The sequence below is a fragment of the Streptomyces sp. NPDC005423 genome (genome assembly GCF_040606415.1).
In the GTDB taxonomy this organism is placed as follows: Bacteria; Actinomycetota; Actinomycetes; order Streptomycetales; family Streptomycetaceae; genus Streptomyces.
Genome location: NZ_JBEXET010000003.1, coordinates 114,450 through 170,733, shown reverse-complemented (window position 1 = coordinate 170,733; position 56,284 = coordinate 114,450). Strand labels below are relative to the sequence as shown.

Annotated in this window: 53 protein-coding genes, 1 pseudogene and 1 riboswitch (2 of these 55 only partly in view); of the genes and pseudogenes, 23 read left to right on the top strand and 31 right to left on the bottom strand. The window is 72.2% G+C overall.

The genetic code is table 11. The features are described 5' to 3' along the window. The 6 genes from ABZT12_RS07045 to ABZT12_RS07020 all read right to left on the bottom strand — a co-directional run. Positions 1–443, bottom strand: the start of a protein-coding gene (locus tag ABZT12_RS07045) for an ABC transporter permease (RefSeq protein ID WP_356378544.1). It extends 820 nt beyond the left edge of the window; 443 of the gene's 1,263 nt are visible here — the first part of the coding sequence; it begins with the start codon at positions 441–443; the stop codon falls past the left edge of the window. Then, complete coding sequence (locus ABZT12_RS07040; RefSeq protein ID WP_356378540.1) at positions 440–1,567, bottom strand: ABC transporter permease; 1,128 nt, start codon at positions 1,565–1,567, stop codon at positions 440–442. The genes ABZT12_RS07045 and ABZT12_RS07040 overlap by 4 nt, the downstream gene beginning before the upstream one ends. Continuing rightward, the gene (locus tag ABZT12_RS07035) at positions 1,564–3,183 is read right to left on the bottom strand and encodes an ABC transporter ATP-binding protein (RefSeq protein WP_356379033.1); all 1,620 of its coding nucleotides are present in this window, start codon (positions 3,181–3,183) and stop codon (positions 1,564–1,566) included. Before ABZT12_RS07035 ends, ABZT12_RS07040 begins: the two co-directional genes overlap by 4 nt. A gap of 228 nt (positions 3,184–3,411) precedes the next feature. Continuing rightward, positions 3,412–4,467 (bottom strand): BMP family ABC transporter substrate-binding protein, encoded by a 1,056-nt coding sequence (locus tag ABZT12_RS07030; protein WP_356378537.1) that lies wholly within the window; start codon positions 4,465–4,467, stop codon positions 3,412–3,414. Positions 4,468–4,932: 465 nt separating this feature from the next. Continuing rightward, the gene (locus ABZT12_RS07025) at positions 4,933–5,970 is read right to left on the bottom strand and encodes a BMP family ABC transporter substrate-binding protein (RefSeq protein WP_356378534.1); all 1,038 of its coding nucleotides are present in this window, start codon (positions 5,968–5,970) and stop codon (positions 4,933–4,935) included. A 275-nt stretch (positions 5,971–6,245) separates the two neighbouring features. Then, positions 6,246–7,481 (bottom strand): M20 family metallopeptidase, encoded by a 1,236-nt coding sequence (locus ABZT12_RS07020; protein ID WP_356378532.1) that lies wholly within the window; start codon positions 7,479–7,481, stop codon positions 6,246–6,248. A 265-nt stretch (positions 7,482–7,746) separates the two neighbouring features. Here ABZT12_RS07020 and ABZT12_RS07015 point away from each other — a divergent pair, with 265 nt between their 5' ends. Next, positions 7,747–8,424: a class I SAM-dependent methyltransferase gene (locus ABZT12_RS07015; RefSeq protein WP_356378529.1), complete on the top strand. Its 678-nt coding sequence runs from the start codon at positions 7,747–7,749 to the stop codon at positions 8,422–8,424. Positions 8,425–8,496: 72 nt separating this feature from the next. On the opposite strand, the gene ABZT12_RS07010 is transcribed toward ABZT12_RS07015, so the two are convergent. Genes ABZT12_RS07010 through ABZT12_RS06995 form a run of 4 tightly spaced genes read right to left on the bottom strand, consistent with a single transcriptional unit; the run spans position 8,497 to position 13,194 of the window. Further along, positions 8,497–9,585: a hypothetical protein gene (locus ABZT12_RS07010; RefSeq protein ID WP_356378526.1), complete on the bottom strand. Its 1,089-nt coding sequence runs from the start codon at positions 9,583–9,585 to the stop codon at positions 8,497–8,499. A 32-nt stretch (positions 9,586–9,617) separates the two neighbouring features. Further along, positions 9,618–10,556 carry an N-acetylneuraminate synthase family protein gene (locus tag ABZT12_RS07005; RefSeq protein ID WP_356378524.1) on the bottom strand — a complete coding sequence of 313 codons (939 nt, stop codon included), beginning with the start codon at positions 10,554–10,556 and terminating at the stop codon, positions 9,618–9,620. A gap of 14 nt (positions 10,557–10,570) precedes the next feature. Continuing rightward, entirely contained in the window at positions 10,571–11,848 is a 1,278-nt protein-coding gene (locus ABZT12_RS07000) for an N-acylneuraminate cytidylyltransferase (protein ID WP_356378521.1), read from the bottom strand. Between the two features lie 32 nt (positions 11,849–11,880). Beyond that, on the bottom strand, positions 11,881–13,194 hold the full coding sequence (locus ABZT12_RS06995) for a DUF6716 putative glycosyltransferase (RefSeq protein ID WP_356378518.1): 1,314 nt from the start codon (positions 13,192–13,194) through the stop codon (positions 11,881–11,883). Between the two features lie 198 nt (positions 13,195–13,392). On the opposite strand from ABZT12_RS06995, the gene ABZT12_RS06990 reads away from it, so the two are divergent. The 3 genes from ABZT12_RS06990 to ABZT12_RS06980 all read left to right on the top strand — a co-directional run bounded on the left by ABZT12_RS06990 (position 13,393) and on the right by ABZT12_RS06980 (position 16,981). Next, positions 13,393–14,373, top strand: a complete 981-nt coding sequence (locus ABZT12_RS06990) for a glycosyltransferase family 2 protein (protein ID WP_356378515.1) — start codon at positions 13,393–13,395, stop codon at positions 14,371–14,373. Next, entirely contained in the window at positions 14,370–15,707 is a 1,338-nt protein-coding gene (locus tag ABZT12_RS06985; RefSeq protein ID WP_356378512.1) for an alpha-2,8-polysialyltransferase family protein, read from the top strand. The genes ABZT12_RS06990 and ABZT12_RS06985 overlap by 4 nt, the downstream gene beginning before the upstream one ends. A 137-nt stretch (positions 15,708–15,844) precedes the next feature. After that, entirely contained in the window at positions 15,845–16,981 is a 1,137-nt protein-coding gene (locus ABZT12_RS06980; protein WP_356378509.1) for an acyltransferase, read from the top strand. A gap of 167 nt (positions 16,982–17,148) precedes the next feature. On the opposite strand, the gene leuE is transcribed toward ABZT12_RS06980, so the two are convergent. The 8 genes from leuE to ABZT12_RS06940 all read right to left on the bottom strand — a co-directional run bounded on the left by leuE (position 17,149) and on the right by ABZT12_RS06940 (position 25,247). Beyond that, the gene (gene leuE, locus ABZT12_RS06975) at positions 17,149–17,805 is read right to left on the bottom strand and encodes a leucine efflux protein LeuE (protein WP_356378506.1); all 657 of its coding nucleotides are present in this window, start codon (positions 17,803–17,805) and stop codon (positions 17,149–17,151) included. 301 nt (positions 17,806–18,106) lie between these two features. After that, a complete protein-coding gene (locus ABZT12_RS06970; protein ID WP_356378503.1) occupies positions 18,107–19,243 on the bottom strand; it encodes a hypothetical protein in 1,137 nt (378 codons plus the stop codon). Continuing rightward, entirely contained in the window at positions 19,243–19,905 is a 663-nt protein-coding gene (locus ABZT12_RS06965) for an RNA polymerase sigma factor (protein ID WP_356378500.1), read from the bottom strand. Before ABZT12_RS06965 ends, ABZT12_RS06970 begins: the two co-directional genes overlap by 1 nt. Before the next feature lie 322 nt (positions 19,906–20,227). Beyond that, a complete protein-coding gene (locus ABZT12_RS06960) occupies positions 20,228–20,476 on the bottom strand; it encodes a hypothetical protein (RefSeq protein WP_356378497.1) in 249 nt (82 codons plus the stop codon). Beyond that, positions 20,473–21,135 carry an RNA polymerase sigma factor gene (locus ABZT12_RS06955; protein ID WP_356378494.1) on the bottom strand — a complete coding sequence of 221 codons (663 nt, stop codon included), beginning with the start codon at positions 21,133–21,135 and terminating at the stop codon, positions 20,473–20,475. Before ABZT12_RS06955 ends, ABZT12_RS06960 begins: the two co-directional genes overlap by 4 nt. 174 nt (positions 21,136–21,309) lie before the next feature. Beyond that, positions 21,310–22,782 (bottom strand): DHA2 family efflux MFS transporter permease subunit, encoded by a 1,473-nt coding sequence (locus ABZT12_RS06950; RefSeq protein ID WP_356378491.1) that lies wholly within the window; start codon positions 22,780–22,782, stop codon positions 21,310–21,312. Positions 22,783–22,921: 139 nt separating this feature from the next. After that, complete coding sequence (locus ABZT12_RS06945) at positions 22,922–23,488, bottom strand: hypothetical protein (RefSeq protein ID WP_356378488.1); 567 nt, start codon at positions 23,486–23,488, stop codon at positions 22,922–22,924. A gap of 175 nt (positions 23,489–23,663) precedes the next feature. Further along, entirely contained in the window at positions 23,664–25,247 is a 1,584-nt protein-coding gene (locus ABZT12_RS06940) for a glycoside hydrolase family 20 protein (protein ID WP_356379030.1), read from the bottom strand. A 270-nt stretch (positions 25,248–25,517) separates the two neighbouring features. On the opposite strand from ABZT12_RS06940, the gene ABZT12_RS06935 reads away from it, so the two are divergent. The 11 genes from ABZT12_RS06935 to ABZT12_RS06885 all read left to right on the top strand — a co-directional run bounded on the left by ABZT12_RS06935 (position 25,518) and on the right by ABZT12_RS06885 (position 33,454). After that, positions 25,518–26,048: a 2-oxo-4-hydroxy-4-carboxy-5-ureidoimidazoline decarboxylase gene (locus ABZT12_RS06935; protein ID WP_356378485.1), complete on the top strand. Its 531-nt coding sequence runs from the start codon at positions 25,518–25,520 to the stop codon at positions 26,046–26,048. A gap of 186 nt (positions 26,049–26,234) precedes the next feature. After that, complete coding sequence (gene sdhC, locus ABZT12_RS06930) at positions 26,235–26,615, top strand: succinate dehydrogenase, cytochrome b556 subunit (protein WP_356378482.1); 381 nt, start codon at positions 26,235–26,237, stop codon at positions 26,613–26,615. A 9-nt stretch (positions 26,616–26,624) separates the two neighbouring features. Continuing rightward, on the top strand, positions 26,625–27,119 hold the full coding sequence (locus tag ABZT12_RS06925) for a succinate dehydrogenase hydrophobic membrane anchor subunit (protein WP_356378479.1): 495 nt from the start codon (positions 26,625–26,627) through the stop codon (positions 27,117–27,119). A gap of 19 nt (positions 27,120–27,138) precedes the next feature. Further along, on the top strand, positions 27,139–28,893 hold the full coding sequence (sdhA, locus tag ABZT12_RS06920) for a succinate dehydrogenase flavoprotein subunit (protein ID WP_356378477.1): 1,755 nt from the start codon (positions 27,139–27,141) through the stop codon (positions 28,891–28,893). Next, a complete protein-coding gene (locus tag ABZT12_RS06915; RefSeq protein WP_356378474.1) occupies positions 28,893–29,672 on the top strand; it encodes a succinate dehydrogenase iron-sulfur subunit in 780 nt (259 codons plus the stop codon). The genes sdhA and ABZT12_RS06915 overlap by 1 nt, the downstream gene beginning before the upstream one ends. Positions 29,673–29,826: 154 nt before the next feature. Beyond that, a complete protein-coding gene (locus ABZT12_RS06910; RefSeq protein ID WP_356378471.1) occupies positions 29,827–30,435 on the top strand; it encodes a Uma2 family endonuclease in 609 nt (202 codons plus the stop codon). A gap of 64 nt (positions 30,436–30,499) precedes the next feature. Continuing rightward, positions 30,500–31,006 (top strand): hypothetical protein, encoded by a 507-nt coding sequence (locus tag ABZT12_RS06905; protein WP_356378468.1) that lies wholly within the window; start codon positions 30,500–30,502, stop codon positions 31,004–31,006. A gap of 162 nt (positions 31,007–31,168) precedes the next feature. Beyond that, entirely contained in the window at positions 31,169–31,579 is a 411-nt protein-coding gene (locus ABZT12_RS06900; protein ID WP_356378465.1) for a VOC family protein, read from the top strand. A 109-nt stretch (positions 31,580–31,688) separates the two neighbouring features. Next, positions 31,689–32,096: a hypothetical protein gene (locus ABZT12_RS06895; protein WP_356378462.1), complete on the top strand. Its 408-nt coding sequence runs from the start codon at positions 31,689–31,691 to the stop codon at positions 32,094–32,096. Continuing rightward, positions 32,093–32,605 carry a DCC1-like thiol-disulfide oxidoreductase family protein gene (locus ABZT12_RS06890; RefSeq protein ID WP_356378459.1) on the top strand — a complete coding sequence of 171 codons (513 nt, stop codon included), beginning with the start codon at positions 32,093–32,095 and terminating at the stop codon, positions 32,603–32,605. The genes ABZT12_RS06895 and ABZT12_RS06890 overlap by 4 nt, the downstream gene beginning before the upstream one ends. An 81-nt stretch (positions 32,606–32,686) precedes the next feature. Next, complete coding sequence (locus ABZT12_RS06885) at positions 32,687–33,454, top strand: TetR family transcriptional regulator (RefSeq protein ID WP_356378456.1); 768 nt, start codon at positions 32,687–32,689, stop codon at positions 33,452–33,454. A gap of 18 nt (positions 33,455–33,472) precedes the next feature. Here the strand turns inward: ABZT12_RS06885 and ABZT12_RS06880 are convergent, their stop codons facing one another. Then, positions 33,473–35,887, bottom strand: coding sequence for an MMPL family transporter (locus tag ABZT12_RS06880; RefSeq protein WP_356379027.1), 2,415 nt, complete (start codon positions 35,885–35,887; stop codon positions 33,473–33,475). Between the two features lie 176 nt (positions 35,888–36,063). Between ABZT12_RS06880 and ABZT12_RS06875 the strand changes: the two genes are divergently transcribed. Both ABZT12_RS06875 and ABZT12_RS06870 read left to right on the top strand, forming a co-directional pair. Continuing rightward, positions 36,064–36,750 (top strand): response regulator transcription factor, encoded by a 687-nt coding sequence (locus tag ABZT12_RS06875; RefSeq protein ID WP_356378454.1) that lies wholly within the window; start codon positions 36,064–36,066, stop codon positions 36,748–36,750. Then, a complete protein-coding gene (locus ABZT12_RS06870) occupies positions 36,747–38,207 on the top strand; it encodes a HAMP domain-containing sensor histidine kinase (RefSeq protein WP_356378451.1) in 1,461 nt (486 codons plus the stop codon). Before ABZT12_RS06875 ends, ABZT12_RS06870 begins: the two co-directional genes overlap by 4 nt. Positions 38,208–38,270: 63 nt before the next feature. Here ABZT12_RS06870 and ABZT12_RS06865 read toward each other — a convergent pair whose 3' ends face one another. The 3 genes and pseudogenes from ABZT12_RS06865 to ABZT12_RS06855 form a co-directional block, all read right to left on the bottom strand. Then, positions 38,271–39,827, bottom strand: coding sequence for an ABC transporter substrate-binding protein (locus ABZT12_RS06865; RefSeq protein ID WP_356378448.1), 1,557 nt, complete (start codon positions 39,825–39,827; stop codon positions 38,271–38,273). A 171-nt stretch (positions 39,828–39,998) separates the two neighbouring features. Beyond that, positions 39,999–41,324, bottom strand: coding sequence for a metallophosphoesterase (locus tag ABZT12_RS06860; RefSeq protein ID WP_356378445.1), 1,326 nt, complete (start codon positions 41,322–41,324; stop codon positions 39,999–40,001). A gap of 3 nt (positions 41,325–41,327) precedes the next feature. Continuing rightward, positions 41,328–41,569: pseudogene (locus ABZT12_RS06855) on the bottom strand (hypothetical protein). Between the two features lie 91 nt (positions 41,570–41,660). On the opposite strand from ABZT12_RS06855, the gene ABZT12_RS06850 reads away from it, so the two are divergent. Then, positions 41,661–42,920 (top strand): D-alanyl-D-alanine carboxypeptidase, encoded by a 1,260-nt coding sequence (locus ABZT12_RS06850; RefSeq protein WP_356378442.1) that lies wholly within the window; start codon positions 41,661–41,663, stop codon positions 42,918–42,920. Here the strand turns inward: ABZT12_RS06850 and ABZT12_RS06845 are convergent. The 3 genes from ABZT12_RS06845 to ABZT12_RS06835 all read right to left on the bottom strand — a co-directional run bounded on the left by ABZT12_RS06845 (position 42,868) and on the right by ABZT12_RS06835 (position 45,373). Beyond that, on the bottom strand, positions 42,868–43,821 hold the full coding sequence (locus ABZT12_RS06845) for a YihY/virulence factor BrkB family protein (protein WP_356378440.1): 954 nt from the start codon (positions 43,819–43,821) through the stop codon (positions 42,868–42,870). The genes ABZT12_RS06850 and ABZT12_RS06845 overlap by 53 nt on opposite strands. 96 nt (positions 43,822–43,917) lie before the next feature. After that, on the bottom strand, positions 43,918–44,862 hold the full coding sequence (locus ABZT12_RS06840; RefSeq protein WP_356378438.1) for a decaprenyl-phosphate phosphoribosyltransferase: 945 nt from the start codon (positions 44,860–44,862) through the stop codon (positions 43,918–43,920). Continuing rightward, positions 44,855–45,373, bottom strand: a complete 519-nt coding sequence (locus ABZT12_RS06835; protein WP_356378435.1) for a phosphatase PAP2 family protein — start codon at positions 45,371–45,373, stop codon at positions 44,855–44,857. The genes ABZT12_RS06840 and ABZT12_RS06835 overlap by 8 nt, the downstream gene beginning before the upstream one ends. Before the next feature lie 140 nt (positions 45,374–45,513). Here ABZT12_RS06835 and ABZT12_RS06830 point away from each other — a divergent pair, with 140 nt between their 5' ends. Together ABZT12_RS06830 and ABZT12_RS06825 are read left to right on the top strand one after the other, a co-directional pair. Then, complete coding sequence (locus ABZT12_RS06830) at positions 45,514–46,872, top strand: FAD-binding oxidoreductase (RefSeq protein ID WP_356378432.1); 1,359 nt, start codon at positions 45,514–45,516, stop codon at positions 46,870–46,872. A gap of 44 nt (positions 46,873–46,916) precedes the next feature. Next, positions 46,917–47,672, top strand: a complete 756-nt coding sequence (locus ABZT12_RS06825) for a decaprenylphospho-beta-D-erythro-pentofuranosid-2-ulose 2-reductase (protein ID WP_356378429.1) — start codon at positions 46,917–46,919, stop codon at positions 47,670–47,672. 17 nt (positions 47,673–47,689) lie between these two features. Here ABZT12_RS06825 and ABZT12_RS06820 read toward each other — a convergent pair whose 3' ends face one another. The 3 genes from ABZT12_RS06820 to ABZT12_RS06810 form a co-directional block, all read right to left on the bottom strand. Further along, positions 47,690–48,268: a 2'-5' RNA ligase family protein gene (locus ABZT12_RS06820; RefSeq protein ID WP_356378426.1), complete on the bottom strand. Its 579-nt coding sequence runs from the start codon at positions 48,266–48,268 to the stop codon at positions 47,690–47,692. Between the two features lie 221 nt (positions 48,269–48,489). Next, positions 48,490–49,503, bottom strand: coding sequence for a tryptophan--tRNA ligase (gene trpS, locus ABZT12_RS06815; protein ID WP_356378423.1), 1,014 nt, complete (start codon positions 49,501–49,503; stop codon positions 48,490–48,492). A 110-nt stretch (positions 49,504–49,613) separates the two neighbouring features. Beyond that, a complete protein-coding gene (locus ABZT12_RS06810) occupies positions 49,614–51,068 on the bottom strand; it encodes a glycine hydroxymethyltransferase (protein ID WP_356378420.1) in 1,455 nt (484 codons plus the stop codon). A 31-nt stretch (positions 51,069–51,099) separates the two neighbouring features. Beyond that, positions 51,100–51,189, bottom strand: a riboswitch (ZMP/ZTP riboswitch). 131 nt (positions 51,190–51,320) lie between these two features. Between ABZT12_RS06810 and ABZT12_RS06805 the strand changes: the two genes are divergently transcribed. Beyond that, complete coding sequence (locus ABZT12_RS06805; protein WP_356379024.1) at positions 51,321–52,238, top strand: hypothetical protein; 918 nt, start codon at positions 51,321–51,323, stop codon at positions 52,236–52,238. Between the two features lie 169 nt (positions 52,239–52,407). Here the strand turns inward: ABZT12_RS06805 and ABZT12_RS06800 are convergent, their stop codons facing one another. After that, on the bottom strand, positions 52,408–53,802 hold the full coding sequence (locus ABZT12_RS06800; RefSeq protein ID WP_356378417.1) for a PLP-dependent aminotransferase family protein: 1,395 nt from the start codon (positions 53,800–53,802) through the stop codon (positions 52,408–52,410). Between the two features lie 47 nt (positions 53,803–53,849). On the opposite strand from ABZT12_RS06800, the gene ABZT12_RS06795 reads away from it, so the two are divergent. Both ABZT12_RS06795 and ABZT12_RS06790 read left to right on the top strand, forming a co-directional pair. Next, positions 53,850–54,368, top strand: coding sequence for a carboxymuconolactone decarboxylase family protein (locus ABZT12_RS06795; RefSeq protein ID WP_356378414.1), 519 nt, complete (start codon positions 53,850–53,852; stop codon positions 54,366–54,368). Positions 54,369–54,385: 17 nt separating this feature from the next. After that, positions 54,386–55,144 (top strand): isocitrate lyase/phosphoenolpyruvate mutase family protein, encoded by a 759-nt coding sequence (locus ABZT12_RS06790; protein WP_356379021.1) that lies wholly within the window; start codon positions 54,386–54,388, stop codon positions 55,142–55,144. Positions 55,145–55,177: 33 nt separating this feature from the next. Here the strand turns inward: ABZT12_RS06790 and ABZT12_RS06785 are convergent, their stop codons facing one another. After that, positions 55,178–56,170, bottom strand: a complete 993-nt coding sequence (locus tag ABZT12_RS06785) for a hypothetical protein (RefSeq protein WP_356378411.1) — start codon at positions 56,168–56,170, stop codon at positions 55,178–55,180. Further along, positions 56,167–56,284, bottom strand: the end of a protein-coding gene (locus ABZT12_RS06780; RefSeq protein WP_356378408.1) for a hypothetical protein. 236 nt of this gene lie beyond the right edge of the window; only the last 118 of its 354 coding nucleotides appear in the window; the start codon falls outside the window, past its right edge — the gene reads right to left on this strand; it ends in the stop codon at positions 56,167–56,169. Before ABZT12_RS06780 ends, ABZT12_RS06785 begins: the two co-directional genes overlap by 4 nt.

The following is a 56,284-nucleotide window of genomic DNA, read 5'->3' as shown; positions in this document are numbered from 1 at the left end:
ACCCCCAGCGCCAGGATGTTGATGGCGACACCGGAGACGATGTGGTTGACGTTGAACGTCACGGTGGCGATGGCATGCAGGACGGCGCCGAGGCAGCCGCCGACGATGCCGAACACGACACCGGTCCACGGCCCCCACTGGTAGCCGGCCCAGGCGCCGAACCAGGTGCCGAGGATCATCATGCCTTCGAGGCCGATGTTGACGACGCCCGCCCGCTCGGCCCAGAGACCGCCGAGGCCGGCGAGACCGATCGGTACGGCGGCGCGCAGGGCCGTCGACATCTGCCCGGTGGACGTGATGCCGTCCGCCCCGGTGATCAGCCGGACGACCGAGGTGAGGATCAGGGCGCCCGCGATGATCAGCAGGAGCACGGGGAGCGAGACGCGGCGGCCGCCCCTGCCGGGCTGCTTCGCCTGCGGCTTGGCGATGGTCGCGGTGCTCATCGGGCCGCCACCTCCTTCTTCTCGGAGTTGTTGTGGGCCGCCGCGGCGAGTTCCTCGCCGACGCGCTTCTGCTGGCGGCGCAGGCCCCAGGTGCGGACCACCTCGTAGGAGATGACGACCGCGAAGACGATCAGGCCCTGCATGATCGTCGCGATCTCCTTCTCGTACGCCACCGGGGTCGCGTAGTCGAGGGCGGGCGATGCCTTGTCGAGGAAGGCCCAGAGCAGGGCGGCGAGGGCGATGCCGCCGGGGTTGTTGCGGCCGAGGAGGGCGATGCCGATGGCGGTGAAGCCGAGGCCCTCGGGGAAGGTGAGGCTGTAGGTGTGGCTGTCGCCGAGCAGCAGCGGCAGACCGGCGAGGCCGGCGACCCCGCCGGAGATCAGCATCGCGGTGAGCGTCATGCGCTTGGCGTCGACGCCGGAGGCCGCGGCGGCGGTCTCGGACTCGCCGGTGGCCCGCAGGTCGAAGCCGAAGCGGGTGCGGTTGAGGACCAGCCAGTACAGGATGCCCATGAGTACGGCGAGGAAGACGAGGCCGTAGATCTCGCCGGTGTCCGCGCCGAGGTCGATGCCCGGGATCCAGCCGGACTTCTTCATGATGCCGGTCGTCATGTTGTTGCCGACCTGCACGCCCCAGGTGTCGGTCTGGGTGAGGTAGAGGATCAGGCTGGTGGCGATCGCGTTGAGCATGATCGTCGCGACGACCTCGCTGACGCCCCGGGTGACCTTGAGGACACCGGCGATGCCGGCCCAGAAGGCGCCGGTGAGGACCGCGACCAGGAGCAGCAGCGGAATCTGGAGGACGGCGGGCAGCGCCACGTGCGCGCCGACCACGGCGGTCATCACGGCGCCGAGGCGGTACTGGCCGTCGACACCGATGTTGAACAGGTTCATCCGGAAGCCGAGGGCGACCGCCAGGGCGGCGATGTAGTACATCGACGCCTGGTTGAGGATCAGCACCTGGATGTCGGAGTACCCGATCTGCTGAAGCATCAGCTGATACGGCTCGATCGGGTTCTTGCCCGAGGCGAGCAGCACGACCGAGGTCAGCAGGATTGCCGCGACGAGTGCCATGACCGGGCCGGCCACGGCGAGGAGCAGCCGCTCCTTGTCGAACTTCTTCATCGGGCCTCGTCCTCCGGGGCGGTGTCGTCCGCGCGCTCCGCGGCGCGCTCTGCGACGTCTTCTTCCTCGACGTGCTCAAGGTGACCGGACGCGGCGCCGGTCATCGCCGAACCGAGCTCCTCCGGCGTGATGGTGGCCGGGTCCGCGTCGGCGACCAGCCTGCCGTTGTAGATCACCCGCAGGGTGTCGGAGAGGCCGATCAGCTCGTCCAGGTCGGCGGAGATCAGCAGCACGGCCAGGCCCTCGCGGCGGGCCTCGCGGATCTGGTCCCAGATCTGCGCCTGGGCGCCGACGTCCACACCGCGGGTGGGGTGGGCGGCGATCAGGAACTTCGGCCGGTGGCTCATCTCCCGGCCGACGATCAGCTTCTGCTGGTTGCCGCCGGAGAGGGAGGCGGCGGTGACGTCGATACCGGGGGTGCGGACGTCGTACTCCCGGACGATCCGGCGGGTGTCCTCCTGGGCGCCCTTCGGGTCGAGCCAGACGCCCTTGGCGTTGGGGCGCTCGGTGACGTGGCCGAGGATGCGGTTCTCCCACAGCGGGGCTTCCAGCAGGAGGCCGTGGCGGTGGCGGTCCTCTGGGATGTAGCCGATGCCGGCCTCGCGGCGCCTGCGGGTGGCCCAGGGGGTGATCTCCTCCTCGGCCAGCGCGATGGTGCCGGAGTCGGCACCCTTGAGGCCGATGAGCGCCTCGATCAGCTCGGTCTGGCCGTTGCCCTCGACGCCGGCGAGGCCCAGCACCTCGCCCGCGTGGATGGTGAAGGTGATGTCGTCGAGGACGGCCCGGCCGCCCTCGGCCTCCAGCCGCAGCTTGTCGACGGTGATCACCGGGCGGTCGGTGACGGTGGACTCCGCGGTCTCGGGGGTGGGCAGTTCGCTGCCGACCATCATCTCGGCGAGCTGCCGGGAGGTCGTCTCGGCGGGGACGGCGGTGCCGACCGTCGTACCGCGCCGGATGACGGTGATCTCGTCGGCGACCGACAGCACCTCGCCCAGCTTGTGCGAGATGAAGATGACCGCGAGGCCCTCGGACTTCAGCTCGCGCAGGTTGCTGAAGAGGGCGTCGACCTCCTGCGGCACGAGGACGGCGGTGGGTTCGTCCAGGATCAGGGTGCGGGCGCCGCGGTAGAGGACCTTGAGGATCTCCACGCGCTGGCGCTCGGCGACGCCGAGGTTCTCGACGAGGACGTCGGGGCGGACGTTCAGGCCGTAGCGGTCGGAGAGCTCCTTGATCTTCTTGCGGGCGCCGCCGCCGATGCCGTAGAGCTTCTCGCTGCCCAGGGCGACGTTCTCCAGGACGGTGAGGTTGTCGGCGAGCATGAAGTGCTGGTGGACCATTCCGATACCGCGGGCGATGGCGTCGGCGGGCGACGAGAAGGTGACCTGCTCGCCGTCGACGGCGATGGTGCCCTCGTCCGGCTTCTGCATGCCGTAGAGGATCTTCATCAGGGTCGACTTGCCGGCGCCGTTCTCGCCGACCAGGGCGTGCACGGTGCCTTTCCGGACACTGAGGTCGATGTCGTGGTTGGCGACGACACCGGGGAAGCGCTTGGTGATCCCGGCCAGCTCGACCGCGGTCGACTGTGCGGTGAGCGGAGGGCTGCTGGACGCGTCGATGGCGAACTCTCCTCGTGGAAAGGGGCCACTCTACGCGCGTAGCGCCCCTGCTTTACATAGTGCTCGAACCCGATCGGACTCGATCCGTTCCGAGCATTGTGCCGCGCGAACGGGGTGCGGCGAGCCATCCTCCCCACACCCCGTTCCGCCGCCGTGACGCCGCCGTTGCGGCGCCCTTTCGGCCAGGCTCCCCACCGGCCCGGAAGTCCTCCGGGCCCTACCGCGAGGTCAGGAGGTCTTGACCGTGATCGAGCCGTCCTTGATGCCGGCCTCGGCCTTCTTCAGCGCGGCCTGGAGGGCGGTGTTGTTCTTGAACGTCGGGTTGGAGTCGGCCAGGCCCACGCCACCGTTGCTCAGCGAGCCGCGGATCTCGCCGCTCAGCGGCTTCTTGTCCTTGAGGACGGACTGGGCGAGGTCGTACACCGCGCCCTCGACGTTCTTCAGCGCCGAGGTGAGGATGGACGCCTTGTACTTCGCCAGCGCCGACTGGCTGTACTGGTCGGAGTCCACGCCGATCGCCCACACCTTGTGCGCGGCGGCGGCCTTGATGACGCCCTGGCCGGAGAGGCCGGCGGCGGCGTAGACCACGTCGGCACCGCCCTCGATCTGGCCCTCGGCGGCGCTCTCGCCCTTGTCGGGGCTGGAGAAGCCGCCTTCGGCCGCGGTCTCGGTCAGGTACTGCGACTTGACCTTGACGCTCTTCTTGGTGTCCTTGACGCCCTGCTCGAAGCCGGCCTCGAACTTGTGGATCAGCGGGACGTCCACGCCGCCGACGAAGCCGACGGTGTTGGACTTCGTGGTCAGGGCGGCGGTGACGCCGGCCAGGTAGGAGGACTGCTCCTCGTGGAAGACCATGTCGGCGACGTTGTCGGCCGTGATGGTGTTGTCGTCGATGATGCCGAAGGTGATCTTCGGGAACTTCGCGGCGGCTTCCTTCACGGCGGGGGCGTAGGCGTAACCGACACCGACCACCGGGTTGTAGCCGGCCTTGGCGAGCGTCTCCAGGCGCTGGACCTTGTCCGCGTCCGACTCGCCGTCCTGCGGCTCGACGTCACGGCCGCTGACGCTGAACGCCTTCTCGGCCTTGGTGAAACCGGCGTACGCGGCGTCGTTGAAGGACTGGTCACCCTTGCCGCCGACGTCGTAAGCGAGACCAATACCCTTGGAAGAGCCGCCGCTGCCGCTGCTCGTGGACTCGCTCGACGAGCTGCCACAGGCGGAGACGGTTACGGCAAGAGCTGCGGTTGCAACGCCTGCAACCGCGATACGGGACACCCGGCGCATGGAACGACACTCCTTCGTGCAAGCGCCCAAGCCAGGCGCTGGTTCCGCCGCAGCGTAACGCGCGTAGACCAGACGGAAAACCCCTTCTGTCCGGTCCGTTACCGAGATGTGGCCGCAGCCCGGGCGCAGCGCACGGAGAGCGACACACCCCTTGCGGCGGGCAAGGCATTGAGGTCGGATTCCACCGGATTCCGCCGATTTCCCGTCGTCCGCCTCGCGGGTGGGCCGCGCGGTCCGCACCGGTCTCCGCAGCGAGCCGCCGCACCGCGAGCCGCCCCACCGCAAGGCGCCGGGGCGCCCACCCGGCGGAACCAGGTGGGCGCCCCGGCGACAGAGCGGCGGGCGGGCCGAGCGGACGTGCGAGCGGGTGCCCGAGAGGGCCACGGGCCGTACGGCCGCCGGGGACGGGTCCTCGTCGGCCCGGCGGGCGGCGGGACCAGGGCCCGGGGCCCGGGGGCCGCTGGGCTACTTCGTGTTGACGGTGATCTTGCCGGCCACGATGTCCTGCTTCGCCTTGTCCACCGCGGCGACGGCGGCGGTCATGGCCTGGTACTTCGGGTTGGAGTCGGCGAAGCCGACGCCGTCGTTGTCGAGGCCGTAGCGGACCGTGCCGGTCTTGGGGTCGCCGTTGTAGACCGACTTGACCAGGTCGTACACGGCACCGCCGACGTTCTTCAGCGCCGAGCCGAGGATGACGTCCTTGTATTTGGCGAGCGCCGACTGCTTGTACTGGTCGGAGTCCACCCCGATGGCCCACACCTTCTTGGCGGAGGCCTCGGAGATCACGCCCTGGCCGGAGAGGCCGGCGGCGGCGTAGAGGACGTCCGCGCCGGCGTCGATCTGGCCGCTTGCTGCGTCCCTGCCCTTGTCGGGGCTCGCGAATCCGCCCTCCGCGGGAGTCTGCGTCAGGTACTGCGACTCGATCTTGATGCCCGGCTTGACGGACTTGGCGCCCTGGTCGAAGCCGGCCTCGAACTTGTGGATCAGCGGTACGTCGACGCCGCCGATGAAGCCGATGTGGTTCTTCTTGGTCGCCTTGGCGGCGGCCACGCCGGCCAGGTACGAGGACTGCTCCTCGTGGAAGACGAGGTCGGCCACGTTGTCGGCCTTGATCGTCTCGTCGTCGATGATGCCGAAGGTGATCTTCGGGAACTTCGCGGCGGCCTCCTTGACGGCGGGCGCGTAGGCGAAGCCGACACCGATCACGGGGTTGTAGCCGGCCTGGGCGAGCTGTTCGAGGCGCTGCACCTTGTCGGCGTCGGACTCGTTGTCCTGGGGCTCGATGTCCCGGCCGCTGAGCTTGAACTCCTTCTCGGCCTTCTGCAGACCGGCGTAGGCGGCGTCGTTGAAGGACTGGTCGCCCTTGCCGCCGACGTCGTAGGCGAGGCCGATGCCCTTGCCGCTGTACGAGCCGGAGGAGGACGACGAGCTGTCACTCGTGCCCGCGTCCTTGCTGGAGCCGCCGCAGGCGGTGGCCGCGAGGGCGATGACCGTGACGGCCACCGCGGCTTGGGAGAATCCGATTCTCCGAGAGGTCTGACGCACAGCAAGCACCCTTCGTCCCCACGGCACCGTCGCCGGCCCGCTTCCCCATTGCGCCGATTCTGGTGGCGATTCCGGCGCACAGTAACGCGCGTAGAAGAGGAGGGGAACGGGGTTTCTCCGGGCCGTTATCGATTCGTGCCGACAGGCGGTTACATTCACCCGCCGCCGGTTACGGACGGGTGACACAAGCGGACAGAGGGGTGCCGATCAGGACACCCCCGTCTCCGTCGTTCTCAGTGTGCGCCATCGATCAGCGCGGCGGCGGTGAACAGCTCCACTCCGACGGTGATGGCGTACTCGTCCGCGTCGAAGTCACCCTGGTGCAGATCGCGCACGGTGCGCTCGCCCGGGGTGCGGACCCCGAGGCGGGCCATGGCGCCCGGCACGTGCTCCAGGTACCAGGAGAAGTCCTCGCCGCCGAGGCTCTGCTCGGTGTCCTCGACGGAGTGCGTGCCGCGCCGGGCGACCATGGCGTCCCGCAGCAGCTCGGTGATGACCGGGTCGTTGACGACGGGCGGCACCCCGCGCACGTAGTTGATCTCGGTCTTGGCCCGGTACAGGGCCGCGATCTCGTCGATCGCCGCGTGTACCACGTCGGGCGCCCGGCGCCACGCGTCGAGGTCCAGGCAGCGCACGGTCCCGGACAGCTCGGCGTGTTGCGGGATGACGTTCGGGGCGTGCCCGGACTCGATCCGGCCCCAGGTCACCGAGACCGCGCTACGGGCGTCCATGCGCCGGGCGACGAGGCTGGGCACCTCGGTCGCCACCCGGGCGGCGGCGATCACCAGGTCGGTGGTCAGGTGCGGGCGGGCGGTGTGGCCGCCGGGCCCGTCCAGGGCGATCTCCAGCCGGTCGCAGGCGGAGGTGATGGGCCCCTTGCGCAGGCCGATGTGCCCGGCGTCGACCCGGGGGTCGCAGTGCACGGCGATGATCCGCCCCACCCCGTCGAGCACCCCGCACTCGATGCCGTCGGCGGCGCCGCCGGGCAGCACCTCCTCGGCGGGCTGGAAGATCAGCCGCACCGGCCGGGGCAGCAGACCGCGCTCGTGCAGCGCGGCGAGCACGAGGCCGGCGCCCAGGACCACGGTGGTGTGGACGTCGTGTCCGCAGGCGTGGGCCCGGCCGGGCACGGTGGAGCGGTACGCGCACTCGCTCTTGGTGTCCGGGATGGGCAGGGCGTCGATGTCGGCGCGCAGGGCGAGCATCGAGGCCGCGCCCCCGTCCCACTCCCCGCCCTCGGTGCCGATGTCACAGACGAGCCCGGTGCCCACGGCGAGGACACGCGGCTTGAGGCCGGCCTGCTCCAGCCGTGCCTTGATCGCGGCGGTGGTGCGGAACTCCTGGTTGCCGAGTTCCGGGTGCATGTGCAGGTCCCGCCGGAAGGCGACGAGTTCGGCGCGCAGGGCCTCGGGCAGCGCGCCGGGGAGCACAGCTTCACCGGAAGGATCGACCACGGACTCTGGGGACATCAATTGCTTCACCCTCTGAAGGGTAGGGCGCCCGGGTGGTCAACTGACCCTCGATCAACAAAAGTTCAACCCGTTAGGCGAAGAAAAACTGACCGCCGGTCGCATAGGTCACTGCTCGGATGGGTAAACCTTTCGCTTCTCCACGGATACCACGCCTCACCGAAGTCACGCTTGAGCGGTCCATCCACCGGAACACACCGTGCGCGAACGGTGACCGGACGGTGACGTCCCGCGGTGCCGGCGGACGCCGATAGGGTGCGCCGACGTGACCGATCCGAAGCAGGACTTCATAGCGGGCGCCCGTTCCTCGTACGACGTGATCGCCGCGGACTACGCCGCCCTCCACCCCGACAGCCTCGAACACACGCACCTGGACCTGGCCCTGCTGGCCGCCTTCGCCGAGCTGGTCCGGGCGACCGGCCCGGCGCCCGTGGCCGACGTGGGGAGCGGCCCCGGGTACGTGACCGCGCGCCTGCGCGACCTGGGGCTGCCGGTCTTCGGGATCGACGTCTCGCCGCGCATGGTGGCGCTGGCGCGCGAGGCGCATCCGGGGCTGCGGTTCGAGAAGGGCACGATGACCGCCCTCGACGTGCCGGACGGGTCGCTGGGCGGGGTCGTCGCCCTCTACTCGACGATCCACGTCCCCGACGACCGACTGCCGGGCGTCCTCGCCGAGTTCCACCGGGTCCTGGTGCCGGGCGGTCACGTCATGCTGGGCTTCACGGCGGGCCGCTTCCCCGAGCGGCCCGACCATATGCACCTGGCCGAGCGCTTCGGCCACGAGATCGCGCTCGACTACTACTTCCGCCACCCCGACCAGGTGGTGGCGCTGCTCCCCGGGGCCGGGCTCGACCTGTACGCGCGCGTGCTGCGCGAGCCGGAGGGCGAGGAGAAGCGGCCCCGGGCCTTCGTGCTGGCCCGGAAGCCGCTCGCCGAGGACTGAGTCCCCGCGAGACCGGGCCGGCGGGACCGGTCCGGGCGGACCGCACCGGACGCGGGCGGCCCGTCGGCGCCGCTACGCCACGATCACCGCCGACAGCCGGTGCACGTCCCGGGCCGTCCCCGTGACGCCCGAGAGGAACCCCTGGGCGCGTGGGGACGCGCTCTCGGTCAGCCAGGCGGGGTCGATGTCGCAGACCGCGACGCGGACGTCGGTGCCGGCCAGGGCGAGGGGCAGGGTGTGGACGACGGTGGAGGGGAAGCTGAGGATCGTACGGCCGATGGGGCCCCGGCGGGCGATCAGCTCCAGGGGGAGGTCGGGGCGGACGATCTCCAGGTCGGTCTCGACGGCGAGGCGGTGCAGCTTCTCGGTGCTCTCGCGCCGGTGGGCGAAGTAGCGTGTCGCGCCGTGCGTCCTGGCGAGGCCGCGTACCGCCTCCAGGTAGCTGTCGCCGTCGACCACCCCGGTCTCGACCAGGGAGGTGCCGACCATGTCGGCCCCCTTGGTGATGCGGGGCGGGCCGAAGCGGGCGCGGGTCCAGGCGAAGTCGTTGGCGGTGACCGTGACGCCGTCCGGTGCCCGGTCGATCGGCATGGAGGAGAAGATCTCCACCGAGCGGCGGGCGCTGGGGGTGAGCCGGCGCCGGGCCGAGGAGGAGACCGGCGCGAAGACCAGGTCCCGGGGTCCCGGCCGGCCGCCCTTGCGGTGCCAGCGCACCAGGCGTTCGCCGCCGGCGAGCTGGGCGACGAACTCCATCGTCGCGGTGCCGTCGTCGACCACCACCAGCTCACGCGCCTTGGTGATGGTCAGCAGCAGCTGTACGTACCGGGAGAACGGGTCGCCCATCACCACCCGTCGCGCCCGGCGCAGCAGCGGCGTGAGGCCGCCGATCGTCTGGAAGGGGGCCGCGGGTCCGCCGCGCGCCTCCTCCCAGCGCACCTGGTGCCCCTCGTCGCGGGCCAGGTCGGCCATGCGGCGCAGCTGGCCCCGGGTCATGGGGTCGGTCGGGGACAGGACGACGAGCGTGAGCCCCCCGCCGGGTGCTTCCTGGGCGCGCGGCGCGTGCGCGTGCGCCCACTCCAGTACGTTCAGCAGCTGTACCGGGCTCTCCACGAAGGCGAGCGCGGGGGAGGTGGGGCCGGGGGTGCCGGCGTGGGGGCTCATCGTCGTACGACCGTCCCGTAAGAGGTTCAAGCTCAGACCGCGACGGGCTCGCCGGCGGCGGCGGCGATCTCCGCCTCGGCGACCACGCCGGTGACGCGGCGCAGCTTCTTCATGGGGCCGAGCTCCGACTCGTAGACCTTCTTGACGCCGTCGCCGAGGGAGGCCTCGATGGTGCGGATGTCGCGGACGAGGCGCTGGAGGCCCTGCGGCTCCACCGACGCGGCCTGGTCCGAGCCCCACATGGCGCGGTCGAGGGTGATGTGCCGCTCGACGAAGGCGGCGCCGAGGGCGACCGCGGCGAGGGTGGTCTGGAGGCCCGTCTCGTGGCCGGAGTAGCCGATCGGGACGTTGGGGTACTCCGCCTGGAGGGTGTTGATGACGCGGAGGTTGAGCTCCTCGGCCTGCGCCGGGTACGTCGAGGTGGCGTGGCACATGAGGATGTTCTCCGAGCCGAGGACCTCGACCGCGTGGCGGATCTGCTTCGGGGTCGACATGCCGGTGGAGAGGATGACCGTACGGCCGGTGGCGCGCAGGGAGCGCAGCAGTTCGTCGTCGGTCAGGGAGGCGGAGGCCACCTTGTGGGCCGGCACGTCGAACTTCTCCAGGAACGCGACGGCCTCGGTGTCCCACGGGGAGGCGAACCAGTCGATGTTCTTGCTCTTGGCGTACTCGTCGATCTGGCGGTACTCGTCCTCGCCGAACTCCACGCGGTGGCGGTAGTCGATGTAGGTCATCCGGCCCCAGGGGGTGTCGCGCTCGATGTCCCACTGGTCGCGCGGGGTGCAGATCTCCGGGGTGCGCTTCTGGAACTTGACGGCGTCGCAGCCGGCTTCGGCGGCGGCGTCGATCAGCTTGAAGGCGTTCTCCAGCTCGCCGTTGTGGTTGATGCCGATCTCACCGACGACGTAGACGGGGTGGCCGGGTCCTGCGGTCTTCGAACCGAACGTGCGCAGACGGGAGTTGGTGCTCATGGCAGCGGGTTTCCTTACTTGGTGAGGGAATCGAGAGAGGGGCCGAGGATCCAGCTGGCGATCTCCCGGACGGCGCCGTCGCCACCGGGCACGGTGGTGACCGCGCGTGCGGCGCCGCGTACGACGTCGTGGGCGCTCGCGACCGCCACGGGCCAGCCCACGAGGGCGAAGCACGGGAGGTCGTTGACGTCGTTGCCGACGTAGAGCACGCGCTCCGGCGCGATGCCCTGCTCCTCGCACCACTGCTTGAGTGCGAGGTCCTTGCGGTCGATGCCGTGCAGGACCGGGAGGTGGAGCTTCCGGGCCCGGGCGGCGACGACCGGGTTCTGCTCCGTGGACAGGATCAGCATCTTCAGGCCGCTCTTGCGCAGCGCTGCGATGCCGAGCCCGTCTCCGCGGTGCACGGAGACGAACTCCCGTCCGTCGGAGTCGATCAGCACCCTGTCGTCGGTCTGGGTGCCGTCGAAGTCGAGGACGACCGCGTCGATGTCGTCGGCGGTCGGAAGCGAACCGGGGCGGTCCGCGTCGAAGAGGGGGGCCAGCGCCCGGGCCCGGGCCAGCTCGTGCGGGTCGTCGATCTCCAGCACGCGGGCGGGGTCGGTGCGGACGAGTTCGGTGCGGCCGAAGAAGCGGTGGCGCGCGGTGCGGAAGCCGGCCGCGTCCATGCCGTAGACGGCGCCGGTCTCCAGGTAGTCCTGCGGGCGGTCCTGGCGGCGCGGGCGGAAGGACTTGTCGTGGTTGACGCCGTAACCGCCGCTCGGTGCGGCGGAGTTGGCGGGTTCGGCGCCCCCGTCCGGGTCCCCGTCCGCTGCCGTGTCGGCGTCGCGCCACACGAAGCCGTGGAACGGCGCCACGGTGTGCGCGGTGTCGGCGCCGCCCCGCACGATCGCGTCCACGATGCCGTCGACGTCCTCGCGGACGATGAAGGGGCTCGTGCACTGCACCAGCAGGACGACGTCGACGGGGGCGCCGTGCAGCGCCTGGTGGGCGTCCATGGCGTGCAGCACGGCCGCCTCGGAGGTCGCGGTGTCGCCGGCGATGGCGGCGGGCCGCAGCACGATCTCGGCGCCGGCCTGGCGGGCGGCGGCGGCGATGGCCTGGTCGTCGGTGGAGACGACCACGTCGGTCACCAGCCGGCTGGCCCGGCACTCGCGGACGGCGCGGGCGACCAGCGGGACGCCGCCGACCGGGGCCAGGTTCTTCGCGGGCACGCCCTTGGAGCCGCCGCGCGCGGGGATCACGGCGAGCACCCGGCGCACCGAAGCGCCTGGGTCCGCTTCCGGGTTGGACATGGGCTCTACTCCTTGAGCGGGAATCCGGGTGGTCACAGCTCCCCCATCCGGCGGATCACGGGCGCCACGCGCTGCACGCCGTGGCGGTAGGCGCCGCGCGCGGCGCGGCGCACGATCTGCCGGACCGGGCCCGGCTCCCGGTCGGCGGCGGGGGCGCCCGGCAGCAGGGCGCCGTCCGGGCCGAGGTGGTGGCGGGCGAGGATGCCGGGCAGATAGCCGGGGGCGGTCTCGGGGGTGTAGTAGGGGGTCAGCGCGGGCATCGCGGGGGCGGCCAGCAGTGTGGCGATGCGCTCGCGGGCGGCGTCGAAGGCGTGCTCGTAGGTGTCTCCCCCGGCGGCGACGCCCTGCCGGGCCACCCACTCCTCGTCGGGCACCGGCCGGTGTCCGGCGTCGAGCTGCTCCCAGGAGGCGAGGCAGCCGGAGCCCACGAAGTGGTGGTTGCCGAGCACTTCGCGCACCCCGAGGTCGCTGAGCACGACGGTGGGGATACGGCGGTGCAGCGACTCCAGGGCGGCGGTGGAGCTGACGGTGACCAGCAGGTCGGTGCGGTCGAGCACCTCGCCCATGTGCCCGTAGACCAGGCGGAAGTTGGCGGGCAGCTCCCTGCCCTGGACCAGCTTCTGGTAGGGCAACTCCTCGATGTGCGTGGTGTGTTCACCGGGCTTCGAGCGGAGCTTGAGCAGCACCTCGCGGTCCGGGTGCAGCCGGGCGTGCCCGATCAGCCGGTCCAGCAGGTACGTACGGTCCCGGCGGTTGTCGGGGACCGAGGGCTGGGCGGCGAAGACCACCGTGTACGGGTCGTGGTCGCCGGTGTGGGCGGCGCCGCCGAGGAAGGGCAGCGCGACCTCGGTGACGGCCGAGGAGTCGGCGCCGACCCCGTCGTAGACGGCGCGGAAACGGTCCGCGTCCTGGCGGGAGTTGGCGAGGACGAGGTCCGCGCCGTGCCGCAGCAGCAGGCCGTCGGCGAGCTTCTCGTAGACGACGCCGACATAGCCGGTGACGACGACGGGCCGCTCGTCGCGCCCCTCCCACACCCGCGCCAGGCCGTGCAGCATCGCCTGCACGCCGCCGCCGACGAGGGAGAGCACGAGCAGGTCGTACGGCTCCTCGGCCATGGCGCGCAGGAACTCGGCCGCGGTCACCTCGCGCAGGGCGTCGGCCTGGACGCCGACCTCCTGGAGCTGACGGGCGGTGGGGGTGGCACGGCCGCGCAGAAGGTAGCCGTCGAGGCGGATGTCCGAATGCTCCGGTGAAATGCGGTTCGCGGTGAGCGAGCCCCATTTCCACCGGGTGTCGGAATCCGCGAGAACGGCGACTCGCAGGGTCTTCGTTGCACTTACTGGCACACCGAAGACGCTAGGAAGCGATTCCGAGGTGCGGCCCAACCCGAATACAACAGATGGTTAACAGCAGATCTCCGAACGGGGAATCCGTGCCGGATCGGCCCTCAAATAAGCCCGGTTCACAGCTTCGCCACGTGGCGTTCACCCGTCATCAAGGTAACGGTAAAGACGGATGCCGGGCCGCCGCCTAACGTCACTCCCGTGGTCAAGCTCTCCGTCATCGTGCCGTTTTACAACGTGCAGCAATACGCGCCCGACACCCTGAAGAGTCTGCGGGCGAACGCGCGCGCCGACTTCGAATTCATTCTCGTCGACGACTGCTCGCGCGACGAGACACCGGACATTCTCGCGCGTGCGGAACGCGAGCTGCCCGGCGCGGTGTATGTCCGACACGAGAAGAACGGAGGACTGGCGACCGCGCGCAACACCGGCATCGACCGGGCCCGGGGGGAGTACCTGACGTTCCTCGACGGGGACGACTGGCTCGCCCCCGGCTACTTCCCCCAACTGCTGGACGCCATCGAGGAGTTGGGCTGCGACTTCGTGCGCACGGACCATGTCCAGTGCACCGCGCGGGCCCGGACGATCCACCGGGTGCCGCACGGCCGGCGCGGAGTGGTGATGAGCCCGCGCGACGCGATCCTGCCCGCCGACCGCTCCACCTCCGTCGACTACGCCTACGCATGGGCGGGGATCTACCACCGCCGGCTGGTCGACCGCGGGCTGCTCCACTTCACCGACGGACTGCGCACGGCCGAGGACCGGCCGTGGATCTGGAAACTGCACCGGGAGGCGGAGTCGTTCGCCGCGGTGAGCCTGCTCGGCGTCTTCTACCGGCGTGGGGTGGCCTCCTCGCTCACCCAGATCGGCGATGTCCGCCAGCTCGACTTCATTCGCGCGTTCGACCAGGTCATCGAGGAGACGGCGCGGGACCGGGACGCGGCGAGACTGCTCCCCAAGGCCGTCCGCACCTATGGCGCCATCATTTCCCACCATCTGGGATCCATCGAAAGGTTCGAGCCGGCGGTGGCGAGAAAACTGAAGTCGATGAGCGCCGTCGCGCTGCGGCGCATGCCGCAGGAGGTGCTGGACGAGGCGCTCGACTCCATGGACGTCCAGCGCGCGACGAGGCTGCGCCGGCTGCGCCGCCGTCCCGCCGCCGGGACGGGGGTCGCCGCGTGACCACCCAGATCTTCCTCGCGTCCACGCTGTACGGCACGGCCACGCTCGCCGCGGCCCTCGACTCCGACGCCTTCGCCCCCGCCGACCGGCGCATCCTGCTCGTCTGCAACAACTCCGCGACGCCCGAGACGACTTCGGCCCTCGACGAGATGCCCGGCTTCGCCCGGCTGCGCGAGCGCTTCGACGACGTGGTGTCGTGGAACGAGACCATCTCCCCCTTCCACCCGGGCGGTTGGGCCCCGCGCCCGGACGACGTCCCCCTGTGGGAACGCCATCTGCGGCTGCTGTGGAACCTGGGCGAGGACCCGGTGTCCCTCGCCGTCGAGTCGATCCAGGTCAACCCGGCGCTCGCCGTCGCCCAGATCTTCACCGGCGCCCCCGTCACCGTCTACGCCGACGGCCTGATGAGCTACGGCCCGACCCGCAACAAGATCGACCCGCTGGTCGGCACCCGGGTGGACCGGGTCCTCCATCTGGACCTGGTCCCGGACCTCACCCCGCTGCTGCTCACCGAGTTCGGCGTCGCGCCGGAGATCGTCCCCACGGACGCCTTCGTGAAGGTGCTCGCCGAACTCGTCGACACCGGCGACGAGTTGCCCGCCCTCCCGGCGGAAGGGGCGCTGCTGCTCGGCCAGTACCTGTCCGCGCTCGACATCCTCACCGCCGAGGAGGAGGAGGACCTGCACGTCCGGATGCTCAGGGGGGTGGTCCGACTCGGGCACAACCGCGTGGTGTTCAAGCCGCACCCCTCGGCGCCGGCCCGCTGGTCGCGCGCGCTGGAGAAGGAGGCCGAGAAACTCGGCGCCGACCTCACGGTCCTCGACACCCCGGTCCTCGCCGAGGTCCTCTACCAGCGGATGCGGCCGGCCCTGGTCGTCGGCTGCTTCTCCACCGCCCTGCTGACCGCCTCCACGCTCTACGGCCTGCCGGTCGCCCGGGTCGGCACCGGCACGCTCCTGGACCGGCTGACGCCCTACGAGAACAGCAACCGGGTGCCGGTGACGATCGTCGACGCGCTGCTGCCCGAGCTGTCGGACCGCGCGGCGGTGACGGCACAGAGCGAGGGCATGACCGTGGCGGACCTCAACTCCCTGGTCCGGGCGGTGGGTTACGCGATGCAGCCGAAGATCTACCCGGAGCTGCGCACGGCCGCGGAGGAGTATCTGACCCGGCGGCTGGACACGCACACCTGGCGCTACTTCAAGCGCAAGCGGCTCACCTCGCTGGCGCTGCCCGGCGCGGTACCGGCCCAGCTGGCGTTCATCCCGCGCAACGCGACCGTGCGCAGGGTGGCGCGGCGGGCCCGCTCGCTGAAGCGGGCCGTCGGACGCTGAAGCCTGCCGGAACCCTGGCCGACGCGGAGGTGAACGGGCACGGACCGATAAGCGAATCGTCGGTCCGCGGACCAGGAGGGCCCCTTGATTCGGACTAACGTGCTGTGCGTCAGCCCAGTCCCAGCGAGGGGAATCCTGTGATCGACACCGCCCTGCCACCGGCGGACACCTCCCCGGCGGCGCGGCCCGCGGAGCCCGCGCGGCCGACCGGGCGCCGGGAGACCCGGCTGCGCGCGCTGGACGGGCTGCGGCTGGTGGCGGCGCTGATGGTGGCCGCCTACCACTACGGCGGTCGCGGCGGCGAGGTCACCCAGGCCTGGGGCAGCTCGGCGAAGGCCCAGTTCCCCACGCTGAGCCCGCTGTTCGCGTACGGCTGCCTGGGTGTCCAGGTCTTCTTCGTGATCAGCGGCTTCGTGATCTGCATGAGCGGCTGGGGCCGCTCACCGCGCTCCTTCTTCGCCTCCAGGGCCTCCCGGCTGCTGCCCGCGTACTGGGCGGCGATCATCATCGTGACAGCGGTCTTCGCGCTGCCCTGGGTCGCCTACAAGACGGTCGCGCCGAGCGACGCCCTGGTGAACCTGACCATGCTCCAGCAGCCGCTGGGCGCGGACCGGGTGCTGGGCGTGTGCTGGACACTGTGGGCCGAGATCCGCTTCTACGCGCTCTTCGCGCTGTGTGTCGTGCTCCCCGGCGCGAACCGGCGCCGCGTCATCATGTTCTGCGCCGCCTGGACGCTGGCGGCGGCCATCACCCAGGGCGCGAAGCAGCCGCTGCTCGACATCGTCCTGATGCCCGAGTACGCGCCGTACTTCATCGGCGGGGTCGGCCTCTACCTCGTGCACCGCGACCGCAAGGACGCCTACGCCTGGGGCATCGTCGCCGTCAGCTGGCTGATCGGCCAGCACGCGGCGGTGGCGTCGCTGTGGCACGCCCCCGACCCGTCCACGTTCTCCTACCGCACCACTTGGGGGATCGTCGCCGTCGTCACCTGCGGCTACGCCGCCGTCGCCGCGATAGCCCTCGGCTGGCTCAACCGGGCCGACTGGCGCTGGCTCACGGTCGCGGGCGCTCTGACGTACCCCTTCTACCTCGTCCACGAACACCTGGGCTGGGTCGTCATCAAGCTGCTCCACCGCACCCTGCACCTCCCGTCCTACGCCACCTTCCTGCTGACGGTCGCGGGCATGCTGGTGCTGGCCTGGCTGCTGAACCGGTACGTCGAGAACTGGCTGACCCCCAGGCTCCGCAAGGCCCTCTCGACCCCCCGGACCTGACGGCCGCGGGTGATCCGATCCGGTGCCCGTCGCGTACGTGCCGCCCAACGGGCCTACGGCAAAGGGCTGTTCGTCGCCCGTCCGACGGTCACCTCGGCCGGGCCGAGAGGACCGGGGCAGGCCTCGGCGCCCACCTGAGCCGCCTCGGCCTGGACAGCGGCAATGGGCTAGGCCGCGCTCGCCAGCGTCAGCTTCACCGCGAAACCCAGGAACAGCGCGCCCGCCGCCGACGTGACCCCGGCGGCGAGACGCCTGCGGCGGCGGAAGGCGGCGGCGAGCCTGGTGCCGCCGAATATCAGGGCGGTCAGGTAAAGGAAGCTCGCCGCCTGGGCGAAGGCGCCGAGCACGACGAAGGAGACGGCCGGGTAGGCGTAGGCCGGGTCGACGAACTGCACGAAGAAGGCGACGAAGAAGAGGATCGCCTTGGGGTTGAAGAGGCTGACGACGAGGGCCCGGCGGAAGGGCCGCTCATCGGCGGCCGGGGCCGCCGGACCGGCCTCGGCCGCCGCCCGCTCCCGGCGCCCGCGCCACAGGGCCCGCGCGGAGCGCAGCATCCCGAAGGCCAGCCAGGTCAGATAGCCGGCGCCCGCGTACTTCACGATCCCGAACAGCACCGCGTTGGCCTGGAGCAGCGAGGCGACCCCCGCCGCCGACAGCGTCATCAGCACGGCGTCCCCGCACCACACGCCCGCGGCGGCGGTGTACCCGGCCCGCACTCCGCGGCGGGCGGCGACCGAGAGGACATAGAGCGAGTTGGGGCCGGGCAGCAGGACGATCAGGACGAGGCCTGCCAGATAGGTGGGCAGATCGATGACACCGAGCATGGAAGGGAGTGTCGCACGCGGGCAGGACACTCCTCCTCCGGGTTTACCGGGGGCGCGGTGCCGAATACGCCGTGGGAGGCGAGGGAGTGGGGCGCGGTCCTGCGGGGGCGGAACGTGCGGGGCGCGGGCGGGACCGGGGGAACGTGTCCCGCCCGCGCCGAGTGCACGAGCCGCGAGTACGGGGGGAACCCCGGCTCTGTGCGACGGCCGATGACCAGTCGGCTCACTCAGTACTGCGCCACGGCGGCCGAAAACGTCACACCCGGCGCCGGAAAAGCCGCGACGGCCGGAAAAGCGCAGGTCAGAGGCGTTGGTTCGGGCTGTACGTCCGGCCCGGCGCGGGGGTCGACGCGGCGGTGTCGGCCGTCCGGCCGGACGCCCCGGCCGTGTTCCTCGGGGTAAGGGGGACGAGCGGGGCGAAGGCCGACGGCTGGGGAGTGGCGGCGGTGCCGTTCGCCTGGTGACCGCCGTGGCCCGGGGCGGTGCGACCGTCATGGTCACCACCCCACCCGCCCTGGTCGCCCGGCGTCTCCTGGTCGATGCCCTCTTCGCCGCCCTGACCGTTCTGGCCGCCCTGACCGCTCTGGCCCGTTCCCTTGCCGCCGGAGTCAGAGCCGGAGCCGGAGCCGCCGTCGACGCGCTTGAGGATGCCGCGACAGTACGTCCCCACCCGCGAACTGCCGCCCGCCGCGCCCTCCAAGGTGTGCCGGCGGCCGGAGTCGAGCGACTTGCCGGCGCGCACGTCCCGGCAGGACGAGGCCACGCCCTTCCACCAACTGGCGCCACCCGGTTTGCCGTTGCCCGCGGTGGAGCCGGGGTCGGTGCCCGTCCCGGCGGTCCCGTCGGTCCCGTCGGCGGAACCGCCGGCCGGGGAACCCGCCGTGGCGCCGCCACCCGGGGCCGACGAGCCGGGGCCCGCGGTCACGGTGGGGTGCGGCGCGGCCGAGCCCGGCGGGCGGTCGGGCGTCGCGGCCGCGGAGATCGAGACGCCGGGTGCCGGGTCGTCGTGGAACGGCGACGGCAGGGCACCGGTACCGGCCGCGAACGCGACCCCGCCGATCATGCCCACGGCCAGCGCCGCGGTGAGCCCGAGCCGGGCCGGACCACCCCAGCCGGACCGGCGGTCGGCGGGCACCGGGCGGCCGATACGGACCAGCCCGGCGTCCGAGGACGGGACGCGGGCGCGCTGTCCGAGGGCCGCCCGCTCCCCGTTCCGGCCGGTGCGCGCGGTGCGGAACGCGGCCAACGCGGCTGCCTCGCCCGGGAGTTCGGCACCGGACGGACCGGGAAGCGGGATGTCGGCGGACAGCGCGCCGAGCGCGTCGGCGAGCCGTTCGGCCTGGTCCCGGGCGGTGGCGTCGACGGTGTCGAGGGACTCGCAGCGCAGCAGCCGCTCAGCGGTCTCGCGGTCCAGCCATCTGTTCTGCTCGTCGGCCATCACATGTCCTTCTGCGTCCGCGTCCGCGTATCCGTCACAGTGGCGGACGTCACCGCGTGGTCGCGGAGTTGTCGCCGGGTCGGCAGGGCGTCGAGCGCGCCGGCCGGTCCCGAGCCGTCGTCGAGCAGCTCCGCCAGCCGCTTCAGCCCCCGGTGGGCGGCCGTGCGGACGGCGCCCGGCCGCTTGCCGAGGGTCTCGGCGGCGGTCTTGGCGTCGAGGCCGACGACCACGCGCAGGACGACGGCCTCGGCCTGGTCCTGCGGGAGGCGGGCGATGAGGGAGAGGGTGCGGTCGGTGCCGAGCGCCTCGATGGCCTCGACGGCCGTGTCGGACTCGGCGCGCCGGCCGGTCAGTTCGCTCTCGTCGCCCGCGGTCGCGGGGCGGCGGCCCCGCATCCGTATGTGGTCCAGGGCCCGGTTGCGGGCTATCCGGGCCGCCCAGCCGCGGAACCGGTCGGCGTCCCCACTGAACCGCTCCAGGTCCCGGGCGATCTGCAGCCAGGCCTCGGACGCCACGTCCTCGGCGTCCGGCTCTCCGACCAGCGTCCGTACGTATCCGAGCAGCCGCGGCTGCACCGCGCGGTACACAGTCCGGAACGCGGTCTCGTCCCCGTCCTGTGCCGCAAGCACCGCGGCGGTCAGCTCCGCGTCGTCCCCCAGCACGTGGTCCCTCTGATTGGTGATCGCGGTCCTGGACCGCGGATGGCTACGGCGGTACTCCGTCCTCCGCGCTCCGACGCGAAAGGCACGTTACGACCTGAAACCGCTCCTCGTCCATGTCCGCACTCACGGTGGCCGCGGGGGCTGGAGCGGGGTGTGACAGAAAACGCACTCTTGACGCTGTAGGAGATACGGGCCGCCGCGCGGCCCGTGCCGCGCGACGGCCGGGGCCTCTCCTGTGGGGGGTGGCGGCTCCGGCCGTTGCCTTGGCCCCGGTGGCTGACTCCGGTGGCGGGTTCCGCCCGGCCGGTCCGGTGCGCCGCGCTCACGCTCCTCCTTCGCCGCGCAGGCCGCTCTGCACGCCCTCGCCGCCCGTCGGACGCCAGTCGTCGCGGCGCCTGGTCCGGGTCGGGCACGCGCCGGTGTCCCGCGCCTCCTGGAACGCGGCCACCGCCCGCCGCTCCCCCTCGCGGTCCGCCGTGGCCTCGCGCAGGGCGGCGCCGAGCAGCGCCGCGAGCCCCTCGCCCCGCGGTCCGCCCGGGTCGTCGCCGTCACGGTCACCGTCGCCGTTCATGTCGACTCCCCCAGCGTGCGGGACCCGTCATCCGTCACACCGTCCACGCCGTTCCCGCCATCGGCGCCGTCCACCCCGTCCGTGCCGTCCACGCCCAGTTCGCGGGCCAGCCGTCGCAGACCGCGGTGGGCGGCGGTGCGGACCGCGCCGGGGCGTTTGCCGAGGACCCGGGCGGCGGACGGTCCGTCGAGGCCGACGACGATCCGCAGCAGCACCGCCTCGGCCTGGTCGTGCGGCAGCCCGCGCACCAGGCCGAGGGCGTACGCGGTGGAGAGCGACTCCAGCGCCTCGTCCTGGGTGCTGTGCGGTCCGGGCAGTTCCAGTACGTCCTGTTCGAGCGCCGCCGGGCGCGGCCGGACCCGGAGCCGGCGCAGATGGTCCACGGCCCGGTGCCGGGCGATCGTCGCCGTCCAGCCGCGGAAGCCCGCCCCGTCACCGCGGAACCGGCCGAGGTCCCGGGCGATCTCCAGCCACGCGTCCGAGGCCACGTCCTCGGCGTCGTCCCCGACCAGCCCGCGCAGATAGCCGAGCAGGCCCGGCTGCACGATCCGGTACGCGACCGCGAAGGCGCCGTCGTCGCCCTCCTGGGCCCGCGCGACGGCGGCGCCCAACTCCCCGTCGTACGGCTGCACGCGGCGGGGTTCCCCTCCCTGGCCCAACACCTGTCCTCGTCCGTACCGGCTGCGCGGCGGAGCCTCCCCCGCGGCACGGCCCCACCCGCGCCCCCTACGGTCATCAGCGCCGGGCCGCGTGGAAGTGTCACAGCCGGTCAGCGCCCCGCGGGCCACGGAGACGGCGGCACCCGGAGGAACGGCGGATTCAGCCGGAGCGGGTCACGCCGGGGTGTCCACCGGCCGCGGGGCCGGAGTCCCCGCGGTGCCGATCGCGGGCACCCGGTGCGCGTCGATCACGACGCCCGCGACCAGCGCGGCGAGCAGCAGCGCGCCCATCGCCCACCAGGTGGCGACGTTGAAGCCGTGCACCGCGGACTCCGCCGCCAGGCGCCGCCGGTCCACCCCGGGTCCGGCGTGCGCGGTGGCGTAGCGGGCGGTGACGGAGGCGGCGATCGTGTTGAGCAGCGCCGTACCGATCGAACCGCCCACCTGCTGGGCCGTGTTGAAGGTCGCTGAGGCGGCGCCCGCGTCCCGGGGTGCGACGCCTCCGGTGGCCAGCGACACCGACGTCATCATCGCGGTGCCCATGCCGAGGCCGAGCATCAGCGTGCCGGGCAGGACGTGCGAGGTGTAGGCGGGTTCCACGCCGACCTGGGCGATGAGCAGCAGCGCGCCCGCCGCGAGCAGCAGGCCGGGGACGATGAGGGCGCGCGGCGGGACCCGGTTGAGCAGCCGGGCGGCGATCTGGGTGGAGCCGATGACCATGCCGACGGTGATGGGCAGGTAGGCGACGCCCGTCCTGACCGGCGAGTAGCCGAGGACGCGCTGCATGTAGTAGGTGAGGAAGAGGAAGACGCCGAACATCCCGATGGTGACGAGCAGGGTGGTGAGGAACGCGCCCACCCGCTGCCGGTCCTTGACCACCGTCATCGGCAGCAGCGGCACCCGGGCCCGGGTCTGCCGGAGGCCGAACGCGGCGAGCAGGACCACCCCGGCGGCGAGCAGGGCCAGCACCAGGCCGTCGCCCCAACCGCGTGACTCCGCCTCGGAGAAGCCGTAGACCAGTGAGAGCATGCCGGCGGAGCCGAGGAGCGCGCCGGGCACGTCGAGGTGGGCGTCGGGGTGCCGGCCGCCGCCGTCGAGGAGCGTCCACGCGCCGGCGAAGGCGAGCAGCGCGATGGGCACGTTGACGTAGAGGCACCAGCGCCAGTCCAGGTACTGGGTGAGGAAGCCGCCGGCGAGCAGGCCGATCGCCGCGCCCGCGCCGACGATCGCGCCGAAGACCCCGAACGCCTTGCCGCGGTCCTTCGGGTCGGTGAACGTCGTGGTGAGCAGGGAGAGCGCGGAGGGCGCGAGCAGGGCGGCGAAGACGCCCTGGAGGGCGCGGGCGCCGAAGAGCATGCCCTCGTTGGCGGCGGCTCCGCCGAACGCGGACGCGGCGGCGAAACCGATCAGCCCGGTCATGAAGGTGTTCCGGCGTCCGGCGAGGTCGGCGACCCGGCCGCCGAGCAGGAGCAGTCCGCCGAAGGCGAGGGTGTAGGCGGTGATGACCCACTGCCGGTTCCCGTCCGACATGTGCAGGTCGGCCTGGGCGGACGGCAGGGCGATGTTCACGATGGTCATGTCGAGCACGACCATCAACTGGGCGAGCGCGATGACGACCAGCGCCCACCAACGACGGTTGTCGGCCATGGGTCCTCCCGGATCCGGTCAGCGGTCGGTCCTCATCGTCCCGCCGCACCCCACCGTTCGGGAACGCCGACGTCTCCTGTTCTTCGGGCAATTCAGCCCCACCGGTGATCAACTGGCCGCTGTCGAGGGCCTGTTGGGATCAGCCCCGGCCGCGGGCCCGTCGCGACACCACCGCGCGCAACACCCGGCGCCCCTCCGTCGTCACCGCGAGCGCCGGGCGGAGACCGGCCGTGCCGTGGGCGGCGAGGAGTTCCAGGACGGTGGTCTGGTCGCGCAGTTCGGCGGCGACGAGCGGTGACACCCCGTCCGTACGGCCCGCGCGCAGACCGTCGGCCCACTCCGCGTCCGCGACGGCGGCCGCGCTTTCGAGGAGCCGGTGGACGCACAGCGAGGCGGCGGAGCAGGCGTCGGCCCACTCCCGCAGGCCGGCGCCGGACGGTTCACCGGGCGCGGTGGCGAGCATCCGGCGGGCCAGCCGCACCGCCTCGTCCTCGGCGGGCGCCGGGTGCCCGGCCAGTCGCTCGCGCACCTGCCGCAGCCGGACGCCCCACTCGTCGGCGCCCGCGTCCTCCGTGAGGCTCGACCAGAGGGGGCGCAGCAGTTCGTCGTCTCCGCCCAGCAGCGGCACGCACCGATCGGAACAAGCCAACCCGCTCACGGCCAGCCCGAGCTCGCCGGCCTCCGCGATCCACTGCGCCAAGCTCATCCAAAGCCTCCCTCGCCAGGGCGCCTACCCTACGGGGACCGGATTCTGCCGTACTGCGCGGGTCTGGGCCGCCGGCTCCCGGGGCACACCGGCGGACCGGCGGAGAGGAGCCGGGCGAAGATTTCCGGCCAACGGCCGGGGCAGCGGGGTCAGTCGGGTCACCCGGCTGAGGGGGTCACCGGTCGAGCTTGTCCGCGAGTGCCTTGAAGGCCGTCCAGGAGAGCGCCGGGGTGCCCGGGTCCCACAGCTTCTGGACGGTGGCCCGCAGCGGCATCCGGATGTTGGCCGCGATCTGGTCCTGCGTCTGGGAGTTGGCGAGGTCGCACCAGACCGCGAAGGACCCGCCGAGGATCTGGCCGTCGTACTTCGCGGGCACCGCCTGGGTGCCGCGCAGCACGCGCGGGGTCCACTGCTCGTAGATCCGCTGTCCCGTCGGGTAGACGAAGGTCTGCGGCTGGCCGAGGACGTAGTAGAGGTACTCGTCGTTGTAGTTGAGGACCTTGCGGCCCGCGCCCAGGTAGTCGAGGGGCGGCCGGGCGCCGATCTCCTTGCCTGTCCAGTAGGCGACTTGGAGGTCCTTGGCCGCCGTCACCGACGTGCCCCGGAAGAGGCCGTCGTTCCAGACGCGCATCGTGCGGTCGTGGGCGCGGACGGTGTCGGCGCGGTCGTTGAGCCAGCCGGTGGTGAGGTCGGCGACGGTGCCGCCCGCGCCGTAGGCGTCGCGGGCGGCGGTGGCCAGCTGCGGGAAGGACGCCTGCGGGTCGGCGACGGTGAGCGCCTGGTACTCGTCGCCGCCGAGGTGCCACTGGTCGCCGGTGAACAGGCCCGCGTACTCGTCGAGCAGGTCGTCGACGATCGTGGCGGACTCGTCCTTGGCGATGTCGATCGCGCCGCGGGTGGCCACCCCCGACGCGTTGCGCAGCTGGAGGCCGGGGTGGGCGGCGATGACCGCGCCGAGGTGGCCGGGCGAGTCGATCTCGGGCACGACGGTGATGTGCCGGCTCGCCGCGAGGGCGACGATCCGCTTGACCTGGGCCTTGGTCAGATGGTCCTTGGCGACGATCTCCGGGTGGGTGCTCGACTCGATGCGGAAGCCCTGGTCGTCGGAGAAGTGCAGGCCCAGTTCGTTGAACTTGAGGTCGCCCAGCTCCCTGACCCGGTCCTCGATCCAGCCCGCGGTGAACGGCTTGCGGGCGATGTCCAGCATGAACCCGCGCCGGGGCTTGGCCGGCGCGTCACGGACGACGCCCTCCGGCGCCGTACCGCCGCCGTGCACCTCCTGCTTGAGCGTGCGGGTGCCGTAGAAGACGCCCGCGTCCGAGGGCCCGCTGATGTCGACCCGGCCGCCGCGCACGGTCATGGTGTACGACTCCGGAGCCGCGCCCCCGCCGAGCGCCAGCCGCACGTCGCCGGCCCGTACGTCGCTCTTCTGCCCGGCGTACGTCAGGCCCAGCTCACCGGCGATCAGCCGGCCCTCGTCGGCGAGGCGGGAGTCCGCCACGACGACCCGGTCGGCGCGGGCCGGACGCCAGCCGGGGCCGCGCGCGGCGGTGTGGGAGCGGACGGCGGGGATGGTGCGGGGCGGCTGCGAGAGCGGGTAGGAGCGGGTCGGGGTCGGCGTGGGGGTGCGCGAGACGGCGGCGGAGGCGCCGTCCGACGCCTGCCGGGTCGAGCCGGCCGGCCCGTCGTCGCCGGAGGCGGCCCAGAGACCGAGGCCCACCCCGCCGGCGACCACCGCGGCGACCGCGGCCCCCGTCAGCGCCCGGCGCTGTCCGACCTGCTTCGCCGACGAGCGGCGCCTGTGCTGGCTCACGCCTGCCAACTTACGGCGCGGACCGGAGTCCCGCGTCCACCGCACGTGCCGGAACTCTCCCGTGCGGGTGAAAATCCGGGCCTCGGTCGGACACGTCATGAACACACTCGATACCGTGGTGACGCACCTCTCACAGCGTCCCCGCCGAACCACGCGTTCCGCTTCCGGTCACCGGGCGACGCCCCCGCCTCCCACCGCCGAGGACCCCCGCCGCCCGTGCACCGTCACCCCCGCCTCCCGTGCCGGGCAGCCGTACCGGCCCTGCCCGAGCAGCCCCGTGCCCCACGGTCCGCGCACCCGCTGGACGGCTTCAACTCCGCCTCCCCCGACGACGTACACCACACCCTCCTCAGCTGCCTGCACAGCCTGCGCTGGGCCCGCCGGCTCGCCGACCACCACCCCTACCCCGACCTGGAGGCGCTGCTCGCCGCCGCCGACGAGGCCGCCTACGACCTGACGGCGGGCGACCTCGCGGAGGCGCTGGCGGGCGAGTCGCTGCCGGCGCTCCCGGACGACGTCTACTCGGCGGCCCACCTGGCGCTGGGCGCGGCGCACGCGGCGTACGAGAGCCGCTTCGGGCACACCTTCGTGAGCTGCGAGGACGGCGTTCCGCCGGACGAGGTACTCGGCCAGGTCCTCGCGGGCATCCGGTCACGATTGACGAACGATCCCGAGGACGAGCTGGTGGTCGCGGCCGAGGAGCTGCGCCGACTGGCCCGGGCCCGCCTGACGCGGCTGCTGCGGTGACGGCGGCAGCCGCCGGTAGCCCGTAAGAGGCCGATCGACTGCCGGTTTGATCACATCGGCAGGGCCGCTGCAAACGTTCCGACAACACGTCGCTACGATGCTGGGGGCCGGTGGACCGTACCCGGCCGGGCCCGACCGACAGAGAAGCCGGCGCGGCTCTACATCCCCGCTCCCGGAGGGTCTTCCGTGCCGGCTGGAACGCTGTACCGCGGCCGGGAAGGAATGTGGTCCTGGGTGGCTCATCGAGTCACCGGCGTCCTCATCTTCTTCTTCCTGTTCGTACACGTCCTGGACACCGCTCTCGTCCGTGTCTCCCCCGAGGACTACGACAAGGTCGTAGCCACCTACAAGACGCCGATCGTCGCGCTGCTGGAGTACGGCCTCGTGGCCGCCGTCCTCTTCCACGCCCTCAACGGGCTGCGCGTCATCGCCGTCGACTTCTGGTCGAAGGGCACCCGCTACCAGAAGCAGATGCTCTGGTCCGTCGTCGGCCTCTGGCTCGTGCTGATGATCGGGGCGGTCTACCCCGTCCTCGGCCACGCCGCTCGTGTTCTCTTCGGGAGCTGACGCAGACGCATGTCGAACAACACAGTCACCACTGAAACCACCCCGTCGGGCATCGGCCCCGTCGAGAGCGGCTCCGTCTACGACGTCGACCACCCGGCGCCCCTCATCGAGGCCCCGCGGCTGCGCACCAGGAAGACCCCCAAGTCCACCCGGGGCAACTTCGAGATGTACGGCTGGCTCTTCATGCGCCTGTCCGGCGTCGTGCTGGTCGTCCTGGTCCTCGGCCACCTGCTGCTCCAGCTCGTCCTCGACGGCGGTGTCTCCAAGATCGGCTTCGCCTTCGTGGCGGGCCGCTGGGCCTCGCCGTTCTGGCAGGTCTGGGACCTGCTGATGCTCTGGCTGGCGATGCTGCACGGCGCCAACGGCCTGCGCACGGTCATCAACGACTACGCGGAGCGCGCGAACACCCGGCTGTGGCTCAAGGGCCTGCTCTACACCGCCACGGTGTTCACCATCCTGCTGGGCACGCTGGTGATCTTCACCTTCGACCCGAACATCCGCTAGATCCGGGGCTAAGAGACTCATGAAGATCCACAAGTACGACACCGTCATCGTCGGCGCGGGTGGCGCCGGCATGCGCGCGGCCATCGAGTCGACGAAGCGCAGCCGTACCGCCGTACTGACGAAGCTCTACCCGACCCGCTCCCACACGGGCGCCGCGCAGGGCGGTATGGCCGCCGCGCTCGCCAACGTGGAGGAGGACAACTGGGAGTGGCACACCTTCGACACGATCAAGGGCGGTGACTACCTGGTCGACCAGGACGCCGCCGAGATCCTCGCGAAGGAGGCCATCGACTCGGTCCTCGACCTGGAGAAGATGGGCCTGCCGTTCAACCGGACGCCCGACGGGACGATCGACCAGCGCCGCTTCGGCGGCCACAGCCGCAACCACGGCGAGGCCCCGGTCCGCCGGTCCTGCTACGCGGCCGACCGCACCGGCCACATGATCCTCCAGACGCTGTACCAGAACTGCGTCAAGGAGGGCGTGGAGTTCTTCAACGAGTTCTACGTCCTCGACCAGCTGATCGCCGAGGTCGACGGCGTGAAGACGTCGGTCGGCGTCGTCGCCTACGAGCTGGCGACCGGTGAGATCCACGTCTTCCAGGCGAAGGCCGTGATCTACGCGTCCGGCGGCTGCGGCAAGTTCTTCCGGGTGACGTCGAACGCGCACACCCTGACCGGTGACGGCCAGGCCGCGGTCTACCGCCGCGGGCTGCCGCTGGAGGACATGGAGTTCTTCCAGTTCCACCCGACCGGCATCTGGCGCATGGGCATCCTGCTGACGGAGGGCGCCCGCGGTGAGGGCGGCATCCTCCGCAACAAGGACGGCGAGCGCTTCATGGAGAAGTACGCGCCGGTCATGAAGGACCTCGCCTCCCGGGACGTCGTCTCCCGCTCCATCTACACGGAGATCCGTGAGGGCCGCGGCTGCGGTCCCGAGGGCGACCACGTCTACCTCGACCTCACGCACCTCCCGCCGGAGCAGCTGGACGCCAAGCTCCCGGACATCACCGAGTTCGCGCGCACCTACCTGGGCATCGAGCCGTACACGGACCCGATCCCGATCCAGCCCACCGCGCACTACGCGATGGGCGGCATCCCGACCAACGTCCAGGGCGAGGTCCTGACCGACAACACCACGGTCGTCCCGGGCCTGTACGCGGCCGGCGAGGTCGCCTGCGTGTCGGTGCACGGCGCCAACCGGCTCGGCACCAACTCGCTCCTGGACATCAACGTGTTCGGGCGCCGGGCGGGCATCGCGGCGGCGGAGTACAGCCAGCGCGCCGAGTACGTCGAGCTGCCGGAGAACCCGGCCGAGCTGGTCGTCTCGCAGATCGAGCGGCTGCGCTCGTCGACGGGGAACGAGCGGGTCGCGGACATCCGCCGGGAGCTCCAGGACACCATGGACGCCAACGTCATGGTGTTCCGCACCGAGCAGACGATCAAGACGGCGGTCGAGAAGATCGCGGAGCTGCGCGAGCGCTACCTCAACGTCTCGATCCAGGACAAGGGCAAGCGGTTCAACACCGACCTCCTCGAAGCCGTCGAGCTGGGCAACCTGCTCGACCTGGCCGAGGTGATGGCCGTCTCCGCGCTGGCCCGCAAGGAGTCGCGCGGCGGTCACTACCGCGAGGACTACCCCAACCGCGACGACGTCAACTTCATGCGCCACACGATGGCGTACCGCGAGGTCGGCGACGACGGCACCGAGTCCATCCGGCTCGACTACAAGCCGGTCGTCCAGACCCGCTACCAGCCGATGGAGCGTAAGTACTGATGGCTACCCCTGTTCTGGACAAGGCGGACGAGGCCGGCCGGCCCGAGCCCGGCTTCGCCGACACCCCCTACATCACGGTCACCTTCCGCATCCGCCGCTTCAACCCCGAGATCTCGGCGGAAGCGGTCTGGGAGGACTTCCAGCTGGAGATCGACGCCAAGGAGCGCGTCCTCGACGGTCTCCACAAGATCAAGTGGGACATCGACGGCACCCTGACGTTCCGCCGTTCCTGCGCCCACGGCATCTGCGGCTCGGACGCGATGCGGATCAACGGCAAGAACCGTCTCGCCTGCAAGACCCTGATCAAGGACATCAACCCCGAGAAGCCGATCACGGTCGAGCCGATAAAGGGTCTGACCGTCCTGAAGGACCTGGTCGTCGACATGGACCCGTTCTTCCAGGCGTACCGGGACGTGATGCCGTTCCTCATCACGAAGGACACGAACGAGCCGACGCGCGAGCGCCTTCAGACGGCCGAGGACCGCGAGCGCTTCGACGACACGACGAAGTGCATCCTCTGCGCCGCCTGCACCTCCTCGTGCCCGGTCTTCTGGAACGACGGCCAGTACTTCGGCCCGGCCGCCATCGTCAACGCGCACCGCTTCATCTTCGACAGCCGTGACGAGGCGGGCGAGCAGCGCCTGGAGATCCTCAACGACCGTGACGGCGTGTGGCGTTGCCGCACGACGTTCAACTGCACGGACGCGTGCCCGCGGGGCATCGAGGTCACCAAGGCGATCCAGGAAGTGAAGCGGGCGCTGATCACCCGGCGCTTCTGACGCCCTGCGCCGTACGCCCACGGGCCCCGTTCCTGCCGGAATCGGGGCCCGTGGGCGTACCGCCCCTCGATCGGGTGAAGCGGTCTGAACGGGACACCCACAGGCCGTCGGTCCTACGATGATGCTCTCGACACCAGCCCACAGGAGGCACGCGATGTCCGCAGCAGCTGTAGAGCGGTCCTCCCAGCACCGGCCACTGACAACCCTGGCCGACGAGATCATGGAGCGTCGTCCGGGCTATCGCGTCGAGATCATCGGAGATCAGCTCCTCGTGACCCCGTCCCCGGATGCCCCCCATGCCCGCGCCCTGGATCGGCTGAGGACCCCCTTTGCCGTGGCCGGGCTGGCGGGAGGCGACACCGAAGTACTCCAGAACATCAGCGTGTGGCTCCCGGACGGTGCCGAGGACTACGCGACGCCCGACCTGTCCGTGGTCGATGCCGACATCGACGCTCACTACGTGCAGAACAACTGTTATGACCCCGTGGCCTTCCGGTTGGTCCTGGAGGTCACTTCGAGCAACTGGAAGACGGATCTGCAGACCAAGGCCACCGCCTACGCCAACGCCGCCGTTCCGGTGTACGTGATCGTCGACCGCAGGCACCAGCGCATCCACGTCCTCACCAACCCGGCGAAGGACGAGTACGCCAACCACCGAGTCCACGCCCCCGGCGAGCAGGTCACCCTCCCCGACTCGCTCGGCGCCAAGGTCACCCTCGATGTGAGCGAGATCCTCAAGGCCGGTCAGCCGCACGCCGGTTGAGCCTCCCGCCCCGGCCGGAGCTGGCAGGATGGGGGGGACGAACCAGCCGACGGGGGACAAGACGATGAGCGAGCCGAATCCGTACCAGAGCGGTGCCTACGAGTGGGGCCCTCAGCAGCCTCCCGCACAGGCTCCCGGAGTGCCCGGTTACGGCTATCCCGCACCCGCGCAGCCGCCGTCGTACGGCTATCCCCAGCAGCCCGGCGCCCCGGCCCCGATGGGCGGCGCCCCCCTCATGTCCATCGGCGACATCACGGTGATGGGGGACCAGATCGTCACGCCGGCCGGCACCCTGCCGCTCCGCGGGTCCGTGTGGAACGCCACCGACATGTCGCACACCGAGGAGAAGATCCCGACGCACGCCGTCGTGCTGGCGATCGTGTTCTTCCTCTTCTGTCTGCTGGGGCTGTTCTTCCTCCTGATGAAGGAGAAGAAGACCACCGGGTACATCCAGGTCACCGTGACCAGCGCCGGCCGCCACCACTCGACGATGATCCCGGCGCTCGGGCCGCACACCTTCCCGGCGGTCATGGGCCAGATCAACTACGCGCGGTCCCTCAGCGCCATGTGAGCACCGCGCTCACCGACGAGCCCGGGCCCCGCGTCGCCACGCCTCGCCCCGCCCCGCCCCGCCGCGCCTCGCCTCGCCTCGCCTCGCCTCAACGAGTGATCGCGTCGACGAGGCGTCGGGCCGTCGCGCCCGCGCCACTGCCGCGGCCTCTAATCTGACGGAATGTCAGATGATGAGTCGTACGAGCTGCTCGGTTTCGACAACGTACTGCTCCCGGTCGGCGATCTCGCCGAGGCCGTCGGGTTCTACGAGCGCGCCGGGTTCGCGGTCGGGTTCCGGCTGGACGAGGCCGGGATCGCGATCCTGAAGGTGGGCGGCGAGACGCCCGGCGTACTGCTGCGGCAGGAGGAGGGGCTGAGTCACCGACCGCCCCCGTGGTGTCCGCCGCGGCTGTGGCTGGAAGTGCCGGACGCGCGGCTGGCGGGGCGGAAGCTCGGCGCCGCCGGGATCGAACTCCTCGACGCGCCCCTGTCCGTCTCCACCGGCTGGGTCGTGGAGGTCGCCGACCCCTGGGGCAACGTCGTCGGCTTCGCCGACTACACCAAACGGCCGGAGCTGGCCCGCAGAAGCTGAGGCCGCCCGCGGCCGGTCCGTACGCGACGCCCTTGGTTGAACGTGTTCAAAAACAGGTCTAGAGTCACTCTCGACAGCGTTTTTGAACGCGTTCAAGAAGGGTGGGGGAATGGATCTCACAGTCATCGCCTATGTCATCTACCTGCTGGTCAGCATCGGTCTGACCATCTGGGTGGCCCGCACGCTGAGCCTCAACGGGCGAATCTTCCTGGCCGACGTGCTGCACGGCGACGAGAAGCTCGCCGACGCCGTCAACCACCTCCTGGTGGTCGGCTTCTACCTCGTCAACCTCGGCTTCATCGCGCTCTATCTGAGCGGCGACGACGACATCGAGAACACCCGGGAGGTCTTCGAGGCCCTGTCGACCAAGCTGGGCGTGGTGCTGCTGGTGCTCGGCTTCATGCACCTGGGGAACGTGTACGTGCTCAACAAGATCCGTCGGCGCGGGGTGCTGGAGCGGGAGCAGATCCCGCCGGTCGCGCCGCGGGACTGGGTCGCACCGTCGGCGGGGGCGTGACGACGGTGGCGGCACTCACCCCGGACCGGGACGCCGCGCGCGTCCCGGTCCGCGGGCTCACCGTCCTGTACGACGCGGAGTGCTCACTCTGCGCCTTCGTCCGCGACTGGCTCCGACGGCAGCCGCAGCTGGTCCCGTTGGAGCTCCTGCCGGCCGCCTCCGAGGAGGCCCGGCGGCGCTTTCCGGCGCTCGACCATCGCGCCACCCTCCAGGAGATCACCGTCGTCGGGGACTCCGGGCAGGTGTACCGGAACGCCGACGCCTGGATCGTCGTCCTCTGGGCCCTGCGCGAGCACCGCCCGCTGGCCCACCGGCTCAGCACCCCGGCAGGCGCCCGGCTCGCCAAGGGCGCGGTGCTCGCCGCCGCCAAGTGGCGCGGGGCGCGGGGGCGCGAGGCGCGGTGGGGAGGAGACGGGTACCGGCTGGGCGACGGATGGACGTACGACGGGAACCGGGGGTGGACGTACACCGGGCCGGGGTGCGACAGCGGCACCTGCTCCACTGGCTAGGCTCGTTGCGTGCCCGCGAAAGACGACAGTCCCCATCCCGAAGAACGTCCCGAAGAACATCCTGGAGAACGTCCTGAAGACGTGGACGGTCCCGCGCCGGCCAGGGCTCCGACGCCGACCGCCAAGTCCGAGCAGACGCGCGCGCTGATCCTGGAGACCGCCATGCGCCTGTTCCAGGAGCGCGGCTACGACAGGACGACGATGCGGGCCATCGCCAAGGAGGCGGGGGTCTCGGTCGGCAACGCGTACTACTACTTCGCCGGCAAGGAGCACCTGATCCAGGGCTTCTACGACCGCATCGCCGAGGAACACCAGGCGGCGGTCCGTGAGGTCCTGGACCGGGAGACCGACCTGGAGGCGCGGCTCGCGGGCGTCCTGAAGAGCTGGCTGGACATCGCCACGTCGTACCACGAGTTCGCGGTGCAGTTCTTCAAGAACGCGGCCGACCCGGACAGTCCGCTCAGCCCGTTCTCCCCGGAGTCGGAGCACGCGCGGGCGGAGGCGATCAGTGTGCACCGGGAGGTGCTGGCCGGATCCCGGGCGAAGGTGCCGGAGGAACTGCGGGAAGTGCTCCCGGAGTTGATGTGGCTCTCCCAGATGGGGCTCGTGCTGTACTGGATCTTCGACCGTACGGAGGGCCGCGAGCGCAGTTACCGGCTCGCGGAGCGGGGTGCGCGGATCACGGCGCGGGGTGTGGCGCTGGCCCGGTTCCGGGTGCTCAGGCCACTCGTCCGCGAGGTGCACGACCTGTTCACGGACTTCTTGCCGGGCATGACCCACGCGCTGCCCGACCCGGCGCGCGGGCGGGCGACCCGGCGCGGGGCGCCCGCCGATGACGAGCGCCCCTGAACCACCTTGCCGCCGGGCTCAGTTGACGGCGTCCACCTCGCCCTCCGCCAGTTCCACGTCCTGCACCAGCGGGCCGTCCGCGACGACCACGTGCCGTGCGTTCGGCGCGTACGGCGCCGCCGTGGTGGTCAGGAGATACGTACCCGGGGCCGGCACGGAGAGGATGTACGAGCCGTCGGCCAGGGACGTCACCCGGTCCAGGTGGTGTCCGCCGCCGCCGGCCACGAGCGCCACCGACGCGCCCTCGACGGGGTCGCCGTCCGGGGTGCGGACGAAGCCGTGCACGACCGACGCCGGACCCGCCCCGCGCGGCGACGTGGACGGCTCGCTCTCCTCCTTGGGCTCCACGGCGAGATGCGGCAGCCGCTTCTCCAGCCAGTCCGGCAGCCACCAGTTGGAGGAGCCGAGCAGGTGCATCGCGGCCGGCACCAGGGCCGTACGCAGGATGAAGGCGTCCAGGGCGACGGCCGCGGCGAGTCCGACACCGGCCGTGGCCGCGCCGGCGTCGCCGCTGAGGACGAAGGCGAGGAAGACGCAGACCATGATCAGGGCCGCGCTGTTGATGACCCGGCTGGTCTCCGCCAGGCCCACCCGGACCGCGCGGGCGTTGTCCTTGGTGTGGACCCACTCCTCGTGCATCCGGCTGACCAGGAACACCTGGTAGTCCATGGAGAGACCGAAGAGCAGGGAGAGCATGATGACCGGCAGGAAGGCGTTGATCGGGCCCTCCTTGCCGAGGCCGAGGAAGCTCAGCCCCCAGCCCCACTGGAAGATCGCGACCAGCACGCCGAAGGAGGCCGCCGCCGCGATCAGGTTCATCAGCGCGGCCGTCAGCGGTACCACCAGGGACCGGAAGGCGATCAGCAGGAGCAGGAAGCTCAGCCCGATGATCGTCACGACGAAGAGCGGCAGCCGGTCGCCGGTGACGGACGCGAAGTCCTTCGAGACGGCCGTCACCCCGCCCACGTGGCCGGTCGCGCCGGCCTCGGGTATCACCTTGTCCCGCAGGGTGTCGATCAGGTCGTCGGTCTGCTGCGACTGCGGTGACGTGGTCGGCACGACCTGGATCACGGTCACGCCTCGGGCGGGCGGCAGCGCGGCGACCCGGGCCACCCCCTCGGTGCCTTCGATGCCCTTGACCAGGGCGGTTGTGTCACCGGTCGAAGTCACCACCTGGAGCGGGCCGTTGAAGCCCGGACCGAAGCCCTCGGCGAGCAGGTCGTACGCCTTCCTGGTGGTCGTCGAGGCGTCGTCGTTGCCCTGGTCGGTGGCGCCCAGGCGCAGCGACAGCACGGGGAGGGCGAGCAGCGCCATGACGACCAGGGCGAGCGCGGCGATGCGGCGGGGCCGCTTCTGCACGGCCGCGGACCAGCGCGCGGCGAGGTTGTCGGAGCGCTCCGGCGCGGGGCCGTTCTCGGCCAGCTTGCGGCGCTGCCTGCGGCTGAGCACCCGCGGGCCGAGGAAGCCGAGCAGGGCGGGCAGCAGGGTGGTCGCCGCCAGGACGCTCAGGACCACGGTGAGCGAGGTGCCGACGACCACGCCGTCCAGGAAGCGCAGGTTGGTCACCAGCATCCCGGCGAGCGCGATGCACACCGTGCCGCCCGCGAAGAGCACGGCCCGGCCCGAGGTGTCGAGGGCGATGACCGCCGACTCCTCGGGTTCCAGGCCGCGTTCGAGGCCGCGCCGGTGCCGGGTGACGATGAACAGGGCGTAGTCGATGCCGACGCCGAGGCCGATCAGGGTGGCGAGCAGCGGCGCCAGGTCGGGTATGTCGGTGGTGTGGCTGAGGAGTTGGGTGGAGAACAGGCCGGTGCCGACGCCGAAGACCGCGACGCCGATCGGCAGCAGCATGGCGTAGAACGAGCCGAAGGCCAGGAAGAGGACCACGGCGGCGGCGAGGATGCCGACCATCTCGGCGAGGCCGGTGGGCGGTTCCTGCACGCGCTGGATGGCCTGGCCGCCCAACGCGACCTCCAGGCCGCCGCGTTCGGCTTTCTGGGCGGTGTCGACGACGTTCTGTACGAGGTCCTTGGGGACCGCGTTGGCGCGCTCGGTGAACGTGATCTGCGCGTAGGCGATCCGTCCGTCCTTGCTGATCTGCGCGGCGCCCCGCGGGCCGGTGTAGGGGCCGGCGACCTCGCCGACGCCCTTCATCCGGGCGATCTCGTCGAGCGCGGGACGGATCCGGGACTGCACGGAGGCGTCCCGCACCGAGCCCGAGCCGACCTTCCACACCACCGTGTCGGTGTCGCCCGAGCTGTTCGGGAACGCCTTCTCCATCAGGTCGTAGGCGCTCTTGGAGTCCGTGTTCGGCAGGGAGAAGACGTTCGCGTAGTCCGTCCCCGCCGAGGAGGCCGAGAGGCCCAGTCCGAACAGTGCCCCCACCCACAGCAACAGGACCACCAGCCGATGCCGATAGCACCACCGTGCCAATGCCGCCACGCTCAACACTCCTTAGTAAACAGTCCAGTTGGATCGGTCGGTCCCCCAGGTCCTGGCACCAGAATTGGCGGCGGCAGCCGCGCGTGCACATGGCCCGGCCGTGACTCTCAAGGAACTCCAAAGACCGGACCGCCCCGGCTGCGGGCGAACCGGCCGATACTGGGGGCATGACGGCTCCAGGAACCGTGCTGGTCGTGGAGGACGAACCGAGCATCGCGGACGTCCTCGCCATCGCCCTGCGCTACCACCGCTTCGAGGTGATGACCGCGGGCACCGTGCGCGAGGCGCTCTCCCTCGCCGAACGCACCCGCCCCGACTGCGCGTTGCTCGACGTGATGCTCCCGGACGGTGACGGACGCGCCCTGGGGCGGGAGTTGCGCTCCCGGCTGCCCGGCCTGGCGCTGGTCTTCCTCACCGCGCGGGACGCGCCCGCCGAGATAGTCGGCGCCCTCGGCTTCGGCGACGACTACATCACCAAGCCGTTCGACATCGACGTGGTCGTCGCCCGGATCAGCGCGGTCCTGCGCCGCACCCGCCCCGCCGACGTCCTCCCCCAGCGCCCGCCGCTGCGCTACGGCGACCTGGAGCTGGACGAGACGACGTACTCGGTGCACCGCGCGGGCCGCTCGGTCGAGCTGACCCCCACCGAGTACGCCCTGCTGCGCTTCCTGGTGCGCAACGGCGGCCGGATCGTGCCCAAGGAGCAACTCCTGCGCCACGTATGGCAGTACGAGCACACCCCGCCCGAGTCGACCGTCGTCGAGACGTACATCAGCTATCTGCGGCGCAAGCTCGACGCCCTGGGACCACCGGTGATCACCACCCGGCGGGGCGTCGGATACGGGCTGGCATGAGGCTCGGGCTGCCCTACTGCGAACGCGGCGTTCACTCGCTGCGCGCCAAACTGACCCTCACCAACGTGGCGTTGCTCGCCCTCGGCATCGTGGCGACCACCGCGATCAGCCTGATGGGCATGCGGTACTACCTGCTCGACCAGGTCGACGGCGAGCTGACCAAGGTGCGGAACTCGCTGGGGAGTTCACAGCTCACGCTGCGGCAGATCGACTCGCTGAGCGCGCTGGGCTTCGTCCGTGACCGGCTGGTCCCGGACTCCACGGACTCCAGCGAACGGTCGGCCATGGAGTCGATCTACACGGCCGTCGACGACCGGGGCACGGCCGTCAGCATCTTCGGGGTGCGGCCCACCGAGGCGCAGCTCGGGCTGGCGCGCGCGGTCGGCGACGCCAGCGCGCTCGCCCGGGACGCCGATCCGCACGACGTGACGGTGCGCGGCGACTCCTACCGGGTCACCGCCGTCCGCCTCAAGGACGGGAGTTGCGTCCTCATGGCCACCTCGACCGAGGCCCTGCACACGGGCATGGGCAAGGCCCTCCGGCTCGACCTCGCCTTCGGCACCCTGCTGATCGCGCTGCTCGCCTGGCTGACGATGCTCAGCCTGCGGCGCCGGCTGCTGCCCCTGGAGGCCATGGTGGAGACGTCGTCGGCGATCGCCGAGGGCGATCTGACCCGGCGCGTGCCGTCCAGCCACCATCCGACGCAGGAGGTCGAGCAGTTGCGGGTGGCCCTCAACTCGATGCTCCACCAGGTGGAGTCGGCGTACCGCACGCGCGAGCAGACCGCCGCCCAGCTGCGGCGGTTCGTCGCCGACGCCTCGCACGAGCTGCGCACCCCGCTGTCGGCGATCCGCGGCTATCTCCAGCTCTACGACAAGGGCATGCTGACCGAGCCGGACGAGCGCCGACGGGCCTGGGACCGGATGAACGCGGAGGCGGACCGGATGGGGCGGCTCGTCGACGAACTGCTGCTGCTGGCCCGGCTCGACCAGCGGCCCGAACTGCGCTTCCGGAACGTGGACGTGAGCCGGCTGGTGCGGGACGCGGCCGAGGACCTGCGGGTGCAGCAGCCGGAACGGCCCATCACGGTCGGCGCCGACGGTTCGCTGCTGGTCCGCGCCGACGAGTCGGGACTGCGCCAGGTCCTGGGCAACCTGCTGGGCAACGTCCGCACCCACACCCCGGCCGGGGTGCCGGTGCGGCTCGGGGTGGAACGTGCGGACGGGCTGGTACGGCTGTCCGTCGCGGACCAGGGTCCGGGGCTCGCCGAGGAGGACGCGTCCCGGATCTTCGACCGCTTCTTCCGGGCGGGCGGCGGCGCGGGCAGCGGGCTGGGGCTGGCGATCGTCCAGGGGGTCGTCCAGGCCCACGGCGGCGAGGTGACGGTACGGACGGCGCCGGGCGAGGGGCTCGCCGTCACGGTGACCCTGCCGGCCCGGACCGCCGCACTACCGTAACTCCGCCGCTCGGAACGGGAGTTGGCTGCCGGTCGGCGGTCCGGGCAGGGGTGCCTCAGCGGCTCAGATCCACTCCAGCGCCCACAGGCGGAAGACCCCCGTGCCGTCGGAGAGGTAGGCGCCGCCACCGACTGCCTCGCTGCTGACGACGTACTCCTTGCGCTGCCAGAGCGGGATCAGCGGCACCTCCGCCGCCACGTCCTGCTGGAGGTCGCGGAAGTCCGCGCTGACCTCGCTGCGGTCGGCGAAGTGCTGGCTGTCCAGGATCAGCTGGTCGACGGCCTTGTTGGTGTAGCCGGTGTTCATGGTGGAGCCGGTGCCGACCAGCGCGGAGCCGAAGGTGTCGGGGTCGGGGTAGTCGGCGACCCAGCCGACGGCGTACGCGTCCAGCTTGCCGGTCGCCCAGCGCTTCTGGAAGGCGGTCCACTCGTAGCCCTTGACGTCGACCTTGAAGAGACCGGTCGCCTCCAGCTGCTTCTTCAGCTCGGCGGCCTCCTCGGCGCCGGCGCCGTGCCCGATGCCGTAGCCGTAGGTGAAGCGGACCGGGACCGGGACGCCGGCCTGGGTCAGCAGCTGCCTGGCCTTCTGGGTGCTCTGCGCGGGGTAGGCGTCGAAGAACGAGGTGGTGTGGCCGGTGATGCCGGTCGGGATCAGCGAGTAGAGCGGGTCGACCGTGCCGTCGTACACGGCGGCGGCCAGCTGTTCGCGGTTGATCAGCCAGGCCATCGCCCGCCGGACGAGGACGTTGTGCAGGGGCGAACCGGCGCGGGTGTTGAGGTAGAGGTTGCGGGTCTCGGAGCTGTCGGCCTCGGTCACCCGCTGGTCGGGGTCGCTCGCGGAGAGCCCGGCCAGCATCTTCGGCGGCAGCTGACGGGTGGCCACCTCGACCTGCTTCGCGCGGTACGCCTTGTCGAGCGCGTCCGAGTCGGCGTAGTAGCGCAGTTCGACGGGGCGCCCGGTCGCCTGGACGGCGCCCCGGTAGTGGCTGTTGGGGGCGAGGACGGCCTTCTTGCCCTGCGCGAAGCCCGTCAGCCGGTACGGTCCGGTGCCGTCGACGGAGCCGCCGGTGCGCAGCGAGTTCGCCGGGTACTTGGTGCTGTCGACGATCGCGCCCGCGCCGGTGGCCGCCTTGAACGGGAACGTGGCGTCCGGCGAGACGAGGTGGAAGGTGACGGTCATACCGGAGGCGTCGACCGAGCCGAGGGTGGAGAGCAGGGAGGCCGGCCCCACATCGGAGTTGATCTTCTTGACCCGGTCGAAGGAGAACTTCACGTCCTGGGCGGTCATCGCACGCCCGCTGGGGAAGGTGATGCCGTCCCGCAGTTCGCAGCGGTAGGTCTTCAGCCCGCCGCCGACGAAGGCGCACTTCTTCGCCGCGTCCCCCACGGGGGTGGCGCCGCCCGAGGCGAAGGTGAGCAGCGACTGGAAGACGTTGCTGTAGAGGGCCCAGGAGCCGGCGTCGTAGGCGCCGGCCGGGTCGAGGGACGTGACGCCGTCCGTGGTGCCGACCCTGATGGTCCTGTCCTTGTCCCCCGTCGACGGAAGCAGCTGCCAGCCGCCCACCGCGACGGCCGCGAGTACCAGCAGCGTCGCGAGAATCCGCATGCGAACCGATCGCATCGGTGTGCCCCCCTCGGACCCTCCCGGGCCCCTGCGTGAAGCCACTCCCCTGGTGGCGCGGATCACCTAACCACAGGTGTTTGAGCCGGGGGAAGAGGTTTCTGACGACAGGGACGACAACTTGTCCAAGGGTGTTTCCGGACGGTTTCACAGTCGGCTCCCAGCCAACGCTCAGCTCGACCGGGACGCCAGCTCCACCACGGTGATGTCCGACGGCGCGCCCACCCGGGTGGGTGGTCCCCAGGCACCGGCGCCCCGGCTGACATACAGCTCGGTGTCGCCGTAGCGCGCGAGGCCGGCGACCGTCGGGTTGGCCGCCGCCGCGATGAGGTTGCCGGGCCAGAGCTGGCCGCCGTGGGTGTGGCCGGAGAGCTGGAGGTCGACGCCGTGCCGCACGGCCTGGTGGATCTGCGCCGGCTGATGGGCGAGGAGCACACAGGCGCGTGCGGTGTCCCGGTCGCCGAGCGCCCTGCCGAAGTCGGGGCCCTGGCCCTCGCTCTCGCCCTGGAGGTCGTTGACCCCGGCCAGGTCGAAGCCGGGGAGTTCGGTACGGGCGTTCTCCAGCGGATGGATGCCGAGCCGGCGCACCTCCTGGACCCACTGGGCGGCGCCGGAGAAGTACTCGTGGTTGCCGGTGACGAAGTAGCTCCCGTGCCGCGCCCTCAGCCCGGCGAGCGGCGCCGCCGCCGGGCCCAGGTTCTTGACGCTGCCGTCGACCAGGTCGCCGACGACCGCGATGAGGTCGGGCTGGGTCGCGTTGATCGTGTCGACGACCTTCTGCGCGAAACCGCGCCCGAGGAGCGGTCCCAGATGGATGTCGCTGACCACCGCGATCCTGAACCCGTGGGCGGAGCGCGGGAGTTTGGCCAGCGGCACGGTCACCCGCTTCACCCGGGGCCCGCGCAGGACGCCGTACGTGCCGTAGCCGACGGTCCCGACGGCGGCGGTCGCCGCCGCGCCTGCGACGACCCGCGAGACGAAGAGCCGCCGCGAGGGCGCGGCGGCCGGAGCGGGGCGCGCGGCCCCGGCCTCCGGCGCGGGCCCGGGCGCACGCGGCGTCTTGGTCACCGTCTCCCGCACGGCCTCCCGCACGGCCTGCTCGGGGCCCTCCGGCCGCACGGACTCCTCATGCTGCCGTACGGCGGTTCCGCCCGGTACCCGTCGTTCCGTGAACCGTCGCAGCGGCGGGCGGAGCAGTTCGCCCGCGAGGACGGCCAGCAGGAGGTACATCGCCAGGGCCATCCACAGGAACCCCGGCCAGCCCAGGGCGCGTTGGAGCCAGAAGGGGGCCCCGCCGCGCTCGGCGGCCAGGGCCGCGACCATCAGCACCGGACCTGCGATCAGCACGGCCGTCCCCGCGCGGCGGGCGGGACCCGGGCCCCGGGTGGTGTCGCGGACCAGGCGGCGCCAGACGTACCAGTGCGGCACGGCGAGCACGGCTACGGCGGTCAGGGCGACGAGGACACCGAGTACCGGGCGGAAGAGGTGACCGGCCACGCGCTATGACGTCCGGCGCAGTGCGCGCAGTCCGCGCAACCCGAGGCCGCACCGATGACCGTCCCCCATACGAAGGAGACGACGGCGAGCGCCAGATGCACCCAGAAGAACGCCGTCGGGTGACCGTCGTCGAAGGCCTGCCCGCTGCTGTCCTTGACGAGATTCTTGATGAAAGTGATCCAGATGATCCAGCTCCACACCCCGAAGGCGAGCAGGAACCAGGAGACGGGGCGGCTGAGCTTCATACGCCCAGTATCGCCGGGCTCCGGCGGGGCCCGGCCCCGGGGTGGTGCCGGTGACGGGACTTCGGGCCGCCCGGCAGGTACGTTCTCGACCGTGTCCGCACCACAGCGCACCGGCAGGCGATCCCTGCTGGTCACCACCGCCGCCCTGTCCTGCCTCGCGACGACCGCGCCCGTCGCCCTCGCGGCCCCTTCGCCGAGTCCCTCCGCCACTCCCCCGGCGCGGATGTCCTCGGTGGGCGGCGCCCGGCTCGGCCTGGCCGGGACCCAGGTCCAACAGGCCGCCGGAGTACCGGAGTTGCCGAAGGAACTGACCGCACGGTCGTGGATCGTCTCCGACGCCGAGTCCGGACAGGTGCTCGCCGCGCACAACGCGCACTGGCGGCTGCCGCCCGCGAGCACCCTGAAGATGCTCTTCGCCGACACCGTGCTGCCGAAGTTCCCCGGGACGACCGAGCACCGGGTCCTCACCTCCGACCTCGCCGGTATCGGCGCCGGCTCCAGCATGGTGGGGATAAAGGAGGGCGAGACGTACTCGGTCCGCGATCTGTGGCTCGGCGTCTTCCTGCGCTCCGGCAACGACGCCGTGCACGTCCTGTCCCGGATGTACGGCGGCCTCGACCGGACCGTCGCCGACATGAACGCGCACGCCCAGGATCTGCAGGCCCTGGACACCCATGTGGTGACGCCCGACGGCTACGACGCCCCGGGGCAGGTCTCCTCGGCGTACGACCTGACGCTGTTCGCGCGCTCGGGGCTCCAGAAGCAGGACTTCCGGGAGTACTGCTCGACAGTCAGCGCGAAGTTCCCGGGCGCGACGGAGAAGAAGAAGGGCAAGTCGGTCCGGGGCACCTTCGAGATCCGGAACACCAACCGGCTGCTGAGCGGCGACTCGGACGTCTCGGTGTACCAGGGCATCGCCGGAGTCAAGAACGGCAACACCACCAACGCCGGGGCCACCTTCACCGGCGTCGCCGAGCGCGACGGCAAGGTGCTGCTGGTGACGGTCATGAACCCGGCGAAGAACGAGCACAACGAGGTCTACAAGGAGGCCGCGAAACTCCTCGACTGGGGGTTCGCGGCGGACGGCAAGGCGCAACCGGTGGGCGAGCTGGTCCCGCCGCGGGGCACCGACCGGGCGAGCGCGCAGCCGGGTGCGACCGCCTCCGGCAAGGCCACCGGCGGGCCGTCCGCGGAGCCGGTCGCGCGGGCGGCGCGGGAGGGCGGTTCGAACGGGGTGGGCATCGCGCTCGCCGTCGCCGGCGGGCTGCTGGTGCTGCTCGCGGGCGGGGTGTTCCTCGTCAACCGCCGTTGGCCACTGCCCGGCCGCCTGCGTCGCCGCCCCCGTCCGTGACCTCCAACTCCTTTGCACCTTCAGGGAGTTCGTCCTCTTGGGGGAGTTCGTCCTCCTTGCTCCGCGTCGCGGTCCAGGCGGCGCAGAAAAGGACCAGTTTCGAGGTGAGGTTGATCCACAGGAGCAGGGCGACGGGGACGCCGAACGCGCCGTACATGCTCTTCCCTGCGACCCCCTGGATGTAGCCGCTGAGCAGCAGCTTGAGCAGCTCGAAGCCGATCGCGCCGGTCAGCGCGGCGACGAACAGGCGGCGGCGCTGCGGCTCGACGCCGGGCAGCAGGGTGAGGACGTAGAGCAGGACGAGGAAGTCGGTGAGTACGGCGACGGCGAGCGCGGCGACGCGCAGCAGGACCCCGCCCCAGCCACCCTTGACCAGGCCGAGTTCGCCAGAGATCCAGTCGACCAGCGCGGTGGCTACGGCGGAGGTGGCGATCGTCGCGAGGACGGCGCCGCCGAGGCCGACGAGGACACCGGCGTCGGCGAGCTTGCGCAGGAAGGGGTTCTCGTCCTTGTCGGGGAGCTCCCACACCGCGCGCAGGCACTCGCGCATCGAGCCGACCCAGCCGATACCGGTGAAGAGCAGGACGGCACCGGCGATGAGACCGATGGTGCCCGCGTTGTCGACCAGGCCGGCGATGTCCAGCTGCTGGGAGATGCCGGGCACCTGCTCGGCGATCCTGTTCTGGAGTGCGTGCTGCCGCTGGCTGCTGAGGGTGGCGGCGCCGATCGCGGCGGCCACGGTCAGCAGCGGGAAGAGCGCGATGAAGCTGATGAAGGTCATCGCGGCGGCCAGCCGGGTCCACTTCACCCGGTCCAGGCGCTCGAACGACCGCCACGCGTGCGTGGTCGTCAGACGCGCCACCAGCGGCCCGATGAAGGGAAGTCTCTTCAGCCAGTCCATGACCCGATCCTGCCCCCGTCCCTGAAGCCCAGGGTCCGGATACCCCGGTACCCGGGAAACAGCGAAGTGCGGCGCGGGGTTCCGGTCCCCGCCGGCTCACCAGCCGGCCACCGCCAGCCCGTACATCGCCAGCCACACCAGACCGATCAGGGCGAGCGCGCGGTCCCGGAGGATCACCTCCTCGGGTTCGCCCGCGCTGCCCCGGTCGGCGAAGACGGCGTACCGCAGGATCGCGAGGACGAACGCGACCACCGAGAGCTGCCGCCAGGGCAGCACGCCGGTGCGGGGCGCACCGCCCTCCTCCAGGGCCCACAGGCAGTAGCCGAGGACGGCGACACCGGCGGCGAGCTGCCAGACGAAGCGCAGGTAGCCGGCGGTGTATTCGGTGAGCAACGCGCGCGTGGCGCCCGCCGTCCCGGCCATCTGGACGGCTTCGGAGTAGCGCTTCGCCGCCACCATGAAGAGGGCGCCGAAGCCGGTGGTGAGCAGGAACCAGCGCGAGAGCGGAATGCCGAGCGCGACTCCGCCGACCATCGCGCGCATCAGGAAGCCGGTGGTGACGACGGCGAGATCGACGACGAGGACGTGCTTGAGGCTGACGCAGTACGCCAGTTGCATACCGATGTACGCGGTCAGGAGGGCGGCGACGGCCGGCGAGCAGAGCCAGACCGCGGCGGCCGGCGTGAGGGCGCCCAGGGTGCCGCCGACGGCGTACGCGACGGGCACCGGGACCTGTCCGGCGGCGACCGGGCGGTGGCGCTTGACGGGGTGGGCCCGGTCGGCGTCCGCGTCCCGCGCGTCGTTGACCAGGTAGACGGCGGCGGCGCACGCGGTGAACAGGCCGAAGACCAGGGCGACTTGGCCGAGGGCGTGACGGGAGAAGAGCTGGCCGGCGGCGGCCGGGGCGGCGGCGACGAGGACGTTCTTCGTCCACTGCCGGGGGCGGGTGGTCCGGAGCAGGCCGCCCAGCAGCCCGCCCCGGCGCGGCGGGGCGGGCTTCCCGGGGCGGGCGCGCTGCCGGAGGAACGTCGCCTCAGCCATGGCCGTTGCCCGACATCCAGCGCGCTCCGGCGCGCGCCGTCAACGCGCCGAGGACCGCGCCGGCCGCCACGTCCGAGGGGTGGTGGACGCCGACGACGAGCCGGGACAGGCACATCGCGGCGGCGAGCGGGGGGACGGCGTAGGCGCCGAGCGCGCCGAACGCGACGGCCGCCGCCGCCGCGGAGGCCGCGTGGGAGCTGGGGAACGCGTGGCGTCCGGCGGTGCGCACCAGGGGCTCGACCCGCGTGGGACGCGGCCGGCGTACGACGTGCTTCACGACCGTGCTGGTGAGGTGCGCGCCCGCCGTGAGCGCCGTGGCGCGCAGCCAGGCACCGCGCCGGGAACGGTCGGCGGCGGCGCCCGCCAGACCGGCCGCGAGCCAGAGCGCCCCGTGTTCCCCGGCCCGGGACAGGGCGCGCGCGACGGTGACGACGCGGGGGCCGGAGCTCCGGGCGCGCACCGCGGTGAGGAGTCGGTCGTCGAGTCGGCCGAGTCGGTCGAGTTCGTCCATGTGACCGACTGTTCACGCCCGCACCGCCGGAACTCCGGCAATATTGAGCGACATCCCATTAATCACCCATTTCGGGGAGAGTGGGATGTTGTACGTTCAAAGCAGTACACAGCCTCCATATCGACGATACGGTCGCCGCCATGCCTGCCGAGACCGTCTCCGTCACCGGATGGGGCCGCACCGCTCCCACCGCCGCCCGTCTGATCCGCCCGCGGAGCTACGAGGAGGCCGTCGGCGCCGTCCGGGAGTGCGCGGCGCGCGGGACGCGCGGCGGGATCGCCCGCGGGCTGGGACGGGCGTACGGGGACGCGGCGCAGAACGCCGGGGGCGCCGTGCTCGACATGACGGGTCTCGACCGCGTTCACGCCATCGACGCGGCCGGCGGCTCCGTGCTCTGCGACGCGGGCGTCTCCCTGCACCGGCTGATGGAGGTGCTGCTGCCGCTGGGCTGGTTCGTGCCGGTGACGCCCGGCACCCGGTACGTGACGGTCGGCGGGGCGATCGGCGCGGACATCCACGGCAAGAACCACCACGTCTCCGGCTCCTTCTCGCGCCACGTCCTCTCCTTCGAACTCCTCACCGCCGACGGCACGATCCGCTCCGTCCGCCAGGGCACCCCGCTCTTCGACGCCACCGCCGGCGGCATGGGCCTGACCGGGGTGATCCTGACCGCGACCGTCCGGCTGCTGCCCGTCGGCAGCTCGCTGATGTCGGTGGACACCGAGCGCGCGGCCGACCTCGACGATTTGATGACCCGGCTCACGGCGACCGACCACCGCTACCGGTACTCGGTCGCCTGGATCGACCTGCTGGCGCGCGGCGCGGCGACCGGCCGCGCGGTGCTGACCCGCGGCGACCACGCGCCCCTGGAGGCGCTGCCCGCCCGCGCCCGGCGGCGCCCGCTGGAGTTCCGCCCCGGCCGGTTCCCGGCCCCGCCTGCCGCCCTCCCCGACGGCCTGCTCAGCCGGACGACGGTCGGGCTGTTCAACGAGGTCTGGTACCGCATGGCCCCCCGCGCGCGTACCGGTCAGCTCCAGCGGATCTCCTCGTTCTTCCACCCCCTGGACGGGGTGCCCCACTGGAACCGCGTCTACGGGCGGGGCGGCTTCGTGCAGTACCAGTTCGCGGTGGGGCACGGCCGGGAGGAGACGCTGCGCAGGATCGTGCGGCGCGTCTCCGACCGGCGGTGCCCCTCCTTCCTGGCCGTCCTCAAGCGGTTCGGGGAAGGCGACCCGGGCTGGCTCTCCTTCCCGGTGCCCGGCTGGACGCTGGCCCTCGACATCCCGGCGTGGCTGCCCGGTCTCGGCGCCTTCCTCGACGTACTCGACGAGGAGGTGGCCGCCGCCGGGGGCCGCGTCTATCTGGCCAAGGACTCCCGGCTGCGCCCTGAACTGCTCGCCGGGATGTACCCGCGGCTCGACGAATTCCGTTCCCTGCGCGCCGAGTTGGACCCGCGCGGGGTGTTCGTCTCCGACCTGGCCCGCCGACTCAGCCTCTAGCCCTCCAGCCCTCTGAGCCCTCTGAGCATTCGTCAGGAGTTGTCGTGAAGGACGCCTTCGGCCTCCCCCAGTCCCTGCTCGTCCTCGGCGGTACGTCCGAGATCGCGCTCGCCACCGCCCGCCGGCTGATCGCCCGCCGCACCCGCACGGTGTGGCTGGCGGGCCGCCCGTCCCCCGCCCTGGAGACGGCCGCCGACGGTCTGCGCGCGCTCGGCGCCGACGTGCGCACCCTCCCCTTCGACGCGCTCGATCCCGGCTCCCACGAGCCGGCGCTCGGCAAGGTCTTCGCCGAGGGCGACATCGACGTCGTGCTGCTCGCCTTCGGGATCCTCGGCGACCAGGCGCGGGACGAGCGCGAGCCGCTCAGCGCGGTGCGCGTCGCGCAGACCAACTACACCGGCGCCGTCTCGGCCGGCCTGGTCGCGGCCCGCTCCCTTCAGACCCAGGGCCACGGCTCCCTGGTGGTCCTCTCCTCGGTCGCCGGGGAACGGGCCCGCCGCTCCAACTTCATCTACGGCTCCAGCAAGGCCGGCCTCGACGTCTTCGCCCAGGGTCTCGGCGACGCGCTGCACGGCACGGGTGTGCACGTGATGGTCGTACGGCCCGGGTTCGTCCGCTCGAAGATGACCGCCGGACTGGCGGAGACCCCGCTCGCGACCACCCCGGGAGCGGTGGCGGCCGCCGTCGAACTGGGGCTGCGGCGGCGGTCGGAGACGGTCTGGGTGCCGGGGCGGCTGCGGGTGGTGATGTCGGCGCTGCGGCACGTGCCGCGGGGTCTGTTCCGGCGGCTGCCGGTCTGACCGCGGGGGCCGGGTCGCTACCGGCTGGTGATGGTGCCGCGTTCCGTGTGGGCGGCCTGGGGCGGTACGACGGAGCCGCCGAAGGCGAACTCGCGCAGCTTGCGCCAGACGCCGTCGGCGCCCTGCTCGTAGAGGGCGAAGCCGGTGCAGGGCCAGTCGGCGCGGTAGTCGGCGAGCTCCTCGAAGGCGCGGTCCATCGCCTCGTCCGCGATGCCGTGCGCCACGGTGACATGCGGGTGGTACGGGAAGGACAGCTCGCGGGCGACCGGCCCGGAGGCGTCACGGACCTGCTTCTGGAGCCAGCCGCACGCCTCGGCGCCCTCGGCGACCTGGACGTAGACGACCGGGGAGAGCGGCCGGAAGGTGCCGGTGCCGGAGAGCCGCATCGGGAAGGGGCGTGCGGCGGCGGCGACCTCGACGAGGTGCGTCTCGATCGCCGGCAGCCGGCCGGCGTCCACCTCGGTCGGCGGCAACAGCGTGATGTGCGTGGGGATGCCCTGAGCCGCGGCGTCGCCGAAGCCCGCGCGCCGCTCCTGGAGCAGGCTGCCGTGAGGCTCCGGGACCGCGATCGACACGCCGATCGTTACGGTCCCCACGTCGTCTCCTGTCGTCCTGTCGGTCGGACCTGTCGGTTCGTCCGGTTGGTGCGCGCGGGACGGTCGCTCGCGCGGCCGTCCGGCTATCGACTGTACGGCCACCCGGCCCCCGCGGGCAGGCGCAGGCGACGTGATGTGCAGCGCTGTCCGGGGTCGCGCCGCCTCCGGCCGTGTGCCCGCCGTGAGCCGTGGTACGCCGGCTGCGCCGAACGGCGGTCGCTTCAGTGTTTGGCGGGCAGGAAGCCCACGCGGTCGTAGGTCTGGGCGAGGGTCTCCGCGGCTACGGCGCGGGCCTTCTCCGCGCCCTTGGCGAGCACCGAGTCGAGCGTCTCGGGGTCGTCCAAATACTGCTGGGTGCGCTCCCGGAACGGCGTCACGAACTCGACCATGACCTCGGCGAGGTCCGTCTTCAGCGCGCCGTAGCCCTTGCCCTCGTACTGGCGCTCCAGGTCCGCGACGGGAGTGCCGGTGAGGGTGGAGTAGATGGTCAGCAAATTGCTGACGCCCGGCTTCCGCTCGGCGTCGAAGCGGATGACCGTGTCCGTGTCGGTGACCGCGCTCCTGACCTTCTTCGCGGTGACCTTGGGGTCGTCGAGGAGGTTGACCAGGCCCTTCGCCGTGGACGCCGACTTGCTCATCTTGCTCGACGGGTCCTGGAGGTCGTAGATCTTCGCCGTCTCGCGGAGGATGTACGGCTTCGGGATCGTGAAGGTCGCGCCGAAGCGGCCGTTGAAGCGCTCGGCGAGGTCGCGGGTCAGCTCGATGTGCTGGCGCTGGTCCTCGCCGACGGGGACCTCGTTCGCCTGGTAGAGCAGGATGTCGGCGACCTGGAGGATCGGGTACGTGAAGAGGCCGACGCTCGCGCGGTCGGCGCCCTGCCGGGCGGACTTGTCCTTGAACTGGGTCATCCGGCCGGCCTCGCCGAAGCCGGTGAGGCAGTTCATCACCCAGGCGAGCTGGGCGTGCTCGGGCACATGGCTCTGGACGAAGAGCGTGCACCGCTCCGGGTCGAGTCCGGCGGCGAGCAGCTGCGCGGCGGCGAGGCGGGTGTTGGCGCGCAGGTCCGCGGGGTCCTGCGGCACCGTGATCGCGTGCAGGTCCACGACCATGTAGAACGCGTCGTGGGACTCCTGGAGAGCCACCCACTGGCGCACCGCGCCGAGGTAGTTGCCGAGGTGGAACGAGCCTGCGGTGGGCTGGATTCCGGAGAGCACGCGGGGTCGGTCTGAGGACATGCTCACCATTCTCTCAGGTCCGCGGGCCCGGTCCGGAACTCGTGGCGGAACAAATCACCGGCCGTCGCGAGTCGCCGCCCGGCGGCGACTCGCGAGCGGGCGCGGGCGTGTCAGCCGAGGTCGATCTCCGGGTAGAGCGGGAAGCCCGCCACCAGGTCGGTCGCCCGGCGGGAGATCTCGTCGGAGACCTTCTCGTCCAGGATGTGGGCGGCCTTGGAGGGGGCGCCGGACTTCGTCGTGCCGGGCTCGGTGGTGGTGAGGACCCGGTCGATCAGGCCCGCCACCTCGTCCATCTCCGCCGTGCCGAGACCGCGCGTGGTCAGGGCCGGGGTGCCGACGCGGATGCCCGAGGTGTACCAGGCGCCGTTGGGGTCGGCCGGGATGGCGTTGCGGTTGGTGACGATGCCGGAGTCGAGCAGCGCGGCCTCGGCCTGCCGGCCGGTGAGGCCGTAGGAGGAGGCGACGTCGATCAGGTTGAGGTGGTTGTCGGTGCCGCCGGTGACGAGGGTGGCGCCGCGGCGCAGCAGACCGTCGGCGAGCGCGCGGGAGTTGTCGACGATCCGCTGGGCGTACTCCTGGAAGGAGGGCTGACGGGCCTCGGCGAGGGCCACGGCCTTCGCGCCCATCACGTGGGCGAGCGGGCCGCCGAGGACCATCGGGCAGCCGCGGTCGACCTGGTCCTTGAGGGAGTCGTCGCACAGGACCATGCCGCCGCGCGGGCCGCGCAGCGACTTGTGGGTGGTGGTCGTCACGATCTGCGCGTGCGGCACCGGGTCGAAGTCGCCGGTCAGCACCTTGCCCGCGACCAGTCCGGCGAAGTGCGCCATGTCGACCATCAGGGTCGCGCCGACCTCGTCGGCGATCTCGCGCATCACCCGGAAATTGACCAGGCGGGGGTAGGCGGAGTAGCCGGCGACGATGATCAGCGGCTTGAAGTCGCGGGCCGACGCGCGCAGGGCGTCGTAGTCGATGAGGCCGGTGGCCGGGTCGGTGCCGTAGGAGCGCTGGTCGAACATCTTGCCGGAGATGTTCGGGCGGAAGCCGTGGGTGAGGTGGCCGCCGGCGTCGAGGGACATGCCGAGCATGCGCTGGTTGCCGAAGGCGGCGCGGAGTTCGGCCCAGTCGGCGTCGGAGAGGTCGTTGATCTGGCGGACGCCGGCCTTCGCCAGGGCCGGGACCTCGACCCGGTCGGCGAGGACGGACCAGAAGGCGACGAGGTTGGCGTCGATGCCGGAGTGCGGCTGCACGTAGGCGTGCCGGGCGCCGAAGAGTTCGCGGGCGTGCTCGGCGGCGAGGGCCTCGACGGTGTCCACGTTGCGGCAGCCGGCGTAGAAGCGGCGGCCGATGGTGCCTTCCGCGTACTTGTCGCTGAACCAGTTGCCCATCGCGAGGAGGGTGGCCGGGGAGGCGTAGTTCTCGGAGGCGATCAGCTTGAGCATCTCGCGCTGGTCGGCGACTTCCTGGCCGATGGCGTCGGCGACGCGCGGCTCGACGGCGCGGATCACGTCGAGGGCGGCGCGGAAGGCGGTGGACTCCTGGGACAGGGGCGCGGAATTGTCGGGCATGGGGACCTCCGGACGTGGCGTTCGGCGTTCACGGGACGGCCCAGGCGCACGGCACACTTTCCAGCTCGGGCCGCTCCCCGATGGTCGGTCCCATCCCAGCGCGCCAGTCACGGCCCGCCGGTCAGCCTACCGAACCGCCCGGCGGCCGGGGCGCCCGCGTCCACCATGCGAGCGCGGGTGCCGACCCCGCCGGGCCGGTGCGGCGCCGCCGGGGTCGGCACCCTCCTTTAGAGTCACTGCGTGCTCTTTGGAATGGTGTGCGCGCTCGGCGCGGCGGTCTGCTTCGGTACGGCGACGGTGTTCCAGGCGGTCGCCGCGCGGGCGGCTGCGCCGGGCGGCGGCGGGGACGCGGCCCTGCTGCTGCGCGCGCTGCGCCAGTGGCGCTACCTCGTGGGGCTGGCGCTGGACGGGCTCGGCTTCGTGCTCCAGATCGCCGCGCTGCGTTCCCTCCCCATCTACGCCGTCGGCGCGGCCCTCGCGGCGAGCCTCGCCGTGACCGCGGTGGTCGCGGCGCGGTTGCTCGGGGTGCGGCTCAGCGGGGTCGAGTGGGGGGCCGTGGGCGTGGTGTGCGCGGGGCTGGCCATGCTGGGGCTCGCGTCCGGGACGGAGGGCGACCGGGCGGGTTCCGCGGCCCTGGAGTGGGCGATGCTCGGCACGGCGGCGGCGGTACTGCTGCTCGGGCTCGTCAGCGGCCGACTGCCGGAACGGGGGCGGGCGTTGACGCTCGGCCTCGGCGCCGGTCTCGGCTTCGGCGTGGTCGAGGTGACCGTACGGCTCATCGACTCCCTGGCGCCGGTGGCCCTGCTCACCGACCCGGCGGTCTACGCGCTCCTCATCGGCGGAGGCGCCGCGTTCCTCCTGCTGACCACGGCCCTCCAGCGCGGTTCCGTGACGACGGCCACCGCGGGGATGGTGATCGGCGAGACGATCGGCCCGGCGGCGGTGGGCGTGATCTGGCTGGGCGACCGCACCCGCGAGGGTCTGGCCTGGCTGGCGGTCCTGGGTTTCGCGGTGGCCGTCGCCGGGGCACTGGCCCTGGCCCGCTTCGGAGAGGCCCCGGCGGCGGACGGTACGGCGTCGGGGGGTACGACGGCGGGGGGCACCGCCGGGGAGGGAACGGCGACGGGCGGGGTGTCGGAGGGCGGTACGGCGCGAAGCGGGACGGCGTAGGCGGGACGGCGTAGGCGGGACGGCGTGCTGGCGCCTCACGGCGGGCGGCACGGCTTGAAACCGTAGGGGTGCGGGCGCTTCACGGGTGGCGCTGCGGCGTGCGGCGGGACGGCGTGGGGCGGGACGGCGTGCTGGCCCCTCATCGCGGGCGGGACGGCGTGCTGGCCCCTTACGGGAGCACCCTGCACAACGCTTCCAGCGCTGCCGTCCAGCCGCGTTCCGACGGGGTTCCGTAGCCCACGACCAGGGCGTCGGGGGTCGCGGCGGGGGCGTCGGGGTGGTGGTAGGTGGAGAGGGCGTGGAGGGCCAGGCCCTGCCAGGCGGCTGCCTGGACCACGGACTGTTCCGTGCCCGGTGGGAGGCGGAGGACCGCGTGGAGGCCGGCCGCGATGCCGGTGGGACGGATGCCGGGGGCGTGCAGGGCCAGGGCGTCGACGAGGGCGTCCCGGCGGCGGCGGTAGCGCAGCCGGGCCGCGCGGACATGGCGGTCGTGGGCGCCCGAGGTGATGAACTCCGCGAGGGTCAGCTGGTCCAGCACACCGCAGGTGTCGGCCTGCCCCTTCGCCGCCGCGACCTCGTCGGTGAGGGCGGGGGGCAGGACCATCCAGCCCAGGCGCAGACCGGGCGCGAGGGACTTGCTGGCCGTGCCGAGGTAGACGACGTGGTCGGGGTCGAGGCCCTGGAGGGCGCCCACCGGCTGGCGGTCGTAGCGGAACTCGCCGTCGTAGTCGTCCTCCAGGACCAGGCCGCCGGTGCGCCGCGCCCAGTCGACGACGGCGGATCTGCGGTCGTGGTGCAGGGGGTCGCCCAGCGGGAACTGGTGGGCCGGGGTGAGCAGGACCGCGCCCTCGTCGGTCAACTCGGCGGTGTCCGTGCCCCGTTCGTCGAAGGGGAGCGGGCGGGTGCGCAGCCCCGCCTCCGTCAGCAGCCGCCAGTGCACGTCCAGGCCGTACGACTCGACCGCGACCGTCCGGGCGCCGCGCGCCCGCAGCATCGTGCCGAGCACCCGCAGGCCGTGCGAGATGCCCGCGCAGATCACGATGTGCTCGGGGTCGGCGCGTACGCCCCGGGCGCGGGAGAGGTAGCCGGCGAGGGCGGTGCGCAGTTCGGCGCGCCCGCGGGCGTCGCCGTAGGCGAGGGCCTGGGACGGGGCGGCGGCGAGGGCGCGGCGGGCGGCCCTGAGCCACTCGGTGCGCGGGAAGGACGTCAGGTCGGGGGTGCCGGGGATCAGGTCGTGTACGGGGCGGCCGGGGGTGCGACGCGGCGGGTCGGCGTGCGCGGGCGGGACCACCGCACGGTCGCCGACCCGGGTGCCGGAGCCCTGGCGGGCGGTGAGCCAGCCCTCGGCGACCAGGTCGGCGTAGGCGTCGGCGACCGTGTTGCGGGCGATGCCGAGGTCGGCGGCGAGGGCGCGGGAGGAGGGCAGCCGGGTGCCGGGGGCGAGGCGGCCGGTGCGGACGGCGGAGCGCAGCGCGTCCGTCAGACCGCGCCGCACCCCGGTGCTGGTCGTGCCGGTCGGTTCGAGATGGAGGTCGACGCCGAGATTGGCCCATGATTTCGCCATGGAAATGGACCATACTCCTGGGCCGCCTCGCTCCTAGGATCGAGATCATGACCACGACGACGACCCACGAAGACGACACGACCGCCACCCCCTACGCCCCCGAGCACACCCCCCGGCTGCGGTGGGCCGAGCACTCCCCCGAGGTCTACAAGGCGATGGTCCGCCTCGACGCGGCGGCCCGGCGGGGGGTCGACCCGAAGCTGCTGGAGCTGGTGAAGATCCGCGCCTCGCAGCTCAACCACTGCGCGTTCTGTCTCGACATGCACACCAAGGACGCGCTGGCGGCGGGCGAGAGCGTGGAGCGGATCGTGCAGCTCGGCGCGTGGGAGGAGTCGCGGCACTTCTACACCGAGCGGGAGCTGGCGGCGATCGAACTGACCGAGGCGGTCACCGTCCTCACGGACGGCTTCGTGCCCGACGAGGTGTACGCCACCGCCGCCGCGCACTTCGAGGAGGCCGAACTGGCCCAGCTGATCGCCGCGATCACCGTCATCAACGCGTGGAACCGGTTCGCGGTGAGCACCCGGATGGTGCCGGGCCACTACCGGGCCGGCGACCACAAGTGACCGTCGGGAACGGGGCGTTGGGCAGCTCGGCGAGCGGCTCGGCGAGCGGGTCGGCGAGCAAGGCCGAGGTCTTCCGGGGCCTGCACCGCGGTCGCGTCCCGGGCGAGCCCCTCGTCCTGCCCGGTCCGTGGGACGCGGCCGCCGCCCGGGTGTTCGTGGCGGCCGGCTTCCCGGCGCTCGCCACGCCCAGCGCGGGGATCGCCGCCTCGCTCGGCTACGCGGACGGGGCGACCCCCGCCGACGAGATGTTCGCGGCGGTCGCGCGGGTCGTCCGGGCCGTGGACGTGCCGGTGTCGGCCGATGTGGAGGGTGGCTACGGGCTCGCGCCGAAGGAGCTGGTGGAACGGCTGCTGGAGACGGGAGCCGTGGGCTGCAACCTGGAGGACTCCGAGGCCGGCCTTCTCCAGGACCCCTCCCGGCACGCCGACCGGCTCGCCGAGGTGCGGGCCGCGGCGGGCGACCGGCTCTTCGTCAACGCGCGCGTCGACACCTTCCTGTACGGCGACGGCGACCCCGAACGCGCCATCGAGCGGGCCGCGTTGTACGTCGCGGCCGGCGCCGACTGCGTCTACCCGATCGGCGCCCCGGCGGACGTACTGCCGCTGCTGCGGGCCGGGATCGAGGGGCCCCTCAACGTGTTCGCGCGGCTGGACGGCGCCGGCCCCTCGCCCGCCGCGCTCGGCGAACTCGGGGCCACCCGCGTCACGTTCGGGCCGGGGCTCCAGCGCGCGGCGACGGAGGCCTTGCGCGCAATCGCCGAGACCCTTGCCGGGTAGTCGCCCGCGGCACCGGCGGGAGCGGTACGACGGTCAGTCCACGGCCGACGCACAACTCCCCGCCTGCGGGCAGAACCACGCCAACGCCGTTGTCAACAGTTGGAGTTGGGCCGCACCGCCGTCCGTGTCCGGACCGTAGGCGGCGATGGCGTAGAGGGTGCCGTCGGACGCCGCGAAGCGTTCGTCGTAGACGTGCCAGGTGCCGATGTGCGGCTCGCCCTTGAGGGAGTCGGCCAGGTACTCCAGGCGTGAGCCGGTGAAGTCGGCGGTGTCGAGGTTGCGCAGCTCGACCTCCTGGAAACCGGGCGGCCTGGGGGTCGCGTCGGACAGGTACAGCGTGAACGAGGCGTCCGGTGACGCCTCCGCCACCTGGTACACCTGCAACCGGTGACTGCCGTCCGCACTTCGGTAGTTGACGATGTCGATGCCGTACTGAGACGGCACGGCGGAGCGCTTCCAGCCCGTCGGGTACGCGATCCGGAAACCCTCCTCGTCGTCGTGGACGCGGTAGCCCGCGGGGAGTGGGGGCAGCGAGGGCGACGGGGAGGGCGACGCGTCGGAGACCGTCGGCGACGGCGACAGGTCCGTGTGCCCGGTCGGCGCGGCGGTGGATCCGGTGGACACCGGCCCGCGCCCCTTGCCCTCGTCGTCGTGACCGGAGCCGACGACCTGGGTCAGTACCAGACTGACGGCGACACCGACCGCGGCGGCGCCGGCCACCACCGACCACACGAGCCGCCGGCCGGGCCCCGGGCGGGGCGCGGCCGGCCCTTCCGGCTGCCACGGGACGGGCGGGCCCGGCTGTTCCGGGACCGGCGCGGTGGCGCCGTCGGACCACCACGCGGGGACGGTGCCGGGCGGCACGTGGTCGGGTCTGGGCGGTGGCGGCGGGGTCGTCGGCGGCGGGGCCTGCGGGGTCGTCCCGCCGGTCTCCCAGCGCTGCGTCTCGTCGTTCCAGTGCCGCGTTCCCCCACCCGTCCGGCCCGCGTCCGGCCGGCCCCCGTCCTGCGGTCCCCCCGCGCTCACAGGCCCACCAGTCCGGCCACCGCGCCCGCCGAGGCGAGCACGGTGAGCAACGCCTGTGAGTCGGCGAGCAGTTCGCGCAGGCGCTCGCGGCGCGAGGGGGTCGCCCGGCCGGTG

Bases quoted from the DNA above. Each gene is read 5' to 3' on its own strand.
- ABZT12_RS07040 (WP_356378540.1), bottom strand. From the start codon at position 1,567: ATGAAGAAGTTCGACAAGGAGCGGCTGCTCCTCGCCGTGGCCGGCCCG.
- ABZT12_RS07030 (WP_356378537.1), bottom strand. From the start codon at position 4,467: ATGCGCCGGGTGTCCCGTATCGCGGTTGCAGGCGTTGCAACCGCAGCT.
- ABZT12_RS07020 (WP_356378532.1), bottom strand. From the start codon at position 7,481: ATGTCCCCAGAGTCCGTGGTCGATCCTTCCGGTGAAGCTGTGCTCCCC.
- ABZT12_RS07010 (WP_356378526.1), bottom strand. From the start codon at position 9,585: ATGAGCCCCCACGCCGGCACCCCCGGCCCCACCTCCCCCGCGCTCGCC.
- ABZT12_RS07005 (WP_356378524.1), bottom strand. From the start codon at position 10,556: ATGAGCACCAACTCCCGTCTGCGCACGTTCGGTTCGAAGACCGCAGGA.
- ABZT12_RS07000 (WP_356378521.1), bottom strand. From the start codon at position 11,848: ATGTCCAACCCGGAAGCGGACCCAGGCGCTTCGGTGCGCCGGGTGCTC.
- leuE (WP_356378506.1), bottom strand. From the start codon at position 17,805: ATGCTCGGTGTCATCGATCTGCCCACCTATCTGGCAGGCCTCGTCCTG.
- ABZT12_RS06970 (WP_356378503.1), bottom strand. From the start codon at position 19,243: ATGGCCGACGAGCAGAACAGATGGCTGGACCGCGAGACCGCTGAGCGG.
- ABZT12_RS06960 (WP_356378497.1), bottom strand. From the start codon at position 20,476: ATGAACGGCGACGGTGACCGTGACGGCGACGACCCGGGCGGACCGCGG.
- ABZT12_RS06950 (WP_356378491.1), bottom strand. From the start codon at position 22,782: ATGGCCGACAACCGTCGTTGGTGGGCGCTGGTCGTCATCGCGCTCGCC.
- ABZT12_RS06945 (WP_356378488.1), bottom strand. From the start codon at position 23,488: ATGAGCTTGGCGCAGTGGATCGCGGAGGCCGGCGAGCTCGGGCTGGCC.
- ABZT12_RS06925 (WP_356378479.1), top strand. From the start codon at position 26,625: ATGTCGAACAACACAGTCACCACTGAAACCACCCCGTCGGGCATCGGC.
- sdhA (WP_356378477.1), top strand. From the start codon at position 27,139: ATGAAGATCCACAAGTACGACACCGTCATCGTCGGCGCGGGTGGCGCC.
- ABZT12_RS06915 (WP_356378474.1), top strand. From the start codon at position 28,893: ATGGCTACCCCTGTTCTGGACAAGGCGGACGAGGCCGGCCGGCCCGAG.
- ABZT12_RS06910 (WP_356378471.1), top strand. From the start codon at position 29,827: ATGTCCGCAGCAGCTGTAGAGCGGTCCTCCCAGCACCGGCCACTGACA.
- ABZT12_RS06905 (WP_356378468.1), top strand. From the start codon at position 30,500: ATGAGCGAGCCGAATCCGTACCAGAGCGGTGCCTACGAGTGGGGCCCT.
- ABZT12_RS06900 (WP_356378465.1), top strand. From the start codon at position 31,169: ATGTCAGATGATGAGTCGTACGAGCTGCTCGGTTTCGACAACGTACTG.
- ABZT12_RS06895 (WP_356378462.1), top strand. From the start codon at position 31,689: ATGGATCTCACAGTCATCGCCTATGTCATCTACCTGCTGGTCAGCATC.
- ABZT12_RS06875 (WP_356378454.1), top strand. From the start codon at position 36,064: ATGACGGCTCCAGGAACCGTGCTGGTCGTGGAGGACGAACCGAGCATC.
- ABZT12_RS06870 (WP_356378451.1), top strand. From the start codon at position 36,747: ATGAGGCTCGGGCTGCCCTACTGCGAACGCGGCGTTCACTCGCTGCGC.
- ABZT12_RS06865 (WP_356378448.1), bottom strand. From the start codon at position 39,827: ATGCGATCGGTTCGCATGCGGATTCTCGCGACGCTGCTGGTACTCGCG.
- ABZT12_RS06845 (WP_356378440.1), bottom strand. From the start codon at position 43,821: ATGGACTGGCTGAAGAGACTTCCCTTCATCGGGCCGCTGGTGGCGCGT.
- ABZT12_RS06840 (WP_356378438.1), bottom strand. From the start codon at position 44,862: ATGGCTGAGGCGACGTTCCTCCGGCAGCGCGCCCGCCCCGGGAAGCCC.
- ABZT12_RS06835 (WP_356378435.1), bottom strand. From the start codon at position 45,373: ATGGACGAACTCGACCGACTCGGCCGACTCGACGACCGACTCCTCACC.
- ABZT12_RS06830 (WP_356378432.1), top strand. From the start codon at position 45,514: ATGCCTGCCGAGACCGTCTCCGTCACCGGATGGGGCCGCACCGCTCCC.
- trpS (WP_356378423.1), bottom strand. From the start codon at position 49,503: ATGTCCTCAGACCGACCCCGCGTGCTCTCCGGAATCCAGCCCACCGCA.
- ABZT12_RS06810 (WP_356378420.1), bottom strand. From the start codon at position 51,068: ATGCCCGACAATTCCGCGCCCCTGTCCCAGGAGTCCACCGCCTTCCGC.
- ABZT12_RS06805 (WP_356379024.1), top strand. From the start codon at position 51,321: ATGGTGTGCGCGCTCGGCGCGGCGGTCTGCTTCGGTACGGCGACGGTG.
- ABZT12_RS06800 (WP_356378417.1), bottom strand. From the start codon at position 53,802: ATGGCGAAATCATGGGCCAATCTCGGCGTCGACCTCCATCTCGAACCG.
- ABZT12_RS06795 (WP_356378414.1), top strand. From the start codon at position 53,850: ATGACCACGACGACGACCCACGAAGACGACACGACCGCCACCCCCTAC.